Below are 57,671 nucleotides of genomic sequence, written 5' to 3'. Positions count from 1 at the left end.
AAATATCATAAACAATTTTTATCAAAAGAAGATATAATAAATATTGCCAATTCTTCTATCGGTGAAATATTAAAACGTAGTTTATATACCTCTTTTACAACGATGTTTGCTGTTGCGGTTTTACTCGCATTTATTAATGCTACTGATTTTTCATTTAATATAATAATGTTATTCGGAATTGGTATAGGAGTTTATTCATCTATATTTATAGCCACATGAATTTGAACAATTCTAGAAACAAAAAGACAACAAATATTAAAAAGAAGAAAAGAAACTGGTTATTGAAAAATTAATAAACCTGAAGAACAAACATTTAACGGAATCAATGATTATATTTAAAGTGTAGTTAACTACACTTTTTCTTTAACATTTTTTTCGTAAAATATTGATATAATAAATACATTATGTCAAACACAAAAAAAGAAGAAATACAAAAATTATGTTTAGAAAACAATTGAGACTTTGAGTTATTTAAAAAATACGTTGATTTAATCGAAGAAAAAAATAAAATAATCAATTTAACCGGGTTTAGCAATGAAAGATTATGATCTGAAGGGATATGAGAATCTCTTTTATATATGTTAGAAATTACAAAAAATAAAAAAGATTTAAGCATTTTAGATGTTGGTTCAGGGGCAGGTTTCCCATCTATACCCTTTGCATTGACTAAACCAAACCATAAAATTACAATTTATGAACCATTATTGAAGAGATTTAATTTTTTAAATGAAGTTGTAAATGTTCTAAAACTAGAAGATATTGTGAAAATATACCGATATAGAGTTGAAGAAGTTAAAGACAAAAATATTTATGATATAGTTACTGCTAGAGCGGTTGCTAGCGTAAAAGGAATGTTGATGTCATCATTTCATTTAGTAAAAGTAAATGGTGAATTAAATTTATTAAAAGGTAAGAATGTCTTGGAAGAAATAGAAGACGCAAAAGAAATATTTAAAAAGATCAAATTTGATTTAGAAGTTACTGATTTAATCGACACTAAAGAAAATAGAGATAATAAAATTGTTAAAATAATTAAATTAAGAAGCACACCAAGCGTTTTTCCTTTTTCTTGAAAAGTTATTAAAAATAGTTAGGAGTTTTAAAATGATTGAATTTAAAAAAGCCATCGAAAAAGATAAAGAAGTTATATTAAAATTGCTATATAATGATGATCCTATACAATATTTATTTTTAATATCAGATATTGAGGAATTTGGATTGCATTCAGAGGTTACCGAAACTTATTTTGTTGATGAATATAAGGTAATAATTATGCGTTTTTATAATAATTTATTGATATACTCAAAAGAAGATTTTAAATTTAATATATATTCACTAATTAAATTTATTAAGGATAAAAAAATAAAAAATATCATTTATTCTTCTACTATTAGAAATGATTTAGAAATAGCTATGACAAATAACTTTAATAATTTTAGAGTAAGAGAAGAATATATTTTGAAGATAAATAAAGAAAAGTTTTATGATTTAAACAATTTAGAAGATCTTAGCTCAAAAATTATTGAGGAAAAAGATTTGCAAAATGTAATAAATTCTAGAAAAAGAATTAAAGAATTTGAAGGACTTAGTTCTCAAGCTTTAGATATTGATTACTTAAAAACATCTCTTAATAAAGGGTATTATAAAGGTTTTATAAAATACGAAAATGATATTGTTATTTCCCATGCTTCGGTTAGTGCACAAATAAAGAATGTTGCTATGCTTGGTGGTGTTTTTACACTTGAAGAATATAGAAAAAAAGGTCATGCAAAAGATTGTGTTTTAAAACTATCTGATTATTTATTAAAAAATAACTATACACCAGTTTTATTCTTTGATAATCCGCATGCGGGAAATTTATATTACAAATTAGGTTTTGAAGACTATTCAAGATTATTTGTTATTTCGATAGATGATTACTAATATTGCTATATGCAATATTTTTTTATTTTTTTATACAAATATTCAAAGTTATGATAAAATATTATTACGCAAACGAAATAAGTGCGTGTTTAAATAAAAAAAATAAAAATATTTTGATATTTTTAAAAATGTGTATAATATTATAGAAGCAATTGCGAGTATAGTTTAATGGCAGAACTTCAGCCTTCCAAGCTGACTATGAGGGTTCGATTCCCTTTACTCGCTCCATTTCAAGAAATTGACCTAAAATCCCGTTTGGGATTTTTATTTTTAAAATCATCTCCTTTTAATATGGAGATGATTTTAATTTATTTTGAAATATTTTTAACTTTATCGATTAAACTGTTTATTATTTCATCGTATATATTATTCATTGTTGTGAAATTTATTGCGTTAACGATTGGAATTTGACTACTAATTCTGTCGTCATTTCATTTTTCACTTGATTCTTCTGCTATTTTATTAAAATAATTATTTAATTTTTCGGTTGATAATCAACTAATATCATCATTATTATAAAAGAATTGATTATATACATTCACGACTTTAACTATTTTTTGATTTGTTCATTTATCGACAAAATCAAATGAAGGAATTAAATAAAAAATATCTTCATTATTTGATTTTAATTTATAAAAAGTGGTTTTTATATCAAATCTGTCAACTAACATTTTATTTAAGTCGTTGATTTCTGTTTCTAAAAATTTTGAATTATCAATCATTTTGAATGGATTAATTTTTTCCCCTCATTTTATTTGTGTCTTTACTTTGTCCAATGAATATTTTTTATTATATTTTTGAGATATAAAATTGTTTTTTCATTGATCGGGATTGTTTTCAAATAAGTTTTTTTCTGTTTCGTCTCCATTGATAAATTTACTATTAATAAAATTATATATATTATTAATTAATTGTTCTTTATTGAAAATGATTAAGTTTGAGTTTTCATCGAAAAAACTTTTTTCTACTTGAAAACTAATTCCTGAAATAAAATTTTCAAATTCATTAATTTTAAATTCAGGCATTTCTTTTTCTTCATTATTACCTTCTGCTAAACCAGAATGAGGTCTAGTATAATTTATTTTTAAATCTCAAGGTCTATAAAAAAAGATATTTTGAGTTCCTTTTTCATTAGAAATTGTATTTGTTCATGTGTAATTTATTCGTATTTTATCGCTATATTTAGAATTTCCTTTTATTTTATCTATTGAAATTACTTCTGCTTTATATCCGTTAGGAATATTAATAATTCTAAAATTATTTTTATTTATATTATCCATTCTATTTTTGGAATTTCATATTTGGGAAATATTCTCTGTAGCGACTATTTTTAAATTATCTAAATCTAAACTAGATTTATTGTTAATATTTGTTGTTTTATTTTCTTTTGAATTAGATGTTTCGGTAGTTTTGCTAGTTTCGTTATCTTTGTGATTTGAACTTTGATTTTGTTTTTCGTTAATTATTGTTTTTTTAGAGTTAGTACTTTTTACATGTTGGTTATTATTTTCTTTGTTTTGTGTTTGAGAACATGAAATTGTAACTGTTGGTAATGCGATAAGATTTAGGAAAACAAACAATAGAATTTTATTTTTTACTTTTTTCATAAAAAAATTATATTTTATAAATTTTATGGTGATTGAAATTATTTTAAAATGAATTATTTATTCTTTACTTTTAAATAGTTTTTTCTAAAAAAATATTAAATATTTTTATTTATTAATTAAAAATATAAAATTAATATATGAGAGAAAAAATATATCTACACACAAATACAGAATATTCATTTTTGAGTTCTACCATAAGAGTTCAAGAACTTTTAGAACTTGCAAAAGAAAAGAATATTAAGTATATTCCTTTAACAGATAAAGAAAATTTATTTGGACTTCAATATTATTGAAATTTTCAAGAAAAATATGATTTTAAACCTATAATTGGTTCTGAATTTTATCTAAATGAGAATTTTGCGATAATTGTTTTAGCAAGAAATAATGAAGGTTTAAGGCTTATTCAAAAATTAATTTATAAAAAATCAAAAGGTGATAATTTGTCACTTTTTGATTTTGAAAGCAATGATTTATTTGTAATAGATCATTTTGAACTTGGGATGGTTGCGAAAAAAATAATTTTAAGCGAATTACCCAAAAATTTTTACTTTAATTCTAAGAAAAATATCAATAATAGAAAAGTGGTTTATGCACCTACAAAAAGAATTTTGCATAAAGAAGATAATGAATTGTTGCCTCTTCTTAATTTTATCAATCCAAATAATGATGTTGTAAATAAGATATACAACGATTATTTTTTAGATAATGAATTTGAAGAATTAGACCAAGAGGTTTATGATCAAATGGTCAATATTGTTGAAAGTATAAATATAACTAAACCAAATAGTGAAATTAAATTAGCTAATTTTTCTAATGATAATATTGATTTTTTTAAAAAATTAATTCTTGGAAAAAGATATAAAAAAATAATAAAAGAATATGATGTAAAAATAGTTAATGATAGGATAAATTATGAGTTTAACGTAATTAAACAATTGGGATTCATAAACTATTTTTTAATAATTCAAGACGCTCTTAGTTTTGCACGTAAACAAGGTATTGAAATAGGTCCAGGACGTGGTAGTGCTTCAGGTTCATTAATTTCTTATTTATTAGAAATTACTTCAGTTAATCCTTTAGAGTTTAATTTATTATTTGAGCGTTTTTTAAATGTTGAACGCGTTACGTTACCGGATATAGATATCGATATACAAGACACAAGACGTGATGAAGTTTTCGAATACGTGAAAAATAAATATGGCGAAGAAAATGTTTCTTTTATTTCTACATTTCAAACTTTAGCTTCTAAAAATTCTATTCGTGACACTGCTAGATTTATTAATCATAATGAAGTTATAATCCCAAAAGATGAAATTGATAAAATTTCAGCTTCTATAAGTTCTAAATTTTCAAATTTAATTGAAAATTATGAAAGTAACAAAAAATATAAAATTTGAGCAGATAAATATCCGCAGTTACATAATTTAGCTTCTAGAATTGAAGGATTACCAAGGCAAACCGGAGTTCATCCCGCAGGTTTAATAATTTGTAATCAACCCTTATATAATGTTGTTCCTGTACGTAAAAACCAACAAACCTTACAACAAGTTGAAATGACACTTGATAATTTAGAAAAATATGGATTAATAAAAATAGATTTTTTAGGTCTAAAAAACTTAACTTTTATTAATAATATAGAAAAAAGTCTAGAACCCGAAAATCACTTTGATTCAATTTTAGAGGACAATGTTTCATTATTTAACGATAAAATCACTTTTAATTTACTAAATTCTTTAAATACAAACGGTATTTTTCAATTGGAATCTCCAGGTATGAAAAAAACAATTAAGGATGTTAGAATTGATAGTTTTGACGATATTTATGCTATTATTTCATTATTTAGACCCGGACCTCTTGAGTATATACCGATTTATGCTAAAAATAAAAACAATCCATATTTAATTGAAAAAATACATCCGATTTATGATCAAATAGTTAAATCAACTTTCGGAATAATTGTTTACCAAGAACAGATCATGGAAATAGTCCAAAAGATATCAGGGCTTTCTTTCGCACAAGCCGATTTATTAAGAAGAGCAATTTCTAAAAAAGATGAGTCAAAATTACATTCTTACAGAAAGATGTTTTTTGAAGGCGGGCTAAAAAATAACATTAATTTCGAAATTTTAAAAAAAATATACTTTAATATAGAAAAATTTGCTAACTATGGATTTAATAAATCACATGCCGTTGCGTATGCTTTAATTGCATATAAATTAGCATATTATAAAGCGAGATTTCCAATGTTATTTTTTAAAGTTCTACTTAGTGAAAGTAGTGGTGATTTAGACGCTATTAAAAAATACTCGGACGAAGCTTTTTTGTGCAATATAAACATCGAAACACCATCAATAAATTATTCTAGTGACGATGCTAATATTCATAATAATTCCATTTTTTTACCGCTTTTAATGATTAAAGGTCTTGGTAAGGTTGCAATTGATAAAATTGTTTATGAACGTAGTATTAATGGTTTTTATAATAATTTTATTGAAGCATACTTAAGAATGAGACTGTATGGTTTAAGTGAGTCTAATATAGATCTTTTAATTAAGTCTGGCTCAATGAGAGAATTTAATAATATAAATACTCTACTTTCTTGAACTAATATAGCAAAAACTTTTTATTCTGACTTAGTGCTTAGAATAAAAAGAAATAATATTGACCAAGAAGAATATAATTCGTATCTATTAGACTTTATAAAAGAGTTAAATTTGGAGATGTATACTAAAAATTTACCTATTGAGTCGAACGATTTAAAAGAACAAAAAGAATTAGAGATCAAATTATTAGGCAATAGTTACAACACTTCCTATCATAAAGTTCATAATAAACAAATAGATCATAATGTGCCTTGTCTAGCTAATGTTGGTGAAGAAAAAATATGATTAGAGGTTGAACTCATTAGTGTTAAGGTTGGATTCAAAAACGAAAGACAAACTAGTTTGAAAATAAGTGACTTTTCAACAACTGTAACAGCAAATGGGTTTAATAGCAAAATAAGAAATTTAATAAATTTAGATACAAGAAGAAAAATAAGAGTGTTAATTTCTAAAAAAGATAATAGATTTTACAATATATTAAATTACGAGGAGATTTATGGAGAATAACAAAAAGAGTTTAGTAATTGACGGTAATTATTTAATGTTCCAATCTTTTTATGCAACATATAGAGGTGAAGGTAGTTTAATTTTAAGCAATTCTTTTGGTGTGCCTACCAATGCAATTCAAGCTTTTATGATGCAATTTTTAAAACTAATTAAATTTGTGAGACCTGATAGTATTTTTGTTGCTTTTGATGCTAAGGGCCCCACAAAAAGACATGAAATTTTTTCAGAATATAAATCAGGAAGAACTAAAGCTCCGGATATACTTTACCCTCAATTTGACTGAATTAAAAGAATATTAAGCGGACTAAATGTTGTTTGACAAGAAAAGTTAGGAGACGAAGCAGATGATTTAATTGCGACATATTGTTCTAAAGTTAATGGAAAAAAATATGTTTTTTCAGCAGATAATGATTTATTACAACTCGTAGATGAAAATGTAACAATTCTTCGCAAAGATAAAACTAACTACAAAGAAATTAATAAAGATAATTTTTTTCAAATTTTTAAATTTCTACCAAATCAATTAACTTCATACAAAGGGTTAAAAGGAGATTCTTCAGATAATCTTCCGGGGGTGTTCGGAATTGGCGAAAAAACCGCTATAAGTTTGCTTGAAAAGTATAATAATTTTGAAAATATATATAAAAATTTAGAAAATAATAGCGATCTAACTAAAAGTGTCAAAAATAAATTAATTAATGGATATCAAACCGGTTTAATGTCATATAATTTATCTATATTAAATTGTGATGTTGAAAATTTTGAAACAAATTTAGAATTTTATAAATTACAACTAAATTATAATAATGCCATGGATATACTAATGGAACTGGAATTAAGCGTAGTTATAAATGAACTTAGAAAAAACTTCTAATAAACCTATAGCTATTTGTGGTCAAATTGGTTCTGGAAAAACCACCATAATACAAGAGTTAAAAAAAATGGGATATAGTACATTAATTTTAGATGATTATGTTTCTAATTTATATAAAACTAATAATGAGTTAATTTATGAAATGAAGAAAAAAATTGGTGATTTTATAGTAAAAGATCAAATTATTAGTAAACAATTATTAAAAGAATGAATATTAAACAATTTTAATAATATATATAAAATTGAAAATATTATTTATCCTTACATTTATGAACATTTAGTAAATAATAATTACGATTTTATTGAATTGCCCGTTTTAGACTCTGAAATAATTGATTTTTCAAAATTATTAAAATATGTTGTTGTTATTCATAGAAAAAATAAATTTGTTGTGGAAAACCCTCTTGTAGACTGACTAAATAAAAAAAATGACTATATAATAGATTTAAAAAGAAAAAATAAAAACTTAATATTTGTGGATATCTATAATGATAATCGAGAGATAACTAAAAAAATAAAAAAAATATTATTAAAAACTCAATAATAATTATAAAATAATAAAGCTACTAAATTTTAGGAGGACATAATGGAAAAAGTAAATTTAGACTATGATAATTTCGAAATAAGTAAAACAACTATTATTAGCAATGAGGATCGTGAAAATCTTAGACTTTTTTACGGGCCTTTTTTGGGTGCTGAGGCAGTTTACTTATATGAGTATTTATTAGATCTTGTGAAGGAATCTAATTGACGTAAGGTTGAGTTTCCATTTAGTCTCTTAAGTTTATATTTAAATATTAATATAGATAGTTTAAATGTTGCTCGTAAAAAATTAGAGGCAGTAGGTTTAATTAATTTATATAACGACAACTCAAAAGCTATTTCTATCTTTGATTTACAAAAGCCACTCGATTATAACGGTATTATAAATAATGAATATATTTCTAATTTAATAAAAGATAATATTGGTTTATCTAACTTGAATTACTTAATAAGTACCAAAAAACATAAAATTAGCGTTATTGATGATTCTAATTATGAAGACATTACAACAAATTTCTTTGATATGTTTAATCCTAATGAAACAAGTTCTAAAAATAATATTAAACAACATTACACAAATGTTGGTAAAAAAGAATATACAGAAAATGAATTAAGAGTAATGACTAAAAATCAACATATTAAAATACCTCTTCAAGCGGGGAGTGTTATTTACACAAATACTTATGATGCGATAATAAATCTTAAACCAGATGAATTTTATTCACAAATTAATAAAATTTCATTATCAATGGTGGATAATGACTTAATTTCATTTTGAGCTAGTAAAGTTACAGATTATAAAGTCTTAAATCTAGCAATGTTTATTGGTCGTAAAGCGCGCAAAACAGATTCTTGAACAAAGTATGTTAATACTTTAATTAAAGAGTTAGAAACACAAAATATTAATGATTATTACGAGGCTGAAGAATATTTAATTGGTAAAATGTTTAATAATAGTAAATTAAGACCAATATACGACGAGTTTATAGTTTTAAAAAATAATATTCAAGGTAGAAATGAATAGCAAATTAAAAATTATTGATCCCAAACTTAATTTTGCCAATTCTAATTTAGTTGTTGATGATAAAACTTTCATCGATTCTATAAAAAGTGATTCTGAATTAATTAAGTACTTAGATAAGTATAATATTTCAGATCAGGAAATAATTGAAAATAGAAATGATTTTTCTATAATGCGAAAAAATAATTCATCGAAGGATGTATTTTTTCTTATTCAAGTAAGAAGAAATCAAAACGAAAAATTGGAATTTTATTCTACTTTTTCGAAAAATTCGATCACAAAAAATTATATGATGAAAGAGAATATTGCATTTACCGAAATTTCTAAACCAACTACAGATGTTATTTCTTCAAATATAAGTCAAATAAAAAGAGGAAATGCCGTTTGAGAGTTTTTAAAAAATCTTAAAAAAGATAAAAATAAGTTTTTTGAGAATTTTTATGTTTATGGTGATGTAGATAGTGTTAGACAAGAATTTTTAAGTTCTTATGTTAATTTAATTGCTCAAAAAAATTTTAATGTTGCTTATATTGATATAAATTTATTAGATGATTATGTCAAAAATAGTTTAAAAAAAGAGAATTCAAATGAAATTATTAATAATTTAATTTACGAACTTAGTCAAATTGAATATTTGGCTATCGACGAAATCGGGTTGAAAACATTATCTTCATGATTTTTAGAAAGAGTTTTTTTAAATATAATTTCAAATCGACTATCAAATAATAAAAAAGTATATTTTGGAGCTTATTTTAGCTTGTCTTTTTTACATAAATATATTTTTAAAGATGACGCTTATATTGTTTCAGATTCTAATTCAAAAAAAGTTAAAAAATTAAAACCTTTGGCAACAAAAATTATAAAGACAATGAAATTATTATCAGAACCGAAATTTTTGTGAATTGATGATAAGTATTTGGAGGATAAATAATGAAAATAGTTTTAGCAGGTACACCTGATTTCTCGGTACCTATTTTCGAGAAAATTATCAATAATTTTGATGTTGTTGCTATAGTTTCACAACCAGATAAACCTAACAAAAGGGGTAACAAAGTAACCCCTACTCCAACAAAAATGCTTGCAAATAAATACAATATAAAGTTATTTCAACCAACTAAAATTAAAGATATCGAGCAAGATTTAAAAGATTTAGAGTATGATATTTTTTTAACATGTGCCTTCGGACAATACATTCCAGAAAGTGTGCTAAAAATTGCTAAATTAGGCTCTATTAATATTCATGGTTCTATTTTGCCAAAATATAGAGGTGCGGCCCCAATACAATATTCCCTTTTAAACGGGGATAAAGAAACAGGAATTAGTTTAATATTCATGGATAAAATAATGGATGCTGGAGACATTATCTTCAAAGCAAAAATTGATATTTCTGAATTTGATACATCAGATACCTTGTTTAAAAAAATAAGTATATTGGCACAAGAAAAAATTGTAGATTGATTGAATAAATTTGAAAAAAATGATTTTATAATTGAAAGACAAAATAATGATTTAGCCACATTATCTCCTAAATTATCGAAAGAAGATGCTTTTTTAGATTCGTCACTGACTGTTGAAGATGCTTTTAATAAAATAAGAGCATTTAGTTCTAATCCAGGGGCTTATATTTTACTTAATGAAAAAAGAGTAAAAATTTTTTATGCTCATAATAAGAAAAAACATAATAATTCTTTAATCTTAAAATTTAAAAATGGATTTTTATATGCAACTGATTACCAATTCGAATCTAAAAAAAGGATTAATTTACTTCAAAAAACGTCATAAAAAGATGTTTTTTATTTTTTATAACTTTTTTAAAAATCTTTTTATATAAGAAATATTTTTAAAAAAAATAAAATAAAAAGTTAAAAAAGTTTATAATTATTAAAACATAACAAAGAAGTTATGTTCTTATATAAAAAATAAAACACTTTGAAAGGATAAAATGAAAAAAGTAGCAATTAATGGTTTCGGTAGAATTGGTAGATTATTCTTCCGTAGATTATTAGAATCACAATCAGATGTACAAGTTGTTGCAGTTAACGACTTAACAGATGCTAAAACATTAGCACACTTATTAAAATACGATACTGCATTTAGAGCATTAAATGCAGATGTTAAAGCAAAAGAAGGTGCTATTGTAGTTGATGGTAGAGAAATTAAAGTATTCGCTGAAAGAGATCCAGAAAACTTACCATGAGGTGAATTAGGAATCGATGTTGTTGTTGAATCAACTGGTTTCTTTACAAAACGTGAAGGTGCTGAAAAACACTTAAAAGCTGGAGCTAAAAAAGTTGTTGTTTCTGCACCATCTGATTCAGATGTTAAAACAGTTGTTTACAATGTTAACCATGACATTTTAAATGCAGATGACAAATTAATTTCTGCAGCTTCATGTACAACAAACTGTTTAGCACCTTTAACAAAAGTATTATCAGATAAATTTGGAATTGTTTCAGGATTAATGACAACAGTTCACGCTTACACAGGAGACCAAAGATTACAAGATGCTCCACACCGTGACTTACGTAGAGCACGTGCAGCAGCATCAAACATGGTTCCTACAACAACAGGAGCAGCTAAAGCTATTGGATTAGTAGTTCCTGAAGCAGCAGGTAAATTAGACGGTTCAGCAATTCGTGTTCCTGTTTTAACAGGTTCAATCGTTGACTTAACAGTTAGATTAGAAAAACAACCTACATTAGAAGAAGTAAACGCAGCTATGAAAGAAGCTGAAAGTGAATCATTTAAATATGAAACAAACCCAATTGTTTCATCAGATATCGTTGGTGAAACACACGGATCAATTTTCGATTCATTATTAACACAAGTTCAAAAAACTTCAGAAGGTAATGTGTACAAATTATTCTCATGATATGATAATGAAATGTCATACGTTTCTCAATTAGTTAGAACAGTAGTTTACTTTGCTAAATTATAATGATTAAATAATTTATAAAAAAATCAAAGCATTAGTTTGCTTTGATTTTTTAATAAAAAATTATAAGAATAAAAGAAATAAAAAAGTTTTGAATAATATTCAAAACACAAAAAAGTATAAAAAAATGGCGGAACAGAGAGGATTCGAACCTCCGCGGGAGTTGCCTCCCCTACAGTCTTAGCAGGACCGCCTCTTCAGCCTCTTGAGTACTGTTCCATCAAAATGTAATATTATTATATCATATAAAACAATTAATTAAATACTAAATTAGATTTTTTATAAAGACCTTGAAACCAAAGTGTGTTGACCTCGTTAAAATAAATGTATAATAGCAAAGAAAAAATACGTTTAACCTATTTTATTTTTAACCCCTCTTTTTATAAGAATATAAAATAAAAGTGGGTGGATTAATTTAAAATAAAATTATAAATGGTAAAGCAAAAAAATATTAAGTTTTATTTTTTAAATCCATAAACTAGTTTTCCTGAATTATATGAATAATAGTTGTCTTCGCCTTCTACATCGATTAATTTGTATTCAAATTGATCAATTTCGGGAAATCTTTTTCTAAATAAAAACATTATAAACTCATAAACCATAATCATTGCTCTTACATCACTTTCGCAATATTTTTTTCAATTCAGGTACTACCTCTTGCTCTCAAACATTATCAGAAATAGCATTAACATGTCTTAAAATTGCTGCTTCCATAGCCATAGTACCTTTTTGAATTACAAATTCAGAATATGGTGTTATTTTAGATTTTAAATCAAAATTCATTTTTTTAATATATTTTTCAATTCTTTTTATTGAATAAAAGTAATTTAAAAATTTAATATGTATTCTTGATTTATTTGAAATATTCTAATTATTTTCTTTGTTTAAATTCTTTTCTTGAGAAACTTTGATATCATTATCATTTTTTGTGTAAGTGAAATAATCATCAATCAAGTAAAGTATGTTTAAAACAGTAAGTTAATTAATCATAATTTGACGAAAAATTCATATCAATATTTATGTATCCATTAAGAGTTTCGAGTTGCTTCTTATAATAATCTTTTGCAATTATAATAAATAGAATATTTATTTATTTTATTATAAATACCTAATAAAATTACTTCATCTTCTTTCTCTATTTCGAGGTTTATAAATAAATATTCTAAAGTGTAATTTTCTAGCGAGTTAATATCAATTAAATTATTTTTGCTAGGCTGTTTTCACATCAAATCGGCCTATTCTATACCATGATAATTATAGAAGTATTTAGAGTTTTAATTTTTAATATAACTTTTAATAATATTATTGTATCATTAGATGTTTGACTTATTATAAATTTTATTTTAAAATCGTGTTTGTTTTCGAGTACCAATAAATAGTATTTGTTTTTAATTTTTTTGTGTATTTTTTATATTTGCTATTCAAATGGTTTGGATTTAAAACCAAATTAATCAATGATTTTTAATATCTAACTTTTTATTTAAATTTAAATTCATTGTTATAAAAATAGAACTCTATTATTTCTAAAGTGTTATTTTTTACCTAATTTAATCATATGCTTTTTAAATTCTTAATTTAACTGAGTTTGATAGTATATTTCTATACATTAAAAACTAATTATTTTTTCTTTTTTTGTTTTATTTTTAAAATTTAGCACATTATAGTTATGTTAAATAATAAGAATAGAGGAATGTTTTTGGAAAGTGTTATAAATAAGACAATTTCCTGATTATGACAAAATAATATAGCATTTATTGAAAAGAAATCCCTTAGTATAGTTTTTAAAGGAGTAGAAAAAGATTATAAGAAAAGTAGATTATTAGATGCGAAAGTTACAAGAAAAAGCACTGTAGATTATATTGGTTGTTATAACGGAAAATTTATTTGTTTTGAAGCTAAAAGTGTTAATATAGATCGCTTTTCTCTAGATAACATTAAAAAACATCAATTTGAATATTTGAAATCAATACATTTAAATGGAGGTATTTCTTTCTTAATTTTATTTTTTTCACATTATAACGAATTTTATTTTGTAGATATCAATTATCTTGACTATATTTATAATAATTCAAATATTAAGTCAATTAATTATCAAGAGATAAAAAATAATTCAAGAGAATTAACTCTTGAATTTCCTGGGATATTGAATATATTAAGCTTTTAAATCAATTAAATCACGTAGATATTTTGATGGTTTGTATTTAATTACACGTTTTTGAGGAACAACTTGTAATTCTTTTGTAAATCTATTTGTTATTGTACGTTGTGGTTTTACAACTGTTGAGAAAATACCTAATTGAGCAAGTTTAACAGTATCTTCAGCAATTAATTGTTCTTTAAGCACAAAAACACATGCATCTAAAAATTGTTCTACGTCTTTTGATTTCATTTCTAATCTATCGGCAACTTCGATAATGAATTCTTTTTTTGTCATTTTTACTCCTAATATTTTTGGTCTTTATATATTTTATTATTATACATATTTTTTTTAAAAAAGCCTTAATTTTAGTGAAAAAAGTTTTTTATGATATCAAATCCACATTTTTTTAATTAAGAATATCAAGTTTTTGAATAAAAATTTTATTTATATATTTTTAAAAATTAAAAATGATTTTTAACTCGCACTAAAAATTAATATTTATATTTTTGATTTTCAACGCTTAAAATTAAAAATATAAATATTTTTTACTTTTACACATTACTGTAATGTATTTTCTAGAAATTAAAATGATATTTTTATTTTTTGATTATAAAGTTAAAAATGGAATTAAAAATTACTAATATACATATTATGTAGGCTTAAAAGGAAATTACCGATGTTAAATTACAAAAAAGCTGAATTTCACTTTTTAATTTCTTTTTTTTTTTTTTTTGTTTATAATATTTTTATAAACTTACAAAGTAAGTTTATGTTTGTTAAAAATTAAATAATTAAGATTATAAAATAAAGATAAGGTAAAAATGATTAAAAATAATAAAAAATGAACAATGTTCACAAGCTCTGGGCTTGCGGCCATTGTTTCTATATCAACGGCAGTTACCGTTGTGTGATCTTGATATAATCAAAAGCAAGATTATAAAATAAGATATGAACAAGTTAAAAACATCTTAGATAAATTGAAATTGTCAAAAGAAAACATAGTAAATAAATTTAAGTTAATAGATTCAAATTTAAAAACAAATAATCAATTTAAACAACTTGATCAAATTGTTGAGATTATTATTAATAGTTTAAAAAATTCTATTAAAGCAAAAGAAAATGTTTTGAAAAATTTAGAACTAAATCGCACTAGTTTTTTAAACGAGAATGAAATGATGGATTATAATGATAGTCTTGATTATATTATTGAGTTTGATAAATTAATAAATGAAGTACAAGATATTAATGTTAAAAATGGATTAATTAGTGATTTAAAAAATGATACAAGTACTGATAATTCAAAAACACAACTTAGTAGATTAAAAGAAATTTTAAATAATCAAGAAAAAGAAATTAATGAAAATAAAGTTTCTATATCAACAATTATTTCTTCATTACCGGAAATATTAAGAAACAAATTTAATGAAAAACTAAATGATAGTCAAGATAATTTATCTAAACTAAAAGAATTAAAAGATGAATTAGATAAATATGTTCCTGTAGTTAATAAAGCTAAAAAAATTAAAAATCTTTTTAAAAAATCAGAAGTGTTTGTAGATTTAGATAATTCGACATTAGGTGATTTAGGTTCTATAGAAGATAAAATTGATGAAATTTTAAGAAGTGAAAATTTATCAGAATTCGATCGTAAAAGAGAACAAGTTAGAAATTTAATTGATGTAATCGATGATGAACATGATAAAAATAATTTTATTGATAAGTTGGACGAAATAAACAATACAAAATCGATGAATGATTTAATTTCATTGGAAAAAGAAGTTGAAAATTATCTTAAATCTAACTCTGGTATCGAAGGTTTAATAAATTACAAGAAAAATCAATTATCTAAAAAAGTTAATGATTCTGATCTTTCTGATGGAATTAAACACAAATACACAAATGATATTTTAAATTCAACTAATTTAGATGAACTAACTAATATTGAAAAAGAAGTTGATGACTTAATTTCTCTACAAATGAGAAAAAAAGAAGTGGAAGAGGTGGTTAAATTATTAAATAATCCTAAAAAAGATGAACTTTTAGGACAACTTTCGTCTACAAACGAATTAGGTAAAATGGATGAAATTTATAATGAAGCTACAAATATTTTGAGTGATGAAACCGAAAAAACTAAAAATGTTATTAAAAGATTAAAAGGTCTAACACGTCTAAAAAATGATTATGAATTAAATTTATCGGAAGCAAAAACACAATTTGACATTCAAAAAGTGGCTTCAAATGTAAAAGAATATATGGATGGTTTAATTGATGAAGCTACAAGACAAGTTGAGTCATTAGACGAAAATATAACATTAGTAATTGAAGGCGAAACAGTTAATAAGAAAAGTTTAAAGAATGAATTAATTTCTTTAAATAAGAACGGTAACGCTGGAGAATATTCTAAAATTATTGAAAAAGCAAGTGCTATTAAAAATTATGTTGAAGCAAAATCAAAAGGTTCTGATACAAGTGAAAAACTAAACGATAAAGAAAAGGCGAAAGAATTAAAAGAAAAATTACAAAATGCAAAATCATTAGACGAAGCATTAAAAGCCAAAGCTGAAATAGATAGATTGTATCAATTCCAACTAGATAAAGAAGAAGCAAAAATTGCAATAAATAAAGTAAAACACACAGTCAAAAAAGAACAATTAACAAAAAGATGAGAAGAAGCAACTACTTCTGATGAATTAATATTAATTAAAACTGAAGCTAATTCATATCATGATGCTGAAGAGGCAAATAAACTTACACATGATGAATTAGTTTACTTTGTTGATGAAAATATAAATGATTTAGAAAAGAAAAATAATTTTAAAGCAGAATTAGATTCTGCAATGAATGATTCTAATAATCAACCTAATATCAATCAAGATGAAATTGAACAAAAACTTAGATTAATTAGATATAAAGTTAATGAATTGATTAAGGCTGAAAAAAACGCTGCAGAGGCCTTAAGACTTAAGAAAGAACAAATTAAATCTGATATCTTAAAAATTCAAAACAAGTCAAAAGCTAATGAATTTAATGGTGAATTAATTGATGTTGAAGATATCACACAAGCTGAGAAATTGCAAGAAAAAGTTGACAAACAACTTGAGTTTGAAAAGAAAAGAAAAACTATTGATGAAAAAGTATTAGAACTTGAAGATAAAAAAGATTATTCAGACCAAATTTCAAAAGCGTTAGATATTGAGCAATTAAAAGAAATTGAAACAAAAGTTGATGAAGATTTAAAAAGAGAAGCTCAAGAGTTAAAAGAAGCTAAAGATGCCGCTTTAGATAAGATAGTTGATATTGCAGATAGTAACCCATTAAAAGGTGAATTATTTGAAGAAGTTGAAAAATCAAGAACTAAATCTGAAGTTGCTAAAATTATTCAAAAAGTAGACGAATTTTTAGGTGATTTAAGAACTCAAGCAATCGAAGCTATTGAAACAACAAAAGGTGATGATACAATACATTCTGAATTAAATGATGATTTAGGTGGAGCAAAAAATGAAGTTTTACTTAAAGATATAATCAGAAAAGCTGGTGAGGCTTTCGGAGATAAGAAAAGCAAGGTTATCGATCAGCTTGATATTTTAGATGAAACTCATCCTTCTAAAGAGGAGTTTAAACAACGCCTTAAGGATGCTAAAAATATTTCTGAATTAGATTCTCTTTTAACCGATATAAGAAGAACAAATGATATTGAAAATGTAAGAAAAAATTTAACTAAAAAATTGGAACAAGTTCAAGAAGAATCCGAAAAAGAAAAATTAGCAAAAGAAATTGAAGATGTTGCAAATCACGAACAACTAACAGAAATAAATCGTAAAATTGATGCTCAAATTCAAAAAGAAAAAGATGAAATAAAAGCTAACAAAGATATTGTTAACGAAAAAATAAAAGAATTATACAAAGACGAAAATATTAAGTTATTTAATGATCAAATAGCAAGAGAAGATTTAACGTTAGACGAATCTAGAAAATTAATTAAAAATATTGATACAACAATTGCTGTTGAACAAAATGAATTAAAAAATAAAATCGATGAAGCAACAAAAGAGATAAACGACAAGCTTTTAGATAGTAGTGAAAGAAATGATATTTTATTAGAAGCTCAAGGAGCTAAAAATCTTGTTCAAGTTGATCAAGCACTTTCTAATTTAGATCAAAGAATCGAACAACTTAAAGATGCTGCTAGAGCTGAAGCTAATAAATTACTATCAAACAATAATATGTTATCTAATATTGATAATGCTACAACACAAGAACAAATTGACGAAATAAAAAACGAAGCAATAAAATTATTTGAAATTAAAAAACAAAAAGTTTTAGAGAAACTAAATGCAACTATAAATGTTTCTCAGGTGTTACATGATGAAATTGAGTCAAATATTAACAACGCAGAAAATGAATCTAATTTAAATGAATTAAGTGCTTTAATTGATGAAAAATTATCTGAATTTAATTTAGTAACAGAAAGAGAAATTGATAGGTTAGTAGATAAATCGATTGTTATTTCAAAAGATAATTGAACATCTGAAAGAATTTCTCAAGGTCAAAGAGATGTTGTTAAAAATAAGATTAACGAAAAATGACAAAATTATATTGACCAATTAACTTCACTTGAAGGTGATGATGTAAATCATAAAAAATATGAAGATATTTTATCTTCATTAAATAAAGAGCAAGTAAACGAATCAACATTAGATCAATATATTCATGAAATGAAAAGTATATTTGATTCTAAAAAAACTTTAGTTGAATCAAACCTTGAAACACTAACAAATGAAGAAGTTAAATCTAATTTAACTCAAAAATTGGATGAAGCTAAAAAAGTTATTGATTTAAATAAATTAGAAAAAGAAATAGAACTACAACATAAAAAAGAAGAATTGATTGAATCGTTAAAAACAAAAATTGTTTTCGAAGATCAAATAGAAGATTTTAAAAATAGAATTAACGAAGCTACTGAAATTGAACAATTAATAAATAGTGAAAATGGTTTAGAAAAACAAATTAATGACAAGCAAGCTTATAATAATGAATTATTAAAAGAAATAGAAATTGTAAAATCCTTAAATAAAAAAATAAATGTCACAACAGAAAAGTTTAATGAATTTAATGAAGCGATTGAAGCTGTTAGAACTAATGAAAAATTAGCAGAAATCAAATCTCAAATTAACGATTTTATTTCTAACAAAAAAAGTGAAGTTACTCCTTTTATTGAAAAATTAGTTGGAAGCAACGAAAAAACTATAAAAGAAAATGAATTATCTGATGCAACATCTGAATCTGAAATTAACAGTGTTTTAAATAATGCAAAAGAGTTATTTTCAAATAAACAAAATAGTACAAAAACTCTTCTTGAATCTTTAACAGATGAACAGGTTAAAAAAGAGTTTGAAACTACAATAGATAATGCTGAAAATATTAGAAAATTAGATGAAATTAAAGATCAAATCAATAATCAAAAGTTAAGAGAAGAGATTCAAAAAGGAATTAATAAATTAACTGAAAACGAAAAAAGAATAGAACTTCAAAATGAATTAAATGATTTAACAAATGATAGATCTAATAAGTCTAAATTACAAACTTTAAAATCTAAAGTTGATGAAGCAAGAAAACAACAAGAAGGTGAGTTTGTAATCGCTAAGGAACAAGCTCAAGAAGCTCTTAATAAATTGCTTCAAGATAATTCAAAACGTATCGAATTACAAGGATTATTAGATTCATACGATAATAATCAAACAGATTTAGAAAAAGTTAAAACAGTTAAAACAAATGCAGAAGCTGAATTATTAAGAATAAGAAATCAAGCTAAAAACACTTCTTCAGATAAAATTCAACCAAGAGGACGTGATACTCAATCACCTACACATTTAGAGAAATATAATGATTTTGCTAGAGAATTAGATTCTGCATCAAACGAAAAAGAAATAAATGATATCGTTAAAAAAATGGATACTTATATAAATCAAGTTAGAAATTTATATAAAGAATATGTAACATCAAATCTTTCTTTCGATGATACTAATAACGAAATTTTAACTAAGTTAGATTCCGCAAAAACTATAAATACATTAGATCAAGCTTTAAAAGATGCTAATAAAAAATCCAAAGATTTTATTACAAATTTAGTTAATACAATTGAAGATAACGATAAAAAACAAGAGTTTTTAGAAAAAATTCACAATGCTACCAATAAAGACGTTTCTTCTGAAACACCAACAAAATGAAGAAATGAATTAGAGGTGTTGAAAGATATATATGATCAAGCTAGTGCATTTAAAAACAATGAAAACCGTGAATTAAGTGCTTTAAAACAAGAAGTTAAAAATAAAATTGAGACTTCGCTTAACGATAACCCTAATGATACTCAAGAGGATTCTAAAGCCAAATTGCTTGAATTAATTGATTCAGCTACAACAAAAGCTAAAGCGAACGAAGTTCTTTCTAAATTAAATGCAAAAATTAGCGGAATGAAACAAATTGCTGCAACTGCTGTCGAAAAAATTGATGGATCTAATTTATATAATTCATTAAAAGAAAAAATCGATTCTAATGATATTGATACAGAAGAGGAAATTCTTAGCATTCAAAAACAAGCTATTGCTGAATTTGCGAAAGTTAAAAAAGTAACAGAAGATGCTATTAATTTAGTTGATGATCAAACAAATAAAAATGACTTAATTTCTCAAAAAGATTCTGCTGAAAATATTGCTAAATTAAATGAAATAAAAAATGATGCATTAATAAAAGCTAAAAAAGAAGATCTTAAAAAAATAGCTGAAGGTTTATGAGGTAAGAAAAACTATAACAATGAGATAAATTCTGCTACAACATTAGATAGATTAAATGAAATCGAATCTCAAATTAATAACGATAAAAGAGTTCAAGACGAAAAATTAAGACAAGCTAAAGAAAAAGCATTAGAATTTGTTGATAAATTAGAAGATAAAACAGAAAAAGAAAATGCTATTAATGCTGCAAAAACTTTAGAAGATGTTAAAACGGTAGAAGACCAAGCTAAAAAAATTATTAGTGATTTACAAGGTGAAATTACAGAATTGCTGAAAAAAATTGAAGATTCTGAAAATTACAATTTATTCAAAAATAGAAATACACCGGATGCAAATGAAACTACTTTAAAACAATTAAAAACAGATTTAAACGATGAGTTTGATAGATTAAAAAAACAAACTCAAAATAAAATTAATGAACCAGCTCATTTTGAAAATAATAGTGTTACTATTTCTGAATACAAAGATAAAGAATTATTATTAACAGAAGCTAATAATGCAACAAATTATAGAGAACTTCATAAATTAGAAAATACTTCAGAAGTTAACAAACTTGGTAAATATGTTTCTGATGAAATTAAAAAAGTACTTGATAAAGGTACAATGGAAACAGATTTAAATAATATTTTAGCTACAAGACCTAATAGTGACGAAGAGAAAGAACAAAAAATTTCTGCTTTAAATGCAATTTTAGAAAGAGCTAAACAACAATCTAGAAAAGAATATATTGAGCTAGAAACATCTAAAGAAGAAGCAAGAAAACAAATTAATGAAAAATTAAATTCAAGCACTGAGTTAAAAAATACATTACTTTCAGAAGTAAATAATGCTCAAACAAAAGATCAAGTTGATGTCGAATTAAAAAAATTAAAAAATCATATGGACACTCAATTAGCTTCGGCAAATGCAGAAATTGCTAAATTAACTGAAAATAAAGAACCAAGAAACGGATTAAATACTAAATTATCAAACGCTATTAGTGAAACAGAAATTGCTAATGTCAAAAATAAAGCGATCACAGAGTTAGAAGAATTTAAAAATAATGCACAAGAAGATGTTCAAAGATTGAGCACAAATATCGAAGGTCAAAATAATTATTCTGAATTTCAAGATAAGTTAGAAACTGCTAAATCAACTAATACTCAAGAAGCGTATGAAGAAGTAGTTAGCAAAGTTAATGAAAAAATCGAAAAACTTAGAACATGAGCGAAAACTAAATTAGAACAAGTTGCAAATGATCAAGATAAAGAATCTTTAAGAAATCAAATAGAGCAAGCTAATACAAGCGAAAAATTAAAAGAATTAGAAAACTTGGTTTCTGTAACTATCGCTAGAGAAGCTGCTAAAACTGAAATTAATAAATTATCTTCAAATAATGATAAAAAAGGTGAATTATTAGCTTTTATCGAATCTTCAACAAGTGTTGCTGATATAAATTCTAAAAAAGATGAAGCAATTACTATGTTGAACGCTAAAAAGACAGAGGCAAAAAATTCTGTTGCTAAATTAGAAGGAGATAATAGTTGAATCAAAGCAAAAACTGATTTAAAATCCGCTCAAACAGAAGATGAATTAAATACTTTAATTGCAACAAGTGATGATGTATTTAATACTAAAAAGTCAGAAATTAAGGGTGAAATTGATAAACTTATAGAAGGAAATGAAGACTTATCAGTAGATAACTTAAATACTATAAAAGATTTAAAAAATTATCATGATAATCAAATTATTGCAAAAGCAAAAGAATATACAAAAGTAAAAATAAATCAAATTGATAATGCTACTAAAAAAGAGGGATTATCAAATGCTTTAGCTAAACAAAATAGTGTTGATAAAATAAACGAAATTTATAATCAAGCCATGGGAGAGATTCATAAAGAAGACGCTCTTAATAATGCTAAAACAAAAGCTATAACTTTTGCTGAAACAAAACTTGCACAAGATGATGCAAATTCATTTAAAACCAAAATTAACGAAGCTCCAAATATTGAAGAAGTGAATAAAATTAGAAAACAAATTGAAACAAAAGTAAATGATAAGTTAAAAGAACTAACAAAGCTAAAATCAAAATTCTTATCTAATAATGCAGTAAGACAAGAAGTAGAAGGAAATTCAAATAATTCAATTCCTGAAATGGAAAAATCTATTAAAAAATTAGAAACCGAAAAAGCTAGATTATCAAAAGCAACAAAAGACGAAATTGAAAAAATTCATTTAACTGATAATACTATTGTTTCTCAAGAAAAAATGAATTCAGAGAACCAATCATATAATCAAATAAAAAATGAATTAAATGAGATATCTGATTGAACCGAAGAGCAAGATAACATAATTATTAGTAAGGTTTCACGAAAATTAATAGAGAGAAAGTCTTCAGCAAGACAATATATAAATTCACTCACTCTAGATGACGGAAAAAGAAACGAATTATTAACTGAATTAGATTCTCGAAATACAGATAATTTAACTAAAATAATTAAGTTAGAACAAAAAGCAGATCGTGAAGCTAAAATTAAATCAATTAAAGAAAAAATAAACCAATTACATAATGATGATTTAAGAAGAGATTATAACCAGAGAGTCGAAAATGAAAACGAAAATTTAGTTGCTCTTGAAAGAGATGTAAACCAAAAACTAGAAGAACAAAAAAATAATATAAGATTAGCAAGAGAAGCGGCACAAGCTGAGGTTAATAAATTACCAAATTCAGAACAATCTGCAAAGAATATTGAGATTGAAAATGCTACAACTCAAGCACAATTAGATACAATTAAACAAAATGCTATTACTAGAATGCAAAATATAAGAGTAGAAGTTCAAAATGAAATAAATAAAATGCCTGAAAATGCAAGGTCTGAATTAAATTCAGAAAAAAATAAATGAATAAACAATGGTAATAACTTACTCACATTGAAGCAAACTGCTATTAATACTGTTACAAAATCAAATGAATTAACAACTAAAAATAATAATTCATTTGCCAATGAAGCACAAGCTAAAACATTCTTTGCTTCTCAAATAAATAGTTCAAAAGCAAATAATATAGCTAAAATTAATACAATTAGTAGTAATTTAGATAAAATTAAAACAACATTACAAAATTTAAGAAATAAACAAAATCAATTAGCTAGACAAGAAGATAAAACTAAATTTAATCAATTAGTTAACGAAGCCTTTATGAACACTAATAAAGAAATACTTGGTAATAATAGTTTATATTCAACATTAAACAATATTATTTCAAAAATTGATTTTAGATTAAAACAAGATCAAGCAATTAATGATATTAATACTAAATTAACTCAAGATGGGCAAAATAAAGTATTTTTAAATAGAGTTAATAATTTAACAAATAACGACGAAATAGTATTAAACAATATTTTAACTGATGTAACAGAATTATCAAAATCATTAAACTCAACTAAAGAATTAATCGATAATGTCGGACAACAAACTAATAGAATAGAATTAGAAAAAGAATGAAATAGTATAAACAATCTAAATAATGCGAAAGCGTTAAAAGCAAAAGTCGAAAGATTTAAAGCTAAGTTAGCAGAAATACAAGCGGATTTAAATGGTCTAGATCAAAAAAATCCAAATAAATCTAATTTAGAAGCAGAATTAAATGAAGCAACAACAGTTGAAAAACTTGAAGAAGTCAGAAAGAAAATTAGAAATGAAAAAATTAGAATTAATTGGATTCCTTTAAAAAATAGATTAAACGACGATAAACAAAAAAGAGAATGAGATAATACTATGAATGATGATAATTCTACAATAGATCAAATGAATCAAGTTATTAGTCTTGCTGAAGCACATTTAAATGAAAAAAGAACTACAGCAGAAAGAATCCTGAATAAGATAAATGAAAAAAGTCGATTATCAAATAAAGTTTCTGACACTAATAGCGAAAGAGATTATGATGAAGTTATCGAGTCGTCACTTAATATATTAAAAACTGTCGCTGATAAAGCGAATGTTATACTAGGAAAATTAAAAACAACTACTAAATCAGACAAAGGATTACCAGAAAGTTATACATTTAATGCTCCAAAAGAAATTTCTGAGAATATAAACGAAACAACTATTAACAATAGTTTAAAGGTTGGGTTAGATATCTGGAATTCTAAAATACTTGATGCTCGTAAATCATTACCTTTGTTAGAAGGTGATCGATCACATTTAAATGATTATAGTGGTAAGATTGGTAATGTATTTACTAACGAAAATATCAATCCAAATGGACCATCCGAAGAAGTTTTAGATCAATATGTTGTTGAAATAAACAGATTATATAGCGATAAACGAGCAGAAATTACAAACAAAATAAATAGCTCAAAAGTGCATTCAACAATTAAGTCTAATTTTAATACTCAATTTAATGCAGCGAAAAATCTAGGTGCACTAAACTCATTATCAACTGAGATTAGTAAATATGATGACAAAATAAATGAAATTTACATTGAAATAAATAAAGTTCAAAATAATTCTAAAAAAGAGACTTTTAAAACTCAATTAAGTCAATCTGATAGCTTAGAAAAATTAAATACCTTACTGGAAGATATTAAACAATATAACACAAAGTGAAATATCGCTAAAACTATCTTTGATGGAACAACGATAAATTCTAGAGATAAAAAAGTAGAATTTATCAAAAAACTAAACGATGCTACTACAATCGAACAATTAGATAATTTAATAGATGAATTAAAAAATTATTTTGAATTGAGAAAATTCCAAGGTATGAGAGACGGAAGAAAAAACTCACAATTTTTTGTAGGGCGTGATACGGAGAAAACTGGTGTTATAGAATTTAATGAACATTTAGAATTTCCTGAAAATAAATTTGTTTATATAGTATTACAAGGAGATGATGGTTCTTTTGCACTTTCAGATCCTATCAAATTAAATAGTAGTATTTTAAAATTCAGATTTTCAGGTGTTCAATTTGCGCAAAAGAGTCAACAATATAACATTTTTCAAAAAATATTTATTTCAAATAGCGATAAACATAAGACAATTTCTCAGCTAATTGAAGACAACCCTAAACAAGTTGATACTGCATCTGCTGATGTCAATTCAATTCAAGTGGTTAAGTATTAAAAAAAATAAAAATTCAAGTGATATTCATGCTTGAATTTTTATTACTAAATCTATATATTTAATGCTTTTTAGAATTTTAATATATAATGCTATATTTACATTCTAAACAAAGCAATCAGTTTTTTCAGCATAAAAATTCATTTTTTATGTATAATTACATAACTTAAAGTATATTTGAATAACAAATTGTATTATATCTATTAATACCTTTTCAAACTTGAATTTATTTTAACGTTTTTTAATTATATAAATAAGTTTTAGAAAAAATATATTTTGTTAATCAAAATAATAAAAACTAAGGAGGAAAAATGTTTAATAAACAAAAAAGAAATACTATTTTTGCGAGTGCAACTATTGCTGCTATCACTTCGATTTCGGCTGGTGTTGTAATCATGTGAACATGATCAAACACTAAGGAAGATTACAACCTTAGATATCAACAAGTTAAAAATATATTAACAAAATTAAATTTACCAAAGAAAAATATTGAGAAAAAATTTAATTCAATAGATCCTAACTACAAAAGTATTAATCAATTTAAACAACTTGATAAAGTTGTTGAACTAATACTAACTAGTTTAAAAAAATCTATTAATTCAAAAGAAAAAAATTTAAAAACATTGAATATTCATCGTAAAGAATTTAAAGATGAGTTTGATATGATGGATTATAATGATAGTTTGAATTATATTAATGAATTTGATAGTTTAATAAATAATGTTCAAGATCCGAAAGAAAAAGAAACGTTAATTGATAACTTATTAAAAGATACAAGATCTCAAAATTCAAAGTTACAACTCGATAATCTTAAAAAAGTTTTAGAAGAGCAACAAAGAGAAATAAATGAAAATAAAGTTGAAATTTCAAAAATCATTTCCACTTTTCCAAAAATATTAAGAGATAAATTTAATAAAAAATTAGATAATTCGCAAAATAATTTAAATTCATTAAGAAATTTAAAATCAGAATTAGAAAAATATGAACCAATTGTTGAAAAAGCACAAAAAATTAAAAATCTTTTTAAACAATCTGAAGTTTATGTAGATCTTAATAATGCAGAAACAGAAGAATTACCAATAATAGAAGATAAAATTGATAAAATTTTAAAAAGTGAAAATTTATCCGAATTCGACCGTAAAAAAGATCAAGTTAAAAATTTAATTAATGTAGTTGAAGATGAAGGCACTAAAAACGATTTTTTAGAAAAGTTAGATGAAATTGACAAAATAAAAACAATGCCTGAATTGTTAGAACTTGAAAAAGAAGTTGAAAATTACTTAAAATCTAATTCAGGTTTACAAGGTTTAATTAACTTTAAAAAGAAAGAGTTAAATAATAAAATTAATGAATCTAATTTACCTGAAGAGATAAAACAAAAATATTTAGATGACATTAAGGTTTCAAGCAATTTAGATGAACTATCTAAAATCGAGAGAGAGATTGATGAATTAATAGCAATTGACAAAAGAAAAAAAGAAGTCGAAAAAATTATTAAATTATTAAATAATCCTAAAAAAGACGAACTTTTAAGGGAGTTATCATTAACTAATGATTTAGAAGTTATAGATAGAATTTCCAATGAAGCAACAAAAATTTTGAGTGAAGAAACCAAAAAAACCAGAAAAGTTATACAAAGACTAAAGGGTCTTCCTCGTTTGAAAAATGACTTTGAGTTGATATTATCAGACGCAAAGACACAAGGTGATATTCAAGAAGTAGCTTCAGATGTTAATGATTATATGAACGATCTAATAGATGAAGCAAATGAAATTGTAAATTCATTAGATAATGGTACATCTGTAATAATTGGCGAACAAACAGTTTCTAAATCTTCATTAGAAAAAGAATTAGAAAATTTATCAAACACCGGAAATGCAGGAGAATATTCTGAAATTATTGAAAAAGCTAATGCGTTGAAAAATTATGTTAATTCAAAACAAAAAGGTTCTGAAATAGCAGATTTATTAGATGATAAACAAAAAGGTGCCGATTTAAAGGAAAAACTAAAAAATGCAAAAACTTTAGACGACACTTTAAAAGCTAAAGCGGAAATTGATAGGTTGTATCAATTTCAATTAGATAAAGCGAAAGCAAAAAAAGCAATCGAAAGCGTTATTCATAATGATAAAAAATCTGATTTCACTAAAAGATTGAATGATGCTACAACATCAGATGAGTTGGTTATTTTAACATCAGAAGCTAATGCTTATCACAATGCAGAAGAATCTAATAAACTTACTCATGATCAATTAAAATACTTTGTTGATGAAAATGTTGGAGATCAATCTAAAAAAGAAGAATTTAAGAAGAAACTTGATGATGCAATGGTGGATCAACAAGGAAAAAATAATATAGATCAAGATCAAGTAGAAACAAAACTTAGAGAAATTCGTGACGAAATAAATGAATTAATTAAGGCTGAAAAAGATGCTGCAGAAGCTTTAAGGCTTAAAAAAGAGCAAATAAAAGCAGATATTGAAAATATAAACGATAAAGACAAAGCGAATCAATTTAACGATGAGTTAATTGATGTTTTAACTATTGAACAAGCCGAAAAATTACAAGAAAAAGTAGATCAACAATTAGAGTTTGAAAAGACAAAAAGAATCATAAAAGAAAAAGTTTCAAAATTGGAAGATAAAAAAGATTATTTAAATGAATCGAATAATGCGACATCTATTGACCAGTTAAAAGACATTGACTCAAGAATTGATCAAGATTTAAAGAGAGAGGCTCAAGAATTAAAAGAAGCTAAAGACGATGCATTAGAAAAAATAGTAGACATAGCAGATAGTAATGCGTTAAAGGCTGAATTATTTGATGCTGTTGAAAAGGCAAAAACAAAATTATCTGTGGCTAAAATAGTAGAAAAAGTAGATAATTATTTAAATGAACTAAAAGAAAAAGCTATTACTGCTATTGCCACAACTGTAGGTGATGATAAAATTCATAATGAGCTAAATGCTGACTTAGGTGGTGCCAAAAACGAAGTACTTCTTAAAGATATAATCAAAAAAGCAAACGAAAGTTTTTCTAATAAGAAAACAGAAGTTATCGATGAACTTTCAATATTAGATGATAATCATTCAACTAAAGAGGAATTTAAAGATAGATTAAAAAACGCGTCAAATATTTCAGATTTAAATGATTTATTAGAAGAAGTAAAAAACGCAAATAATATTGAGACAATTAAAAATAACTTAAGAAAAAAAATGGAACAAGTACAAGAAGGGTCCGAAAAACAAAAGTTATCTAATTTAATTGATCAAGCTAATTCTAGAGAAGAATTATCTAATATAAATGAACAAATAGATGGTCAAATTCAAAAAGAAAAAGACGAAATTCAAGCTAATAAAGATATTGTTAATGAAAAAATTAAAGAATTATATAAAGACGAAAATATTAACTTATTTAATAAACAAACTTCAAAAGATGATTTAGGTTTAGAAGAGTCAAGAAGACTTATTGAAAACATTGAAAAAACAATTGCGGTTGAACAAAATGAACTTAAAAATAAAATAAACGAAGCAGAAAACGAAATATTAAACACATTACTAGAAAGTCCAGAAAGAAACGATATTTTATTACAAGCAGAAAGCTCAAAGAGTTTAGATGAAGTGGATGTTGCACTTAGAAAACTTAACGAAAGAATTGAACTATTAAAAGAAGAAGCGAGAATTGAGGCTAAGAAACTTATTTCAAATAGTGACATGCTCACAAGCATTAAACAAGCCAAAACTCAAAAAACTATCGATCAAATTAAAGCTGAAGCTATTCAACTGTTTAATTCTAAAAAACAAGCCATTTTAGAAAAACTGGATCAAAAAATTAATGTATCAACTGATATCCATGATGAAATTCAAGGCAACATTAATACTGTAGAAAACGAAATTAAACTAAACGAACTAAGTTCTTTAATTGATGATAAATTATTCCATTTTAATCGAGAAACTGAAAATCAAGTTAATAGACTTGTTGATAAATCAAGTATTTTACCAATAGAAAATTGAACAAACGAAAATATTTCACTAAATCAAAGAAATAGCGTTCAAAATATAATAAACAAGAAATGAACAAACTATTTAGAATCTCTTAAAAAATTAGAAGGTGATACAAATAATCATAAAAAATATGAAGATATTCTAACTTCTTTAGATAAAGCAGAAGTAAGTGAAGCAATATTAGATCAATACATAGATGAAATGAATAATATTTTTGATTCTAGAAAAGATATTGTTAGTGCAAATATTCAAAGTATTACAAACGAAGATACTAAGTTAGAACTTAATAAAAAACTTTTGGAAGCCAAAAATATTGAAGATTTAAATGAATTACAAAGACAAGCAGATTTACAACATAAAAAAGAAGAATTAATAAATTCTTTACCGACAAAAATTGTTTTTGAAGATCAAAAACTTGATTTTGAAAATAGAATTAATAATTCAACAAACATTGATCAACTTACAAACCCTAAAACAGGTTTAGAAAAAGAAATTAATGACAAACAAATATACAACAGTGAATTACTGAAAGAACTTGAATTTGTAAATGCATTAAATGATAAAATAAATGTTACAACAGAAAAACACAATGAATTTAAAAAAGCTTTAGATTCTTCTCGAACAAAAGAAGAAGTTTCTGAAATAAAGAGACAAATTAATGAATTTATTAAATCTAAAAAATCTGAAGTTGCTACTTTTATCGAAAAATTAGTCGGAAGCAATGAAAAAGAAATTAAAGAAGAAGAACTTAAAAACGCAACATCAGAAACAGAAATTCAAAGTATTCTCGATGTAACCAAGAAAATATTTTCTAATAAACAAGATAACACTAAAGAAACTTTAGAAGAATTAACAGATGAAACAGCTAAAAATAATTTTAATAATGCTATTGAAAATGCAATTAACTTTAAGAATTTAGATGATATTAAAGATAAAATTAATAATCAAAAATTAAGAGAAGAAATTCAGAGAGACATTAATAAATTATCTAATGGCGAAGAAAAAAAATCATTACAAGAAGAATTAAATAGTATTTCGAACGATAAAACAAATAAACTTAAGTTAACTAGTTTAAAAGATAAAGTTGATAATGCGAGAGCCAAACAAGAAGGTGATTTTGCGATTTCAAAAGAAAAAGCAACTAAAGCACTTGAAAAATTGTTACCTACTAATAATGAGCGTATTAGATTAGAAGGTCTTTTAAAAACATATACAAACGATCAAACCGATTCTGAAAAGGTTAAAAAAGTAGAGCAAGATGCAATTGCTGAATTAGAAAAAATTAAAAATGAAATAAAAGAAGAATCTAAACAAAACATTCAACCAAGAGGTCGTGATAAAGAATCTCCATCTCACACTGAAAAATACAATGAATTTAATGAACTATTAGAATCTGCAACAACAGAAAAAAGACTTAGAGATATATCTAGCGAAATGATAACATACGTAAATGATGTTAAAGACTTATATAAAAAATATGTTGATGCTAATTTACCAATAGAAAATATTAGAGAAGAAATAAAAACAAATTTAGTTTCTAAAACAAAAATAAATGATTTAGATGCTGTTTTAAAAGATGCTAACAAAAAAACAAAAGTTGCAATTGATGAATTATTAAACACAATTGAAGATACTAATAAGAAAAATGAGTTAAAACAAAGATTAGTTGATGCCACTTCAAATGATAATGTTGAGCCAACAATTACAAAATGAAGAAATGAATTAAGCGAACTAAAATCAATTTATGATGATGCTACTTCATTTAGAAATAACGAAAAACGCGAATTAGAAGATTTAAGAAATGATATTAAAAATAAAATTAATAATTCTTTAAACGATAATCAAAACGATAGTTCCGACAATTCAAAAGCAAAATTACTTGAGTTAATTGATGCAGCTTCAACAAAGAGTGAAGCAAATGAAGTTCTTAAAAAATTAAACTCAAAAATCAATTCTATCAAAGAAGTTGCAAGACAAGTGGTTGAAAAAACAAAAGGTTCTAACTTATATGATAATTTAAAGCAAGAAATTAACTCAATTAACATAGATACTGAACAGGAAATTTTATTAATACAACAAAAAGCTTCTGAAGAATTTGAGAAAAATAAAAAATCTACTGAAGATTCTATAGCTTTAGTTCATGATGCTAACAAAAAAGCGGAATTGGAAAACGAGAAAAACACCGCCCAAAATGTTGGAGATTTAAATAACGTAAAAAATAAAGCAATATTAGAAGCTAAAAAAGAAGAATTAAAAGAATTAGTAAAAGAGCTTTGAAATCAAAAAGAATACAATAATAATATAGAAGTTGCAACAACATTAGAACAATTGAACGAAATTGAAAAATTAATAAATAACGATAAAAATGAACAAGATCTTCAATTGAAATCAGTAAAAGAAAAAGCGAGAGTTGCTGTTAATAAGTTAGAAGACAAAAATAATAAATTAACTGATATCGAAAACGCAACAACTTTAGAAGCGGTTAATAAAATAAAAAATGACGCTATTGAAGTAATTAGATCCTTAAAAGAAGAAATTAAACCTTTATTAGCTAAAATTGAAGGTTCAAACAATTATGATGCATTCGAACTCAGAAACAATGACGAAGCTAATGAATTAGAATTAAAACAATTAAAAAATGATTTAATTTCAGAATTTGATACTTTAAAATCAAATACAAAGAACAAAATAAATGAACAAGGTTCTTACAAAAACAATACAGTTATTGTGGATCAATACGATAAAAAAGAAAAATTACAAGCTGAAGCAGAAAATGCTAACAATTTTTCTGAGTTACATAATATAGAAAACACTGCAGAAGTAGAGAAATATGCAAAATATGTAAAAGATGAAATAAATAAAGTTCTTGATAAAGAAAATATGCTTGAGCAAGTTGAAGAAATATTAAAAAATAGACCTTCAACAGATGATGAAAAACAAAACAAAATAAATGCATTAGAACAAATTGCACAAAAAGCAAGAAAAAAAGCTAGAAGTGAGTTAGCAGAACTTAACTTAGCAAAAGAAAATGCTAAAAGAGAAATAAAAGAAAAAGTAAACTTAAGTAGCGAAAAACAACAAGAATTTATCGGAAGAATAAATCAATCTAACACTAAAGAAGAAGTTCAAAACGTTATAAACGATGTAAATAAATTTATTAGTGATGAAAAAACAAAGGTTGAAAATGATTTAATTAACAAATTAACCGAAAATAAAAACCCAAAAAATAAATTAAAAACAAGTCTTAATAATGCAACATCAGAAACAGAAATTGCTAATATTAAAAATGAAGCAATTGCAGAATTAAATAAGTTTAAAAATAATGCTGAAATAGCTCTTGAGAGATTAAGCGAAAATATTCAAGGTCAAAATAATCATTCAGATTTTGTTACTAAGTTAAATGGTGCTAAAACAACAGATACTCAAAAGGCTTATGAAGATGTAGTTAACGAAGTTGAAAAACAAATTGAAAAACTTAAAACATGAGCTAAATCTAATTTAGAACAAATTAATGATCAAGAAGAAAAAAATAAAATTAAAGAATTAATCGAAAGTGCCGACACAAGTTTAAAACTTAAAGAATTAGAAAATAGAGTTAATTTAACAATAGCTAGAGAAAAAGCAGAAAATGCAATAAAAAAATTATCTGATACAAACGAACAAAAAAATCAATTATTAAATTTTATTTATTCTTCAAATAGTCTTCAAGACATTGCAACAAAACAAGCAGAAGCCGAAAAAATAATTAACGATAAAAAGAAAGAAGCTACAGCTGCGGTTGCTAAGTTAGAAGGTGATTTAACATATGTAAAATCAAAAGAAGATCTAGCAAAAGCGGATAATGAAGATCAATTAAACAATTTAATCAGATTAAGTAACGAAACATTCAATAATAAAAAAGATGAGATTAGATCTGAAATTAACAAATTAATTTTAGATAAAGATCTAATGTCGACAGATGGTCTTGATACTGTTAAAAAATTAAAAGATTATTCTAAAAATACAATAATTCCTAAGGCCTTAGAATATACAAATTCTAAAATAACTGAAGTCGCTGACGAGACTAAAAAGCAAGAATTAGAACAAATGCTTAAAAATAAATCACAAGTTGATGATATAAACGAAGTATACAATTTAGCGGTTGCGGAATTAGATAGAGAAAACGCTCTTGAAAATGCAAAAACAAAAGCTAAAGAACTTGCAAAGAACGAATTAAGTGATGAAGATTTAGAATCATTTAATACTAAAATTTCTCAAGCTAATACCATTGAAGAAGTAAATGCTATAAAAAGAGACATTCAAGCAAAAGTTGATGATAAAAATAGAGAATTAACAAAATTAAAAAATAAATTCTTAGATAGTAATGAAGTTAAGAAAAATGTCGAAAATGCAAGTAAAAATTCAGTGAAAGAAATTGAAAAATTAATTAAGAATCTTCAAAATGAAAAAACACAAATTATTTCAAAAACAAGTTCTGATTTGGAAAAAATTCACGTTACAGAAAAAGGATTGTTAACAGTCGATAAAATGAATGATGAAAATTCTAAATATAATGCAATAAAACTTGAATTTGATTCCATAAATGACTCAAATTGAACAGAAGAAAATGATAAATTAATAAGCTCAAAAGTTGACCAAGCTATATTATCAAGAAAAAATAAAGCAAGAGATCATATTAATTCACTTGATTTAGATAAAGATACAAAAGACCAGTTAATTAATGAATTAAACTCTGGTGATACTAATACTTACACAAAAATTATTAAATTAGAGAAAAAAGCTGATAGAGAATTAAGAGTCAAAAATATTAAAGATAAAATTTCAAAAATAAATGATGAAAATGTTAGAAACGATTTAAATAATAGAGCAAATTCTGATAATGAAAATTTAGATACCTTAGAAACAGATGTAGAGGGAAAACTTAAAGAACAAGAAGATGCAATCAATTTATATAAAGAAGAAGCAAGAGAAGAAGTTAAAAAATTACCTTTAAGCGAGCAAAAAACAAAAAATGATAATATAGATTCAGCAACAACACAAGATCAAATTGATACTATTAAACAAAGTGTTATTCAAAGAATGGGAACATTAAGAAAAGAAGTCCAAGATGAAATTGAAAAAATGCCTTTAAATGCTAGAAAATATTTAAGTGACAAAAAAGATTCCGTTTTAGATAATGGTGATGAATTATTATCGTTAAAGGAAATAGCGATTGAAACAGTATCAGAATCAAATAAATTGAAAGAAAAAAATGAGTCTGAATTTTCTAATGAACAAGAAGCGAAAGAGTTTTTTGATTCAAAAATTAATAGTTCAATAGCTGATTCTAAAGAAAAAATCAAATCATTATCTAATGATTTTGAAATCATCAAAAACAAACTTAAAACATTAAGAACAAAACAAGCAGAGCTAGGCGTTGAATATAAAAATCAATTCGATTCATTAGTGTCCGATGCTTTTAAAGACCTAAATAAAGAAATAATAGGTAATAATAGTGTTAATTCAATGTTAGATTCAATCATCGAAAAAATTAATTTTAGAAAAAAACAAAATGATGCAATTAAGGCCATCAAAGATAAGTTTGAAGATCAAAATCAAACCGTTACAACAGTAAACGATATTAATAATTTAACTTCAAACGATGAAAGAGGATTAGAAACTCTTGTTACAAATGCAAATAATTTATTTAATAACTTACAAAGTTTAAAAAATACTATTAATTCAATAGGTAAAGAGTCTAATAGAACCTCATTGTTAGAGGAATGAAAAAAAGTTGACACATTAAGTAAAAAGGAAACCTTAGACCTTAAGGTTAATTCATTTAAAACAACATTAGCTAGTGTTCAACAAGAATTAAATAATTTAGATAATCGAAGTAATCAAAAACAATCATTACAAACTGAACTAGATATGGCAGGAACAAAAGAAGCGGCAGAAAATGTTAGAAGTAAAATTAAACAAGAAAAGGCAAAGAATGATTGAGAGTCTTTAAAAGCAAGATTGAATAATGGCGACCAAAAAACAAATTGAGATAACATAGTTAATTCGGCAAAAAGCACTAGCGAGCAAATAGATACTGTTATAACTGATGCTACTAAATATTTAGAATCCAAAAGACAAAAGGCAATTTCAACTTTAGAAAGATTAAATGAAGATAATTCAATAAGAAGTAATTCAACATCCAAAACAACTATTTATAACACTGAAAGTGAATATGATAATCTAATTAATAATTCTATTAATTTCTTAAACAGTGAAGCTAAAAAAACAAATATATTAATAGGAAAATTAAAGGAAACTACTAAAAAAACAAATGATTTATCTCAATTTACTTTTGACTCAAACAACAATGTTGATGATAGTGTAACTGAATCTAAAATTAATAATGATTCTAAAAAAGTTGAAGAAATATTAAAGAGAAAATATAATGATGTAAAAGACAAATTAAACATATTAAACGGGTCTTCAGAACGAGAAACTTACAAAACAAAACTAGGAAGCGAAATTGACTTTTTAAATAAAACCGAAACTCAATACGATACTCTTATTAGCGAAATAGATGGAATATATAACGAAAAACACAAAATAGCCGAAAGGTTAGTAAATTACGAAATTAAAGACCCTTCAAAGAAATTAGAATTTAATGAAAAATTCAGAAATGCAGCTAATTTGGGTGATTTAAATACATTAATTAATGAATTAAATAAATATTATGAATTACTTATTTTCAAACCAAAAAAAGATAATAATTCAAGTATAAGTCAGTTTAATTGATACAATGAAGATGTTGTAGGTGAAATTCAATTAAATAAAGTTGAAGGTGATTATAAGGATAAATATATTTATTTAGTTGTTAAATCATCAAAAGGTGATAATTATGTTGTATCTAAACCAATATTATTAAATAATAGTAATTTAAAATTTAATTTCCCAATTAAAAATTTTATTGATGATGGACATTATGATTTACATAAAGTTGTAGTATTAGATTATGATGCTAATGATAAAAATGTTATTCTAAGTAGTAAAAATATAATAAATAATAAATATGCATCTATTTATAACTTTAATATCAAACTAGGTACAATAACCGCTAACAATGTAAGTATGTCATGAAATAATTTAGAAGAAGCAATATTAGATGAAAATTCTCGGCCACAAGGTGCTGAAATGATCGAAAAAAGTGTTGATGCTAATGTGCAAATAAATGGTTTTACAGCCGAAAATATTGATATTAGTAGTATTAAAAATATTAGAATTCATTTAAAAGGTGAAGCTAACACTGGTAATTCATTTACAAATGATAGATTTAATAACGTTACTTTAATAGATAGACTCGAACTTACAAATGAAAATTCTAATATTTTAGTACGTAAGGTCGATAACACTGATTATATTTTCTTTGATTTAAAAGCCAAAGGAATGAAAGCAGGATATGTTTATAATCTTGATAAAATTGAATTTGATATAAATAGAAGCCATATAATAAAACATTATGTTTATAATAAGGTTAAAAAAGATAACGATGAAAATTCTATAAATTATTCTGAAAATTATAGTTATAAAGAAAATACAAATGAAGCTATTTCATGATTATTTGAATTAAAGAAATCCGATAGGGATAAATTATTAACTGTTAAAGAAGAGCATCCAAATAATCAAAGTTATAAATCTATTTTAGAATTTAATGATGGTTGAGATATTTATGCTTTTTCTGGTCTATTTAGATATCTAAATAGTTTTGTTCCTGATATAGGAAGCAATTTAGGAAATCATCAATACAAAAAAGAAGATGGAACAAGTGTATCTTTAAGAGAAAGATGAAAAGATTATTTAATTAATAAATTGACACAAATATATAAAGATAAATATAATAAAGATAAATATTATGCAACCATACCAACTAATAGACGTTGAGGTGATGGTTGATCACTTTCATTTATACAACTAGGTATTGACCCTAATAGTTACAAAGAATATACTGGAATGGTCATTCATGGAACAAATACTTTTGCGCCTGTTTTAGGTGGTAGAAATGTGGAGTATGATTTCCAACATTCGCCTAAATATTTCGAATTGATGAAGGAGTTCATGTATAATCGAAAAATATGAGAAAACGGAAGAAGTGTTTGAGCTATGTGGCTTAAAGGTGCTCGTCAAAAATTAAGTGTAACTGCAGATTTTAATGAATATGACGAAAGCGACCTAAAAAATACTATAAGATTGGCTATTGAATTCGTTTTAGAATTCGGAGCAACTAATTATATTGGTGATAAGATGACATATCCAACCGAAACTATTAAAAATAAATAATGTTAAAATATTAGCAAAGTTAAAATTGCTAATATTTTTTCAATAAAATAAAAGAAAATATTTTATAATTATTAAAATAAAAAAATAAGAGGTATAAATGAAAGAATTAATAATAATCGGTAACTGAAAAATGAATAAAAATTTCTCTGAAACAGAAAAATTTATTAGTGATTTTTCAAAAGAATACCAATCAAAAAAAGATTTAATTTATAAAAACGTTAAATTTGGTGTAGGAGTACCATCTGTTAACTTATCAGCATTTAGATTAAATAAAGTAACAGACTTAAAATTAGCAGCTCAAAACGTTAGTGATAAACCAAAAGGGGCATACACAGGTGAAGTCTCAACATCAATGCTAAATGACTTAAATGTTGATTATGTAATTTTAGGTCACTCAGAAAGACGTACATATTATCATGAAACAAATGAAGAGGTTTATGCTAAAGCAAAAGCTACAATTGAAGCTGGTATGACACCAATTATTTGTGTAGGGGAAACCCTTGAAGAATACGAAAAAGGTTTAACTAAAGAAGTTGTTAAAAATCAAATTGAGAAGTCAATTGCAGACTTAGATTATACTAAAGTAGTTGTTGCTTATGAACCAATTTGAGCGATTGGAACAGGTAAAGTTGCAACACCAGAAATTGCACAAGATGTATGTGCATATATCCACTCAATTACATCAAATGATTTAAAAGTTCAATATGGTGGAAGTGTTAATCCTAATAACATAAATGAACTATCATCTCAAAAAGATATAGACGGATTTTTAGTTGGTGGAGCTTCATTAGAGGTTGAAAGTTTTGTAAAATTATTAACATTAGGTAAATAATAATGAAAAAAGGAACTATTTTTACATTTATAGTTCTTTTTTATTTTTAATTTCCTTATTAAGTATGGAAAAGCAATACGATTATAGAGATTGTTCGTTATATGTATTTAAATATTACGCTAAAAAATATCATAACGAAGATTATGACATTAATGAATTAAAAATTAACGTAATGTATGATGATACTGGAATAAGTTTAACCAATTTAAAAGATACAATTAGTTCATATGGATATAGCTTAACTTCTTACTATTGTAAAATTAGTGAACTAAGACAATTAGAAAAAAGTGAATATCCTTTTGGGGCAATTGTTAGAAATGAAGAATTTCAACATATAGTTTTTATTGAAGATATAGAAAATGATTATGTCAAATATTATGATCCCGGCTCTGGAAAAATTATAAATTCAAAAATCATAGATTTTAAAAATATATTTTTAAATATAATTGTTAAGTTCAATAAAAAAATATCTCCTTTAGAAAAATATAAGGAACCCAAAAAAATATTTAACATAAATAAATATTCTTATTTTCTATTTTTTTCACTTCTTTTAGAGTTGATTTTAAATTTAATTTATCCTTTTGTTACTAAATATATATTACAATCATTAGTTCCAACTAGGCAAATAAATGAATTTTATTATTTAATAATTATTTTTGTTACTTTTACTTCATTTTCATTATTGATAAGCCTTATAATAAATAAAACGACTAAAATAATTGTTTTAAAGAATTTTGAAAAAGAATTCTTAAATATACTAGAAACATTTTCTAAAGAAAATATTAATTTAATTAATAATTTAAACGAAATAGAAATTAAACAGAGAATAAATAATATATACCAAATTGAAGCATATAAGATGACATTTATACCAAGAGTTTTATATATTCTACTTTCCTTTTTGATTTCGCTTACACTAATTTTAATAACTAGTTATTTGTTGACTTTGATTATGATTATTATAGGAGCTTTGATAGGAACATTTACTTTTTTATATTACTTATGATATCGAAAATCAACTAATTTTTTAATTTCTGAATCAATATCTTTAGATAGATCTTTAGATAATTATATTAAAATATTAAAGACTAACTTTCTTTTGTTAGAAGAAGAAAAATTTAAAAATAAAATGATAAAAAATTTTCAAAGTCATAATTGCAGTTTTAAGTCTTTTATAGTTAGTGAAAGTTATTTTGATAGTATTAATAAATTTATTGACATCATAATTCCCATTTTGATTCTATTTTTCGGATCTCTACAAATTTGAAATAATAAAATAAATTTATATCAATTATTATTTTTCTTAACGGGAACAAAAATGTTCTTATCACCGATCAAACAAATAGAACCTATTATAAAAGAGACTCAAAACTTCAAATTAAACAAAAATATATTAAATATTTTTAAAAAAAATAAACGTAAAACTAAAACTTTAAATTTTGATAATATTGGACAAATAAAGCAAATAAAATTATCATATGTTTCTTATAAATATAATAAAAGCCAAGAAAAATATTCAGTTAATATTCCGAGATTAACTTTAGAAGGTAATAATATATTAAAAGGTAATAACGGTAGCGGGAAAACAACACTGTCATCTTTGTTAATGGGTAAGTATAATATTACTAATGGTGAAATTTTTATTAATAATAATTTGGTCAATTTATATGATAATGATTTTATAAAACAAAGAATTTGTTATATTGGAGATAACAAAAATATACCTAATTCTACTTTAAAAGAATATTTGTTAATAGATGATTGGGAAAATTTTACTAATATTTTAAATAAATTTCAAATTTATGAAGCGTTTAAAGCTCTTAATATGCAAATAAGAGAAGATGTTATGGTAAAGAAATTATCGAGTGGACAAATACAATTAGTCAAGTTTTTGAAGTTGTTATTATATGATTATGATGTATTTATTTTTGATGAAGCTTTTGAAGCGATAAGCGAAGATGTTTTCATTTTTTTGAAAGAAAAATTAACTAAATTATTAAATAATAAATTAACACTTGAAATCAGCCATAATTCTAAATATATTTTTGATAATGCAAGGATAATTAAAATTGAAGAAATTACTAAATTTTTATAAATTAGAAATATTTTTTTTAATTGTATTATTGGTTTTGTTATCTTTTTTAATATATTTTGGTCTTTTTTATAAGGTAAAAAGCTATAAGAGTGTAATAATATATTTTAATGATAATAATTTAGAACTAAAAAATATACAACCCAATGAATTAATTTATGAAAAATATAATTTAGTAGTTTTTGATGAAAATAATAGCATCGAATATCCGATTATAATTTCAGGTATTAGTAATAATAAAATAGAAATAATAAATGACGAATTAAAAAAATATTTAATAGATAAAAATAATTTATTTTTAAATTCATTATTAGAGTTAAAAACAGAAACCTTAAGTCAAATAATTTATGACAATTTGGTTAGTATTTTTTTAAAAAAATAACCCTTATCACTAAATAATATATAATATAAATATGAATATGAAAAATAATTATGATATTTCATTAAACATAAAAAAAGAAGTGAAAAATGTTGAGTTATTTAAGGATGAAATGATCCAAATAATTAATAATTTTGGAAACTTTTTTAAAATAGATCCAAATAAAAAGATAATATTGGATGTAACATTTGTTTCCAAACCTAAAATTCGTAAGTTAAATAAAGAATATAGAAATAAGGATTATGTAACTGATATTTTATCATTTGACTTTGGAAATTTAGAATTTTATGAAAAGATGCCATTTATTCATTTGGGTGAATTAATAATTAGTTGAGATAAAATGAAAAAACAAGCAAAGGAATTTAATCATAGTATTAAAAGAGAGTATTGTTATTTATTTACTCATGGATTAGTTCATTTATACGGTTATGATCATGAATTAGAAGAAGAAAGAGTTGTTATGAACAAAATTGTTGATGAAATTTTTGAACCATTAAAAATAAAAAGAGAGGATTAAAATGATTGAAAAATTAAGAAATTTATTGTCAAAAGCATATGCTCCATATTCTAATTTTCAGGTGGCTGCTATTGCTGTTGATTTTGACGGAAAAGAATATTGAGGTGTTAATGTAGAGAATGCTGCATATCCTTCTGGTCTTTGTGCAGAAAGGAGTGCATTATTTGGCTCTGTGGCATATGGCGGACATGTCGGTAAATTTAAAGAAATACATATCATTTCTAGAAAAAATGAAATAATAACCCCATGCGCAGGTTGTCGTCAAGTTATGACTGAATTTATGCCGCAAAATGGCTTGGTTTACCAATATTCAAATGATGGAACTCAAATGAGAGTGAACACTGTTGCAGAACTTGTGCCTTATCCAATTTTTATGGAGAATATTAAGTAATGAAAATATGTTTTGCTAGTATAGTTGGTAGACCTAATGTAGGTAAAAGTAGTTTGCTAAATGCAATTTTAGGGTACAATGTTGCAATTGTAACTAATGTAGCACAAACAACAAGAGATCAGATCACTGGAGTTTATACCGACGAAACACATCAAATTATATTTACGGATACTCCTGGCATACATAAACCAAAAAATAAGCTAGGTGAAGTATTAAATAAAAATGCTTTTGACTCTATAGAAGGAATTGATCTTTTGTTATTTTTGTCTCCTTCTGATGAAGAAATTGGCCCTGGAGATAAATTAATATTATCTAAAATAGAAAATATTAAAAATAAAATAGCGGTTATATCTAAAATAGATAAAATTAAAAAAAATCCTGAAAAATTAACAAAAAAAATCCGTGAATTGGGCGAATTTGGATTTGATAAAATTGTATCAACAGACATATATAACGACTCTTCAATAGTTTCCTTAATTGATATTATTAAAGAATACTCTAACGAAGGTGAATTACAATATGATCCTGATTCTATTACTGATAAAAGCATGCGTTTTTTAGCAAAAGAAATCATAAGAGAATCAGCAATAGAAAGATTATACGATGAATTGCCACACTCTATTGCTGTGTCTGTCGAAATTTTTCAAGAATTAGAAAATAACATTATTATTGAAGCGATAATGTATGTAAAAAAAGAATCTCAAAAAGGGATGTTAATAGGAAAGAATGCATCTAAAATCAAGGAAATAAGTAAAAGTTCAAGAGTAAAAATGTCTCATCAATTTGGAGTCCCTGTTTCTTTATATTTAAAGGTAAAAGTTGCTAAGAAATGGAATGATGATGAAAAAACATTATCTAAATTTGGGTATTAAATAACTCTTATTATTAGGGTTATTTTTAATTTAGCAAAAAAACTTTTAGGCTGCTAAAAATTTGATAAAATTATAAAGTATGAATCAAAAATTAGATAATAAATTAGAACCAATATTAAAGTATACAGTTAAATTATTTATTGAGGAAGGCGAACCCGTTAGTAGCCAAGCCCTCATGGATAGGTTTAATGATATTAGCTTTTCTTCAGCTAAAGTTAGATATTTAATGAATAAACTTGAAGAAATAGGATATTTACAAAAAGCAAATTGTTCTAGTGGTAGAACTCCTACTTTGCTAGGTTTAAATTATTATGCAATATACTTAAGTCAATCATTTGAAAAAGAAATGATAAATAAATTAGAAAAAATATTTAAACAAAAAGAAGTTGATATTGATAACACCGTTGATCAAGCAGCTAATATAATTTCAGAAATGACAGGATTAACTTTAGTTAAGACTAACTATAACAATAACGAAACTTTAAAAAGCATTGATATGACAGTTCTAGATGAAAAAAGAGCCACAATTGTTATGGTTGTTTCTACAGGTCAGGTATATCATAAAGTTATAACTATAGATAGAAATAATAATTTAAATGATATAAAGATAGCTTTAAAAATTTTCAAAGAGAGATTAATAGACGTTTTGGTAACTGAGCTTGCACAAAGAGTTTTTTTACTAAAAGATATTTTATCCGAATCAATTAAGAATTACCAAAGTATAATAGATTCTTTTGTTAGACAAGTTTTTAATGGTGAAATTAGAAAATATAAAGAAAATAAAATATATGGTAAAAATAATATTATTTTAAGTCAAAAAATTAATAGAAATAACTTGAATAAAATGATTGAATTAATTGAAAATTATTCTATTTGAGAAAAAATAGAGTCACATTTTGATGAAAATGAAAAAATAAAAATATCAGTTGATGATACAGGTTCTTTTATGTCTAAACGTATTATAAATAATGATACAACTACTGAAATATCAGTGGTAGCTTCAAGCACGTCAGATTATAATAAAATGCGTACAGCACTTAATGCTTTAGAAATTTTTGTAGAAAAGGAAAAAAGGGAGAAATAAATGAATTTTAAGAATAATAATAAACATAGACATTACCATTTTAGGGATTGAAATATAATTGAAGCTGATTTTGAAATACTTTTAAACGGAGAGTCTCTTCCGGATTTTAAAATAAAAAAACAAATTACATTGGGTAAGAACGAATATATTGAAGGCTTAGAAGTAGATAAATTTATTATTGGATTACCTATAAAAAAAGAATTAGAATTATCTATTAATGTTCCTGAAAATTTTGAAAATAAAATTATTTCTGGTAATGAGGTTAAAATTTATTTAAAAAATATTAAATTAATAAATTATGACGCCCGCAATTTAGAAATATCAAAATTAAAAAAGGTAGAAGAAAGAAATTTAGAGTTAGAGAAGAGGGTGCTAGAATTAGAAAACAAACTAAAAGCAAATGAAGTTGTTTTTGTAGAAAAAGCAAAGCAATTATCTCAAGCAATAGAGGAAAAAATAGCTAAAGAAAAAGAAATTTTATTCGAAAAAGCAAAAAAAGAAAAAGATGAGATAAAATCATTTGCTTTACAAGGGTTTTTAGAAGATTTTATAAATCCTTTTAATAATTTTGTAATGGCTCAAAAGGTTGCTGAAAACTCAGAAAACGATCAGTTAAGAAATTACGCAATAGGTTTTAATATTGTAATTAAACAAATAATTGATATTTTAGAATCTAATAATGCTGAATTGATTATACCTACTTTAAATACTGAATTTGATCCTAATACACAACAAGTTGTAGATGTAGTTCAAACATATAATCAAATAGATAAAGATAATCAGATAACTAAAGTAGTTAGATATGGTATTAAGCTTTCCGGAAGAGTAATTACCCCTGCCTCAGTTGTAATAAGTAAAAAAATTAGCAATTAAATGCTTTGGCTGCTAAAAATATGTTATAATTAAATTATGACTTCGTTAAAAAAAGAAGCCATGTAGATAATAAATAATTTAAGACATAAATAATTAACTAATAATTAGGAGAGAATTAAAATGGCAAAAGAAATAATATTAGGGATAGATTTAGGAACAACAAACTCTGTTGTTTCCATAATTGAAGGTAAAAATCCTGTCGTACTTGAAAATCCAAACGGTAAAAGAACAACACCTTCAGTAGTAAGTTTTAAAAATGGTGATATAGTTGTTGGTGATGTTGCGAAAAGACAAGTTGAAACAAATCCAAACACTATAGTTTCTATTAAAAGATTAATTGGTACAGGAAAAACAGTAAGTGCAAACGGAAAAGAATATAAACCAGAAGAAATATCAGCAATGATTTTATCATACATGAAAGACTATGCTGAAGCAAAATTAGGTCAAAAAGTTAAAAAAGCGGTTATTACAGTTCCTGCATACTTTGATAATTCACAACGTGAGGCCACTAAAATAGCAGGTAAAATAGCAGGTTTAGAAGTATTAAGAATCATTAATGAACCTACTGCTGCGGCATTAGCGTTTGGTTTAGAAAAAACAAATAAATCAATGAAAGTCTTAGTTTACGATCTTGGTGGTGGTACATTCGATGTTTCTGTTTTAGAGTTGGAAGATGGAACATTTGAAGTACTTTCAACTAGCGGTGATAATCATCTAGGTGGTGACGATTGAGATAATGAAATTGTAAAATGAATGATTGGAAAAATAAAATCAGAACACGGTTATGATGTTGAAAAGGATAAAATGGCTAAAGCTAGACTGAAAGAAACAGCAGAAAAAGCTAAAATAGATTTATCTAATCAATCGGTAGCTACAATTAATTTACCTTTTTTAGCTATGACTGAAAATGGACCCCTTAACGTTGAACTAGAACTAAAAAGAAATGAATTTGAAGAAATGACATCTCATTTATTAGATAGAACAAGAAAACCAATTGAAGATGCATTAAAAGAAGCAGGTATAACATCAGCGGATTTACATGAAGTTTTACTTGTTGGAGGTTCAACACGTATGCCAGCAGTTCAAGATATGGTTAAACGTACATTAAATAAAGAACCAAATCGTTCTATAAATCCTGATGAAGTAGTTTCGATTGGTGCTGCTATTCAAGGTGCTGTTTTAGCGGGAGATATTGATGATATTTTATTATTAGATGTTACACCTTTAACATTAGGTATCGAAACAATGGGAGGGGTATCTACTCCTTTAATTGCTAGAAATACTACAATTCCAGCAACAAAAAGTCAAATTTTTTCAACAGCAGCTGACAATCAAACAGAAGTTACAATTAGAGTTGTACAAGGTGAAAGACAAATGGCGGCAGATAATAAAACACTTGGTTCATTCAATTTAGGTGGAATTGAACCCGCTCCAAGAGGTGTTCCACAAATTGAAGTTACATTTTCAATTGATGTTAATGGTATTACAACAGTAACTGCAAAAGATTTAAAAAATAATAAAGACGCAAAAATTACAATTTCAAATTCTACTAAACTAACAGAAGAAGAAATTGAAAGAATGGTTAAAGAAGCAGAAGCAAATAAAGAAGCAGATGCTAAGAAAAAAGAAGAAGTTGAAACAATTGTTAGAGCCGAAAGTTTAATTGATCAAATTAAGAAAGCCAACGCAGAGCAAGGTGATAAATTAGATCCTAAATCAAAAGAAGAAAGTGAAAAATTAATTAAAGAATTACAAGAACTTATTGATAAAAAAGACATTTCTGCTTTAAAAGAAAAATTAGATCAAGTTGAAAATATGATGCGTGATTTTGCTAATTATGCCGCACAACAAAACGCAACAAATAATAATTCTAACGATGAAGAAACAGCTACAATAGTAGAAGAAAACGATAAATAAAAAAATAAACAACATGTTTTTAAAATAAATGTGTTGTTTATTTTTTAATAATTATAATTAATTTTAATTTTATTGATAAATTCTTGCTCTAAATTTTCAGGTGGACTTTCATATATTACAACTTTTTTATTTTTATTTAATTGCGTAGAAAGATTTAAACAGTTCAAAAAAATATTAGAATTATAAAGTTTTGAAGATATTAATTTAGATATAATGATTGCTTTAATTTTAAATTTTTCGAGCAAAAAGGATATATTTCTATTTATGTCTTCTATATAAAAGAATGTCAATATTTCGTTATTATAATTAGATAATATTTTGCTTTCTAGTAAATTAATATCGTACATTACTCCTAAATCATAAATCATTGGGATTATATTTTTAGATTTAAATTCCTCTTCTTTTATAAACAAATAATTAGCTTGAGACATTTTGAAAATTAATTGAGTTGTCCCTAAGTTTTCTGAGTTTTTTGAAAAATAATTAAATCAATTTAATTCCTTCAAATGAGATAAATACTCGTTTTTATCAAATAAATAGTAAAAACGGAAAAGTACTTTCAATCTATCGTAGTTTGGTTCAATTATTTTAAATTGTGTTTTATTCTTTGAAATATAATTTACTATATTTTTTATATTAACTCATTTTTTAGGGTCTTTATTATCTGTTATTATTTGTTTATATCTATAGTATTCCTCATTGAATAATTCAATTTCTTTGCGTATATTATCATCGGTGTTATTAAAGTAATATTTTGAAGAATTTTTAGAATCATAGTCTATATTGTATAGAGAATATTTCACTAAATCATTTATATAATCTTGTTCATAATTATTTATTTTAGGGTATTGTATAATTGTCGCTCTTTTATATATTCTTGATAATGTAGTTGAATTATTTATTTCGTTTATTTTATTTAAAAAATTATTATATTGATTTTTAGATGTATATTTAAGTATTAAGTAAATATAATCATCGCTCTTGAACAAATTAACAATTTGATCATTTAACCCAAATAAATCATTTAAAAAATCAGTATTATCATTATTTTTATTTAAAAAATAAAAATTTTTTAAAAGTAATCCTATAATGATATTTTTTTTATTTTTTAAAAAATCATTATTAGTTTGGTTGTTTAAGGTTATGTTGTTTAAATTGTTTATTTTATCTTTATATTCTACACCTCATTTAAGAGAGCAATGATAATTATTCCCGTCAATTGTTTTTATAACCATTTTCATTGGTTTATTTTTTAATAATTTTTTATTAAATTTATTTATAATTTTTTCAAAAAGTCTTAATTTAATGTTGAAATCCTTGTTTCAAAAAACATCTATTTTACTCTCGTAATTTTGTAAATTCTTATTTATTATCTCTTTTATTTTATTTGAACTATCTTTATTAAAAAAATTTAAAAATTCGTTAATAGATATATAGTTGTATTTGTTAAAGTTAAAACTATTTGAATCTAAATATGTTGAGAGGAAGTTATATTTTTTATTATTTCTAATTACTCTTTTGTTAATATTATCAATTTTAAAAATTACAACACCAGATGAAGTTCGTTTGTAAAAATATATAAACTTAAAAACTAAATACGATGATATTAAAAATATTAATAGAATAATTGAAATGTAAATTAATATTACTAAATAGTTCATTCTATTCCTTGATACTTATGATCCTAATTGAATGATGTCTTTTATTTAATGTTCTTTCTTTTCCGTCTCTAAATCTTACTAAAACTTCATTACCTGAGCCGAAATCTACAACTTCACCTTCTCCAAAAATTGTATGAGAAATTATATCTCCAATTATCATTTTAGAATTTATTAAAGAAATCTCATCAGGAGAATAATCTAAGTCCAACCCGTGATCATCGTTTATATTTGTATAATTATCAACATTTATACCCATTTCAGTTATAAATCTAGAGGGTTCTTTAGAAAGGTCTGTCCCAAATATTTTCCCACGCGATGAACTTAAAAATAAGTTGTTTCTAGCTCTTGTTATTCCGACGTATGCCAACCTTCTTTCTTCTTCGAAAGTTTCAGGGTCAGAATCAATTTTTTCTATTATTCTATATGAAGGGAATACACCACGCGATAAACCTACTAAAAAAACGTTATCATATTCTAGACCTTTTGCGGAGTGAATAGTCATAAGTGTTACATAATTAGTGTTTCCCTCGTAATCATCTGTAACAGATAATAAATTAATATAATTTAAATAATCGGCTAATTTTTTTTCTTTATTTTTTTCTTCTCAAGTTTTGATCGAAGCGATTAGTTCTTTAACGTTTTCAATTGCTGTTCCTCTTAGGCTAGTGTCTTTCTCGATAAAATGATAGTAATCTAATTCCATTAAATAAAAATCAAGTATTTTAGAAATTGAGTGTTTTGTTATTTCTAACTTTCTTAACTCCTTTTTGTATCGTATTGTTATTTGTAAAAATTTAAATAATTTTACAGCAAGATTGGGGTGTTCTCTTTTAAATTCAGATCAATTACTTTTATTTGTAATTGTTTCAAATGTGTTTAAGTTACCTTTTTTTGCGACAAATTCTTTAATTGTTTCTATTGCCTTATGCCCAATTCCTTTTGTTGGTACATTAACTATACGATAAAAAGATAGTTCATCATTATTATGTAACAATCTTAAAAAAGCGATTGCATCTTTAATTTCCGATCTTTGATAAAATTTGACCCCGTTTATTATTTTGTGAGGTATATTTTCATCAATTAAAGCTTGCTCGAAGGCTCTTGAATAATAATTTGCTCTATATAGTATTACAATAGATTTTAATTGGTTTTTTTGCTTTTTTAACTGATTGATTTTATTTACTACTCATTTTGCTTCACCTTCTTCACTAAAACTATGCATAAATTCAATGTCAGCACCCACTCCGTTTTCGGTAACTAAGTCTTTGTTGTACCTTTTTTTATTCATTTTTATAAGTTTATTTGCAGCGTCGAGTATTTTTTGTGTGGAACGATAATTTTTATCTAAAACAACCGTAAATGTTTCTTTAAAATCTTTTTCGAAATCCAATATTAAATTAACGTCCGCACCACGTCAATTATAAATAGTTTGGTCTGGGTCACCAACAATAGTTAAGTGTGTATTTTTTCCGATTAAACTTTTTATAATTCTATATTGTAATTTTGAAGTATCTTGAAACTCATCTACAAGAATATATGAATATAGTTTTTTATATTTTTCTACTATATCTGGTCTAGTGTGAAATAAAATGTTTGTTTTAATGATTAGGTCATCAAAATCTAAAGCACCATTTCTAGCTAATTCGTTTATATATTCAAAATATATTTTATCTTCAATTTGATCCATATTTTTTATATTATAAAACTGATTATAATCGGTTGTATTATTTTTTTGAGTCGAAATATAGTGTATTGCCGATTTATAACTAATTTCGGAACTAGTTATTCCTAATTTCTTATAAATTGCACTCAAAATTTGAATTTTATCCGGCTCATCCACTATTGTAAAACTATTACGATATCCCAAGTTATGAATTTCATTTCTTAAAATAGTTGCACAAAAAGAGTGAAAAGTTTTAATATTTAGTTTTGTTTCTAAATTATTACAATATTTTTCAACTCTTATAGACATTTCTTGAGCCGCTTTATTAGTAAAAGTAACACCTAATATATTTTTTGCAGGTATCCCTAATATATTTATTAAGTAGGCGATTTTACGTGTTAAGACTTTAGTTTTACCGGTCCCTGCTCCAGCAATAATTCTTAGGTGTTTGTCAAAGTATTTTACGGCTTGGTTTTGCTTTTCGTTCAAATCACTCAGTAAATCAATCTTTTTTGTATTAATTGTCATATTATTTCTCCTCATCTTTTAAATTTGCTTTGTTATTAACATAAACAATATTTCTTCTTTTTGAGTAAAACGGTACTAATTTTATTAACTCAATATCATCAACAATAATTTCATCTTTATTAACTACTCTTGTTTTTGTTATAATATCTATTACGGATAATTTCTTTTTATATACAATTATAAATAAGTAATCGATAAATTTAAAGATACTTATGGCGTATGTAAAAATTTGAAAAAATTTATTAATTATTTCTAGAGTTAGGTTACTCTTTTTTTCATCCACATAATATGAATTGTAGTAAGCTACCAAAAATACTAAAACTCACATTAGAGACATTAAAGAAAAACTTAATGTAGATCTTTTAATAATAGAAATAGAGTCAAATTCATTATTTTTTGATGAAATTATTTTTATTTTTAATAAATATTTACCGATACTTTTACCTTTTAAAACTAAGGGTATAATTATAAAAAAAATACTATTATTAAATATTCCTATTAGAGTGGATCAAACAAGTTTGTTTGTAGGTATATTTTTTGCATAATTAAAAATTCCGATAGCTCAAACTAGAAAAATAGAAACTAGCAAAAACAGGATGAAATCTATTATTTCCGAAAAAAACCTCTTGTAAAAAAAAGAGTTTTGATATTTTTTCATATTATTCTAAAAAGTCCAAAATTTTCATTTTTTTAATTTTGTATAAAGGTTTTTTTAGTAACTTAGATTCATCATTGTCACTTGCTAAGTAAATATTAGATTTAAAAAAATCATTTTTTATTGCATTACTTTCTAGTTTATCAATTAATTCATAATGTCTTTTTACAAAGGTAAGACTTCTTTTTTCTTGGATTTGTTCCTTTTCGTATTTATATATTCTTTTATATGTAAACGTTGTTTCGTTTAAAAAACCAGTTAACAATAATTTTATTGTATATATTTTTGCGTAATTAATTTCTTCTAAAATTTTGGGGTTATTTTCCTTGAAGTAATTTTCAACAATGTTGAATGAGTCTAAAACGTGCCTTGAATTAAATCAAGTATTAGAGTTTATAAATTCTCTATAAACTCTATAATCAAGATACATATATGTTTTTGCTTCGGAGAATAATATATAATTTAATTCAACACACATCTTGGTGTCATTTAAATTAGAAGGCATATATTTAACAAGCTTTTTATATAGATTTTTTTTATAAACTTTATTAAAAATAAAAGGGAATGTATAAGCGTAAGTACTCTGCATTTTATTTATATCTACTTTGTTAATTAATTTTAATCTAGCTTTTGGTTTTCATCTTATAGAACCAATTAGTCTAGGTTTAAATTCTAATATATCTGCTGAATATTTTTCTGCTTCGTTGATAATGTTTGAAACGTATTTTTTTCTTAACGTGTTCTCTGAATTGATGACAACTAGAAAGTCCCCTCTCGCAATTTTAAATGCACTAGTTAAATTTAGTTGATAGCTATCAACTTTATTATTAAAAACAACCTTCAATCTTGAGCCAAATAAAAGAAAATATTCTTTTAGAGATTCTAATATGTTGATTTGTTTCTTATTAATGAATAAAATTATTTCAAAATCTTGATTATCTTGATCTTTTAGATCCTTTAAGAATCATTCTATATCTTTGAATAAATCACCAACAAGAGAAACAATACTTAATTTCATTTTTTCTCCTTAAAATTTATTGTTAAATAGTCATAAAACATATATTATTATTTTATCATATTTTATAAATAAATATTATTTATAAGAGTTGTAGAAGAAGGGGGGCAGATGTTAAAATTATATTTTTTGTAATAAAAATTTACTTTTTTTAAAACTAAATAAATATCTTAATTTTTATAATTTTATTTTTTAAAAAAGTATTATTTTTTATATAATTTAAATAACAAATTAATTTAGTAGTTCGAAAGGATAAAAATGAAAAAAACTATAAATGATTTAGATTTAAACAATAAAAAAGTTTTAGTTAGAGTTGACTTTAATGTTCCTTTAAAAAATGGTGTTATCACATCCACAAAAAGAATTAAGGCAGCATTACCTACAATTCAAAAAATAGTATCCGAAGGTGGAAAAGCCATTTTATTTTCTCACTTAGGTAGAGTTAAAACTGAAGAAGATTTGGAATCTAAAAGTTTAAAACCAGTTGCTATTGAGTTAGCAAGACAATTAGGTCAAAAAGTTATTTTTGTAACAAAAACAAGAGGTGAAATATTAGAAAAAAGTATTGAAAATATGAAACCAGGTGAAGTTTTATTAGTTCAAAATACAAGATATGAAGATTTGAATAATAAAGCTGAAAGTAAAAATAATGAAGAATTAGGTAAATATTGAGCTTCATTAGGTGATGTATTTGTTAATGATGCTTTCGGGACAGCTCATAGAAAACATGCATCAAATGTTGGGATAGCTTCTAATATCACCGAATCAGCATTAGGTTATTTAATGGAAAAAGAAGTTTCATCACTTCAAAAAGTTATTGGTGAACCTGAACATCCATATGTTGCAATAATTGGTGGAGCTAAAGTATCTGATAAAATTCAAGTTTTAGAAAATTTAGCTAAAATTGCTGATAAAATGATAATTGGTGGAGCTATGGCTTACACTTTCTTAAAAGCTCAAGGATTAAATACAGGAACTTCTTTGGTGGAAGATGATTATTTAGATTTAGCTAGAGACTTCTTATCAAAATATTCAGAAAAAGTTATTTTACCAATTGATCATGCTACATCAACAGAATTTAAAGATGTTGAACCCGTTTTCCAAGATGTAGAAATTTCAGAAGGGTATATGGGTCTAGATTTAGGGCCTAAATCAATTGAATTAGTAAAAAGTACTTTAAACAATGCTAAAACAGTTGTTTGAAATGGACCTATGGGAGTAGCAGAATTCAAAAATTACCAAAAAGGTACATACGCTGTTTGTGAATCAATTTCTGAACTTACCGATGCATATACAGTAGTTGGTGGTGGAGATTCGGTTGCCGCCGTTGAAAAATTGGGAATGGAAGACAAATTTACACATGTTTCAACAGGTGGTGGTGCTTCACTTGAATTGTTACAAGGTTTAGAATTACCGGGTGTTACTTCAGTTCAAGATAAATAGAAAAAATGATTATTAAAAAATGCGAATTACTCAAATTCGTATTTTTTTATAATTCTAACGTAATATTTAGAGGTTCAAGTTTTCTGGTTTTAATATTAGAATCTTTTAGAATTTTTCTTGAAATTCATGCATCATCAGTATCGTGATATTTATCTTCTAAGTAAACAATTTCTGTTATTCCTGATTGAACAATAGTTTTCGAACAATTTGAACAAGGGAATAAAGAAGTATATAATATCGCATTTTCTAATTGTGTTGTTGAATTTAATATCGCATTAATTTCTGCATGTACAACATAAGGATATTTATTGTCTTTTTCTAATTTTTTATCTCTTGCTCACGGGAAATCAAAATCATTGCCCGAAGGCATACCATTATAACCTAAAGCAATAACTCTCTTTCTATTATTTATTATACATGCGCCAACTTTTGTGTTAGGATCTTTTGATCGTAGGGCACTTAATTTAGTCAGTGCCATAAAATATTGATCTCAATTTAGTATTTTATTCATAATTATAAGTCAATGTTTTTTACGTATTTTGCATTTTTTTCTATGAATTCTTTACGAGGTGCAACATTTTCCCCCATTAGTATCTCAAATGTTCTGTCCGCCTTGTAAGCGTCCTCTATTTGAACTTGAAGCATTTTTCTATTTTCTGGATTCATTGTTGTTTCTCATAATTGTTCTGGATCCATTTCACCAAGACCTTTATATCTTTGTATAGTTATCTTAGAATTTGGATTTAATTTTTCCATTATTTCATTTTTTTGTTCATCGTTATAAGCGTATTCGACAAATTTGTTTTGTTGGATTTTATATAAAGGAGGTTGTGCTATATAAATAAAACCATATTCAATTAACGGTTTAAAGTATCTAAAGAAAAATGTTAGTAATAATGTTCTAATGTGCGCACCGTCAACATCAGCGTCGGTCATTATTACGATTTTGTGATATCTCAATTTGTTGATATTGAAAGTATCTCCTAACCCTGTACCTAATGCAGTTATTAATGACATTATTTCTTCATTGTTAAACACTTTTTCTTGTCTCGTTTTTTCAACGTTCAAGATTTTTCCTCGTAATGGTAAAATAGCTTGAGTTTTTCTATCTCTTCCCATTTTAGCTGAACCACCAGCAGAATTTCCTTCGACTATATATAATTCACTAATTTCCGCATTTTTACTTGTACAATCAGAAAGTTTACCTGGTAATCCACCACTTTCGAAAACATTTTTTCTTCTTGCGTTATCTCTTGCTGCGCTAGATGCTAATCTTCCTTTTCTAGCGAGTATTGCGGTATTAATAATTTTTTTAGAAATATCAGGGTTTTCATTTAAAAATCTCTCAAGTGCTTCTGAATATATTTCATTAACCGCTCTACGAGCGTCTTTAGAACCTAATTTTCCTTTTGTTTGACCTTCGAATTGTGGATCTGGATGTTTTATAGAAATAATTGCTGTTAGTCCTTCGATTAAATCGTCTCTTGTGAATTTATCAGTTTCACTTTTTATTAAATTTTTATCAATAGCATAATTATTTATTAATCTCATCAATGAATCGTAGAACCCAGACAAGTGAGTACCACCTTCGTGAGTAGAAATATTGTTTGTATATGTTATTATATTTGATCTAAACATATCTTCTAAATATTGAGCTGCAACTTCTACTCCTATAATTACTTCTTCTCCGTTTAAGTCGTTATTATATTTGTATTCTCCTGAGGCGTAAATAACTTCTTGGTTAATTGGTTTGTAACCTTCATTTATTTCTTTAACGTAATCAACGATACCATTATCATATTTGAATTCGTTGTAAGAGTTATCACGATGATCTGTAACAGAGACAAATAAACCTTTATTCAAGTGAGCTATTTGTTTAGCGTGGTCAATAATAAGTTCTTTGTCAAACTTAATTTGTTCCATAACCTTGTAATCAGGATGAAATTTTATTGTTGTACCAGTTTCGTTTTCTTTTGTTTCACCAATAATAGTTGTAGATTGAGTTATTTGTCCACCATTAGCAAATTTTGCGTTATATAGTTTTCCGTCACGTTTAACTCAAGCTTCCATGTAATCGCTAAGAGCGTTAACTACAGAGGCACCAACACCATGTAAACCACCACTAACTTTGTAAGCATTAGATTCAAATTTACCACCCGCATTCAATTTTGTTAAAACAACTTCGAGTGCACTGATGTTAAATTTTGGATGTAAACCAACCGGTATACCACGGCCATTATCTTCCACAATTATTTCTTCGTTCTTAGTGATTGTAATGTTAATTGTATTAGCAAACCCAGCCATAGCCTCATCTACGGAGTTGTCAACTATTTCTCAAACCATATGATGAAGACCGCTTTTAGATGTGCTCCCGATGTACATTCCAGGACGTTTTCTTACGTGTTCAAGACCTTCAAGATGTTTAATATTTGAAGCGTCATAATTATTATTTAAATTTTCTTTCATCAAAACTCCTTAATATATTTATTTAAATATATTATACCATTTTTTTATATTTATAGAACACTTCCTCCAATTCCAAACTTCAAAATCCTTTTTCTTGTGCTTTGCTTTTTTCTTCTAACCCTATGATATAGTTATAAAAGTCATTTTGAAATTTATTTTTCGTATAATATTTTTGCTTAAAATTAGAGTTTTGAATATATGCAACTCTAGCTAATCCTTCTTCTATTAAAAAAGAATTTAAGGTATTTGCAAAAATATTTTCATCAAACTTTTGTGTGTAAATTAGTCCAACATCTCTACCATATTCGTCATTATCAATGTGCTTATAATAAAAATAATCTTGATTTGAGGTTTTGTCTCTTAACATTTCTTTAGCGATATTAGCATAATAATTTTCATATTTAGCTAACTTATTTTTATTATTTTTTTTAAGTGTTTCAGGTGTATCAATTCCATACAACCTTATTTTAATTTTTTTACTTTTAATTTTTGCTTCTACAGTGTCTCCGTCTATAATTTTTGTTATTATTAATTTCTCTATATTTTTAGAGGCGTTTGTATTATTTTTTTTAGAACTAACAATTATCCCGATAACTATCAAAAGAAAAACAAGGATAATTTTAAAAATATTTAGTAAATTTTTAGGCATTTTTTCAAACATATATAATATATGTGCGTTAGATCTAATTTAAACAAAAAAAGTAAAAAAATATTTTGTATTTAAAAAAAGTAGTGGTATAATAGTTTTGCTAACTAGCCAAGAAATGGAAACTTTCAAGTGTTAGCAAGCAATAGAAGTTCTTTGAAAACTAGATATATACAATAAACATGACAGTCAATTTTTTCGAGAGTTTGATCCTGGCTCAGGATGAACGCTGGCTGTGTGCCTAATACATGCATGTCGAGCGGAGTTCTTCGGAAC

34 protein-coding genes, 2 tRNA genes and 1 rRNA gene (1 of these 37 running past the window's edge) are annotated in these 57,671 nt (G+C 24.9%); 25 read left to right on the top strand and 12 right to left on the bottom strand.

All coding sequences use genetic code 4. The annotated features are described in order from the left end of the window. The 4 genes from secDF to KQ876_RS02160 form a co-directional block, all read left to right on the top strand. Nucleotides 1-339, top strand: the 3' portion of a protein-coding gene (secDF, locus tag KQ876_RS02175; protein ID WP_216490087.1) for a protein translocase subunit SecDF. Its footprint begins 2,220 nt before the window's first position; 339 of the gene's 2,559 nt are visible here — the last part of the coding sequence; its start codon lies off the left edge, out of view; its stop codon occupies nt 337-339. A gap of 65 nt (nt 340-404) precedes the next feature. Continuing rightward, a complete protein-coding gene (gene rsmG / locus KQ876_RS02170; RefSeq protein WP_205852063.1) occupies nt 405-1,094 on the top strand; it encodes a 16S rRNA (guanine(527)-N(7))-methyltransferase RsmG in 690 nt (229 codons plus the stop codon). Between the two features lie 10 nt (nt 1,095-1,104). Further along, entirely contained in the window at nt 1,105-1,923 is an 819-nt protein-coding gene (locus KQ876_RS02165) for a GNAT family N-acetyltransferase (RefSeq protein ID WP_216490085.1), read from the top strand. A gap of 154 nt (nt 1,924-2,077) precedes the next feature. Further along, nucleotides 2,078-2,151 (top strand) — tRNA-Gly (locus tag KQ876_RS02160). 80 nt (nt 2,152-2,231) lie between these two features. Here the strand turns inward: KQ876_RS02160 and KQ876_RS02155 are convergent. Further along, on the bottom strand, nt 2,232-3,530 hold the full coding sequence (locus KQ876_RS02155; protein WP_205852065.1) for a hypothetical protein: 1,299 nt from the start codon (nt 3,528-3,530) through the stop codon (nt 2,232-2,234). 137 nt (nt 3,531-3,667) lie between these two features. Between KQ876_RS02155 and dnaE the strand changes: the two genes are divergently transcribed. The 7 genes from dnaE to gap all read left to right on the top strand — a co-directional run bounded on the left by dnaE (nt 3,668) and on the right by gap (nt 12,016). Next, a complete protein-coding gene (gene dnaE, locus KQ876_RS02150) occupies nt 3,668-6,640 on the top strand; it encodes a DNA polymerase III subunit alpha (protein WP_216490083.1) in 2,973 nt (990 codons plus the stop codon). Then, nucleotides 6,630-7,514: a 5'-3' exonuclease gene (locus KQ876_RS02145; RefSeq protein WP_205852645.1), complete on the top strand. Its 885-nt coding sequence runs from the start codon at nt 6,630-6,632 to the stop codon at nt 7,512-7,514. The genes dnaE and KQ876_RS02145 overlap by 11 nt, the downstream gene beginning before the upstream one ends. Continuing rightward, entirely contained in the window at nt 7,492-8,058 is a 567-nt protein-coding gene (locus KQ876_RS02140) for a dephospho-CoA kinase (RefSeq protein ID WP_205852644.1), read from the top strand. The genes KQ876_RS02145 and KQ876_RS02140 overlap by 23 nt, the downstream gene beginning before the upstream one ends. A 42-nt stretch (nt 8,059-8,100) precedes the next feature. Then, a complete protein-coding gene (locus KQ876_RS02135) occupies nt 8,101-9,081 on the top strand; it encodes a hypothetical protein (protein ID WP_216490082.1) in 981 nt (326 codons plus the stop codon). Continuing rightward, entirely contained in the window at nt 9,074-10,009 is a 936-nt protein-coding gene (locus KQ876_RS02130; protein WP_205852070.1) for a hypothetical protein, read from the top strand. Before KQ876_RS02135 ends, KQ876_RS02130 begins: the two co-directional genes overlap by 8 nt. Next, nucleotides 10,009-10,860, top strand: coding sequence for a methionyl-tRNA formyltransferase (gene fmt, locus KQ876_RS02125; RefSeq protein WP_205852071.1), 852 nt, complete (start codon nt 10,009-10,011; stop codon nt 10,858-10,860). Before KQ876_RS02130 ends, fmt begins: the two co-directional genes overlap by 1 nt. Nucleotides 10,861-11,020: 160 nt before the next feature. Next, nucleotides 11,021-12,016, top strand: a complete 996-nt coding sequence (gene gap, locus KQ876_RS02120) for a type I glyceraldehyde-3-phosphate dehydrogenase (RefSeq protein WP_205852072.1) — start codon at nt 11,021-11,023, stop codon at nt 12,014-12,016. A gap of 125 nt (nt 12,017-12,141) precedes the next feature. Here the strand turns inward: gap and KQ876_RS02115 are convergent. The 3 genes from KQ876_RS02115 to KQ876_RS02110 form a co-directional block, all read right to left on the bottom strand. Next, nucleotides 12,142-12,232 (bottom strand) — tRNA-Ser (locus tag KQ876_RS02115). Nucleotides 12,233-12,471: 239 nt separating this feature from the next. Continuing rightward, the gene (locus tag KQ876_RS04190) at nt 12,472-12,597 is read right to left on the bottom strand and encodes a hypothetical protein (RefSeq protein ID WP_255533602.1); all 126 of its coding nucleotides are present in this window, start codon (nt 12,595-12,597) and stop codon (nt 12,472-12,474) included. Further along, on the bottom strand, nt 12,584-12,796 hold the full coding sequence (locus KQ876_RS02110) for a hypothetical protein (protein ID WP_216490081.1): 213 nt from the start codon (nt 12,794-12,796) through the stop codon (nt 12,584-12,586). Before KQ876_RS02110 ends, KQ876_RS04190 begins: the two co-directional genes overlap by 14 nt. A gap of 883 nt (nt 12,797-13,679) precedes the next feature. Here KQ876_RS02110 and recU point away from each other — a divergent pair. Next, nucleotides 13,680-14,177: a Holliday junction resolvase RecU gene (gene recU / locus KQ876_RS02105; RefSeq protein WP_205852074.1), complete on the top strand. Its 498-nt coding sequence runs from the start codon at nt 13,680-13,682 to the stop codon at nt 14,175-14,177. Here the strand turns inward: recU and KQ876_RS02100 are convergent. Beyond that, nucleotides 14,166-14,447, bottom strand: a complete 282-nt coding sequence (locus tag KQ876_RS02100) for an HU family DNA-binding protein (RefSeq protein WP_205852075.1) — start codon at nt 14,445-14,447, stop codon at nt 14,166-14,168. The genes recU and KQ876_RS02100 overlap by 12 nt on opposite strands. Nucleotides 14,448-14,974: 527 nt before the next feature. Between KQ876_RS02100 and KQ876_RS02095 the strand changes: the two genes are divergently transcribed. The 11 genes from KQ876_RS02095 (at nt 14,975) to dnaK (ending at nt 47,318) form a co-directional block, all read left to right on the top strand. After that, entirely contained in the window at nt 14,975-26,047 is an 11,073-nt protein-coding gene (locus KQ876_RS02095) for a hypothetical protein (RefSeq protein ID WP_216490080.1), read from the top strand. A gap of 308 nt (nt 26,048-26,355) precedes the next feature. Continuing rightward, a complete protein-coding gene (locus KQ876_RS02090) occupies nt 26,356-38,361 on the top strand; it encodes a hypothetical protein (RefSeq protein WP_216490079.1) in 12,006 nt (4,001 codons plus the stop codon). A gap of 97 nt (nt 38,362-38,458) precedes the next feature. Further along, on the top strand, nt 38,459-39,193 hold the full coding sequence (gene tpiA / locus KQ876_RS02085) for a triose-phosphate isomerase (RefSeq protein ID WP_216490078.1): 735 nt from the start codon (nt 38,459-38,461) through the stop codon (nt 39,191-39,193). A gap of 64 nt (nt 39,194-39,257) precedes the next feature. After that, complete coding sequence (locus KQ876_RS04400) at nt 39,258-41,288, top strand: Mbov_0121 family peptidase domain-containing ABC transporter (protein WP_216490077.1); 2,031 nt, start codon at nt 39,258-39,260, stop codon at nt 41,286-41,288. Next, on the top strand, nt 41,263-41,667 hold the full coding sequence (locus tag KQ876_RS02075) for an MAG1140 family protein (protein WP_216490076.1): 405 nt from the start codon (nt 41,263-41,265) through the stop codon (nt 41,665-41,667). The genes KQ876_RS04400 and KQ876_RS02075 overlap by 26 nt, the downstream gene beginning before the upstream one ends. Before the next feature lie 31 nt (nt 41,668-41,698). After that, nucleotides 41,699-42,181, top strand: a complete 483-nt coding sequence (ybeY, locus tag KQ876_RS02070) for an rRNA maturation RNase YbeY (RefSeq protein ID WP_374962852.1) — start codon at nt 41,699-41,701, stop codon at nt 42,179-42,181. A 1-nt stretch (nt 42,182) separates the two neighbouring features. Further along, complete coding sequence (gene cdd, locus KQ876_RS02065; RefSeq protein ID WP_205852082.1) at nt 42,183-42,572, top strand: cytidine deaminase; 390 nt, start codon at nt 42,183-42,185, stop codon at nt 42,570-42,572. Then, nucleotides 42,572-43,444 (top strand): GTPase Era, encoded by an 873-nt coding sequence (gene era, locus KQ876_RS02060; protein WP_205852083.1) that lies wholly within the window; start codon nt 42,572-42,574, stop codon nt 43,442-43,444. The genes cdd and era overlap by 1 nt, the downstream gene beginning before the upstream one ends. Nucleotides 43,445-43,523: 79 nt before the next feature. Further along, a complete protein-coding gene (locus tag KQ876_RS04395; RefSeq protein WP_216490075.1) occupies nt 43,524-44,528 on the top strand; it encodes a heat-inducible transcriptional repressor HrcA in 1,005 nt (334 codons plus the stop codon). Continuing rightward, nucleotides 44,529-45,401 (top strand): nucleotide exchange factor GrpE, encoded by an 873-nt coding sequence (grpE, locus tag KQ876_RS02050; RefSeq protein ID WP_216490073.1) that lies wholly within the window; start codon nt 44,529-44,531, stop codon nt 45,399-45,401. Nucleotides 45,402-45,521: 120 nt separating this feature from the next. Further along, nucleotides 45,522-47,318, top strand: coding sequence for a molecular chaperone DnaK (gene dnaK / locus KQ876_RS02045; RefSeq protein WP_216490071.1), 1,797 nt, complete (start codon nt 45,522-45,524; stop codon nt 47,316-47,318). Between the two features lie 44 nt (nt 47,319-47,362). Here the strand turns inward: dnaK and KQ876_RS02040 are convergent, their stop codons facing one another. The 4 genes from KQ876_RS02040 to KQ876_RS02025 are packed head-to-tail and all read right to left on the bottom strand — an operon-like array spanning nt 47,363 to nt 52,843. Beyond that, nucleotides 47,363-48,979, bottom strand: coding sequence for an MHO_4530 family protein (locus tag KQ876_RS02040; RefSeq protein WP_216490069.1), 1,617 nt, complete (start codon nt 48,977-48,979; stop codon nt 47,363-47,365). Nucleotide 48,980: 1 nt separating this feature from the next. Beyond that, entirely contained in the window at nt 48,981-51,170 is a 2,190-nt protein-coding gene (locus KQ876_RS02035) for an ATP-dependent helicase (protein WP_216490067.1), read from the bottom strand. Nucleotide 51,171: 1 nt separating this feature from the next. Continuing rightward, nucleotides 51,172-51,828, bottom strand: a complete 657-nt coding sequence (locus KQ876_RS02030; RefSeq protein ID WP_205852089.1) for an RDD family protein — start codon at nt 51,826-51,828, stop codon at nt 51,172-51,174. A 1-nt stretch (nt 51,829) separates the two neighbouring features. Then, entirely contained in the window at nt 51,830-52,843 is a 1,014-nt protein-coding gene (locus tag KQ876_RS02025) for a glycosyltransferase (protein ID WP_205852090.1), read from the bottom strand. Nucleotides 52,844-53,098: 255 nt separating this feature from the next. On the opposite strand from KQ876_RS02025, the gene KQ876_RS02020 reads away from it, so the two are divergent. Continuing rightward, nucleotides 53,099-54,283, top strand: a complete 1,185-nt coding sequence (locus tag KQ876_RS02020) for a phosphoglycerate kinase (protein ID WP_205852091.1) — start codon at nt 53,099-53,101, stop codon at nt 54,281-54,283. Between the two features lie 46 nt (nt 54,284-54,329). On the opposite strand, the gene KQ876_RS02015 is transcribed toward KQ876_RS02020, so the two are convergent. The 3 genes from KQ876_RS02015 to KQ876_RS02005 are packed head-to-tail and all read right to left on the bottom strand — an operon-like array spanning nt 54,330 to nt 57,410. After that, nucleotides 54,330-54,794 carry a cytidine/deoxycytidylate deaminase family protein gene (locus KQ876_RS02015; RefSeq protein WP_205852092.1) on the bottom strand — a complete coding sequence of 155 codons (465 nt, stop codon included), beginning with the start codon at nt 54,792-54,794 and terminating at the stop codon, nt 54,330-54,332. Nucleotides 54,795-54,796: 2 nt separating this feature from the next. Then, entirely contained in the window at nt 54,797-56,749 is a 1,953-nt protein-coding gene (gene gyrB, locus KQ876_RS02010) for a DNA topoisomerase (ATP-hydrolyzing) subunit B (RefSeq protein ID WP_205852628.1), read from the bottom strand. Between the two features lie 31 nt (nt 56,750-56,780). Then, nucleotides 56,781-57,410 carry a thermonuclease family protein gene (locus KQ876_RS02005; protein ID WP_205852627.1) on the bottom strand — a complete coding sequence of 210 codons (630 nt, stop codon included), beginning with the start codon at nt 57,408-57,410 and terminating at the stop codon, nt 56,781-56,783. Between the two features lie 179 nt (nt 57,411-57,589). Here KQ876_RS02005 and KQ876_RS02000 point away from each other — a divergent pair. Next, nucleotides 57,590-57,671: ribosomal RNA gene (locus KQ876_RS02000) — 16S ribosomal RNA — on the top strand; the annotation flags it as partial.

Origin of the sequence: Mycoplasma sp. CSL7491-lung (assembly GCF_018913965.1) — a bacterium.
GTDB lineage: Bacteria > Bacillota_I > Bacilli_A > Mycoplasmatales > Metamycoplasmataceae > Mycoplasmopsis.
This window is presented reverse-complemented; position numbering and strand designations above follow the sequence as displayed.